This is a genomic window from Brevibacillus sp. HB1.1, assembly GCF_013332445.1.
GTDB lineage: Bacteria > Bacillota > Bacilli > Brevibacillales > Brevibacillaceae > Brevibacillus > Brevibacillus porteri.
The window spans coordinates 230,687-287,502 of the sequence record NZ_JABMIV010000006.1 but is presented as its reverse complement, the minus strand read 5'-3'; the positions used below and the strand labels follow the sequence as shown (position 1 = coordinate 287,502).

Here is a 56,816-nt window from a genome sequence, read left to right as displayed (position 1 = left end):
ATGGTCCGGTGGCTCCTTCATTTACGTTCCAAAAGGCGTAAAAGTGGAAACTCCGCTGCAAGCATACTTCCGCATCAACTCCGAGAACATGGGTCAATTCGAGCGTACGCTGATCATCGCGGATGAAGATTCCTTCGTTCACTATGTAGAGGGCTGTACAGCTCCAATCTACAGCACGGATTCCTTGCACTCTGCTGTTGTAGAAATCATCGTAAAAGAACGCGCTCGTTGCCGTTACACCACGATCCAAAACTGGTCCAACAACGTATACAACCTCGTTACCAAACGTGCGGTTGCTTACGCGGATGCGAACATGGAATGGATCGATGGTAACATCGGTTCCAAGCTGACGATGAAATACCCAGCAGTTATCATGAAAGGACCTCGCGCAAAAGGTACTGTTCTTTCCATCGCAGTAGCAGGAAAAGGACAACACCAAGACGCAGGTGCGAAAATGATTCACCTGGCGCCAGATTGCACATCGACGATCATTTCCAAGTCCATCTCACGTGATGGCGGAAAAGTAACCTACCGTGGTCTGTCCCAGTTTGGACGCAAATCGGAAGGCTCCAAGTCCAACATCAAGTGCGATACGCTGATTCTGGATAAACTGTCCACGTCCGACACGATCCCGTACAACGAGATCATGAACGACAGCATCACGCTTGAGCACGAAGCGACTGTATCCAAGGTATCCGAGGATCAACTCTTCTACCTGATGAGCCGCGGTTTGTCAGAAGCAGAAGCAACTGAGATGATCGTAATGGGCTTCATCGAGCCATTCACAAAAGAATTGCCGATGGAGTACGCGGTAGAGATGAACCGTCTCATTAAGTTCGAAATGGAAGGCAGTATCGGGTAGGAAACTATAAAGCGTTGTTGTCCCAACGTTTTATAAGTGGAATACGAAGTAAGAAAAACAATCGTGCCGATTTCGTGCCGATTCAAATTGTTCTTTTGGTGTAGGAGGCGAACTTTTTAAGTTCGTCTTCTTCAATTTTTTCGGTGATGGACAGATATGTGTCGGCGGTCGTTTTGATCGTCTTATGTCCAAGTCGCTTTGATACATATACTAGACTGGCTCCAGACTCGAGCAATAGGACGGAGTGAGTGTGTCGAAACCCATGGGTACCCTTGTACTCTACTCCTGCTTTTTCACAATACTCCTGAATCGATTCACGTATTGTCGAGGGCGTTAAATAGTTCCCTAGGTAGTTTTGAAAAATAATTTGATCCTCGTTTTGACGAAATGTTTTACTTCCAAGAATAAGCTCGTTTTGTTTCGCTTTGAACTTTTTAAGTTCTTTTAAGAGATCATCTTCCAGGCCGATTGTGCGATAAGATGACGTATTTTTAAGAGTGGTCAGTTTCACGTTGTTATTATCGTCTCTACTCGTTTGGCGTTCCACTGTGAGTTGATTACCATTAATGTCAGTCCATCGCAAGGCCAGAGCTTCACTGATGCGTAATCCGGTTCGGCTCAAAAAGTACATGAGCATATAGTAAAGCGGGTATCCTTCAAAGCGCTGGTGCTTATAATTTTTCATGAAATCTAACAGTGTGTTCAGCTCTTGAAGTGAGAAATACTTAATCTTCTTTTTTTCTGCTGTCGAGTCCTTCACTGGCACCTTTAGGCGATCTGCCGGGCTCTTCTCCAATACTTCTAACTCGTGAACAGCGTAATGAAAAATGCTTTTCATCACGGACAGGTATTTCAGACAAGATCCGAGTGAATATTTTGGGCGGCCACTTTTGTCAGTTTCGTCCACATAATCTTGTATCCATTTCTTAATGTCTGCCCGTCTTATCTTCATAATTCTTTTGTTTTCAAATTCTGGCTTAATGTGCAATCGAATAATAACTTCGATTTGCCTAAAAGTCGATTCTTTCAGCTCGTTCTTTTTATGGGCCAACCAGCTATCTACTACCTCATCAAACATCCTATTGCGATCGTTTAAGGTCTGCCCGTAGTAAATCCGTTCTTCCACTTTTGCTGCTTCGATTTCCGCTTTTTTTTTCGTTCGATAGGTCCCAATGCTGAATTCATTCCCATCACGAGACACCCTTGCTTGCCACTTACCACTAGGGAGTTTTCGAAATGTCGCCATTACAATTATCCTTTCTTGGAACGTTTGTTCGGTTTTAGGTATATAGTAAACAGCCTTGCGGCTGGGAAGCGCAAAGTTACTCAAATAGTTCAAGAACGCCTAATGGCTCGAAAATGATAGTAGATATACCAACCTTTACATGAGTACCATACTTTTCGATGTACCTATTAATAGCGGAGTCTAGGAATTCCTCCGTTACGCCAAGATGATCAGCGAGTTCGAATCGATTTTTGACACCTTGTTTATGGGCTTGGATAAAGGCATTGAGAGGAATAAGTTTCTCATATCCCCAGCTCCTTGCCCGTTTCTCTTGTTTCCGATTGGCGATTTTCGTTTGATCTAAGATATTGCCAGAAGATGTGTGGTGGTGCCCAAGTTCTTCGGCTAATACACAAACTTTTTCCACATTGGATGAAATATATTTATTAATTGCAATTACATTGTTGCTGTATAGATGTCTAGTCCCTGGTGTACGGCCTCCCAAGTTAGTTCCTCGTAGGTCATTCCGTCACTCCTGCTGTTTTCTCTTTAGTTTCACAAACTCTTTAAAGCGCTCAATTTCCTCAAGTTCTTCCTCGGTCCAATCTTCTCCATCATGATGGGCTGCAATTGTTTCCATTTCATCTAGTTTGGCTTGTGCAAGTGATTCAGCCGTAATCCCTAATACGTTACAGAACGTTCAACCCTTAGTTTTACAAAATGTGTAATAAAAAAAGTCCCAGTATCAAACTGGAACTTTTACGAAACATGCTTAAAGTTTTCTGAAATCATCAGTGAGTATGCCCGCATACCCCCAGTTTTCATCGTCAATCTCTTCAATAACGATGTGAGTATGTTCAGGCTTTTTGCCAAGAACATTAACAAGAGTTTCAGTGAACTCTTTCACAATCTGAGCTTTTTGATCACGTGTTGCACCTTTTGTAATTTGAAGGTTGATATATGGCATTTGTTCACATCTCCAATCAGGTTCTTTTATAACGTAGACGGACAAAGTAGCAAATAGTTTCAATCATATTACAGTTTGAGTGACAGGGATTTTTAACTTAATAGTTAGGGAGAGAAGGAGGAGGGGCGAGGGTGAAAAAATATCGGGTGGATACTCAATCCTGGGGAAGTAAGGAATTTGATGATATCGACAAGGCAGAGGCTTGCTATGAATATACAAAAGATCGGCAAATGTCAGAAGGTATCGACGAAAGCAGCTTTGTCGAACTGGTTTGTAGCGAAGATGATTTTGAAGACTATGTCGTGATCAAAAGAGCGGTCGCTATTGAAGATGTGGAAAGAATGACGAAGTGCACGCCAAAAGAAGAAGGTTATGAATGGGATTATTGGGCCAAATGGCAAGAAGTCGATTTATCACAACGGTAAGGGGGAATAGTGATGAAATGTACGTTTTGTGATCATGATATCGAAGCGGACAAGCCCGAATGGATATTGATAAGCAAGAAACCCTCTGTTGATCACTTTTGCTGCTTGGGATGTATGTCGGGGCATGTAGACGAATTAACAATAGAGGCAGAAGAGAAACATGGAGTTATTAATTAAATTGAGGAAGCTGGCGACAGCATTCATGTTACTAGAAAAGAGTAGGTGGTGTAGGTGAAAGATAAGCTGATCGAACGAGTATGTGAAAAGTGCCCCGCTACACAATGGGGAAAGAAGTCGATCTGTAGTGTCCACAACCTCCACGTTGGTAAAATCGAAACCTGCCCGGAGTGGGACGAGTATATTGTAAGCCAGCGAGGATTGAAGTATCACGATGGACAGACCGCTTTCGCGGACCTGGAACCAGCAATGGAATGGTTGCAACGAACAGAAGAAGAGCTGAGGGACTATCCCTTCATGCTACGCGAAATAGACCGTCTGAAAGGATATCTGAAAGACGCTGGAGAGGGCACAGTTGGCGCATACGGAATTGACGCTTTTCAGCCAAAAGGAAAGGGAAAGAACGGCGATAAAACCCACGCCGAGGTTGTAAGAAGGGAAAGAAAGTGGAAGCGCCTGTCGAAGCTACAGGAAATTGTGGAACGTATTGATCAGGCAGTGGAATGTATCACAGACGAAAAGGAAAAGACAGTTTTGGATGCAATTATGGACGGAGAGAAAAATAACTTCATAGCCCGACAGATCGGAGTGAGTAGGCAGCGTTACTACGAGATCAAACGTATTGAGTAGCATAGGTCAGAGCCTGATAAGATGGAAGTGTTTGAAACTTGGGAGAGGGATGGTGCGTTGAAATGGCCTCTAAGATAGAAAATCCTTTTTCAAGTCGTTTTGTGCTGCCGGAGCAACGTGAACTATACTTACAAATGAAAGAAGACGATAAACTCGTGCCCATGCCGATCCTTGAACAAGACGAGCTTGAATCGCTCCAGTACATCATAAGGGATGCAGCTCGGGAGGATTATGCTGTTACCCTTTCTTGGTGGAAGCAAGTGAAAGGTAGCCTGGGAACAACATGCATGATGTGGGGCGTGGTCAAGTGGATTGACCAAAACGCCAGGAGAATTAAGCTTGTGACCGATGAAGATAGTCAGTGGATCAATATGGATCACATCACGGATGTAAAAGCGGTAACGGGGTCGTAAATTAAGTACCATTAGTATATTGCTTTAGGATGACTCCAAAAGAATTGAATCCTTAACGAAAAAGCCACCGGCAGAGAAATTTACCGGAGGCTTTTTGTCGATAAATCTTGTCCCATGTAAGATTATGGCTTATGGTGAGGGTGACTACCAAAATCAGGGGGATTTTACCAGTGAAAAGAGCATCAATTCTTGCATTGTCATTAGGCATCGTGTTAAGTGGCTGCGGTACAACGCCAGAGAATAACACGCCAGCTCCATCAGCCACAACTACCTCATCTGCACCAGCCCCTGCTTCTGAACAGAAAACTATGTCAGCCGAGGAAGTGAGTAGATTTAAGGAGTACGCTCCGAACTTAAAGGGTGGGCCATTTATTACCCAGGCAGAGATTGTTAACCAAAACGAGGCGGTAATCACCTATGCAGACTTTGCAACTTTGAAAAAGACTAAACCTGAAACCGGAATGTCAGAAGCAGATGCAAAGAACTATTGGGAGTCTGGAGACGCGATCAACAAAGCCTTGATGGAAGAGCCGATCCGATTGCTAAAGGAATTCCCTGAACTGCAAAAGGTGAAGGTAACACTGAATCATGGAAAAAAATATACCACTGAGATTGATAGAGCGACTATCGAGGATTATTTGAAGGTAAACCTTGCTGAAACTAAAACTGATAAAGACAAGTGGCGGAATGAAATTGTGAACAAGTTTTTCACCAAGGAAGAACGCGCAAAATACATTGAAAAATTTGTGAAGGCGGAGTAAAAAGGAAAGCCCTAGAACATAATCTCTAGGACTCTCTAACGTGCCGATTTTGTGCCGACTTAAGATGAAAAGTAATGAATTGTTTTGACGAGTCAACATTTCTGAGATAGCGTAAATCAATGTTTTCCTGATGAGTTGCAACGCTATGAAATTAATCAGTATTCAAGTTCGAGATGGAAGGTTCTATCGGATAATCGTTTCGATAACGTGTAAAAACGTGTCTGATTTGTTCAGACACGTTTTTTTATTGCTCCCGTGGACTGCGTGGTAATGTCTAAGTGCATAAGGGGAAAGGAAGGGGATACCTTCTCTTTTTCAAAGCTCTTTGAAGTGTTCTCGTACTTCATTTGTGCAGAGCCAGTGCATCATTTTGATTAATCTTATGCCGACGCTTATTGCGGTGCTGATTTGAGTGGGTAAACATGTTTTGACGAAACGAGAGCAACCCAAAAATATCAATAGGACAATTCTCTTCGCTCGTGACAAAATAACGCCAGCTGCACAGGCCCAATTAAGTTAAATCACTCGTCACTTTTGCCAAAGTACGTAAAAACACACCAAATTCCAATAACTAAATAGAGGAAACCAAACAATCCGTTTGCCACACTCGTTAACAATAAATATAGGCCAATCAAGCAAATGATAATTGAGCCTGTTTTTTGCAAAGTTGTTTTTTTCATAATACTCACCTATGTATAGCAATTTATAAAAAATGTATCAAGAAATTTGTTTATTTTCAAATTGCTCAGAGAGATGAATAGCGTCGGAAGCAGGGGCCATATGAAGTGCCACGGCTATCCCGGCAGTTTGAAAGATGTACAGATACGTCTGGATTTATGTTGATCCTCCTTACAGCGTGGAAAACATGAGAACTGGAGGGAGAATAGAAAAATGAAAACCCGACCAATGGATCGGGCAAAAGAAATCCTTCTATGAAGCTAACCAATCGATGACAAATGAAATGGACATAACTGCGATGTGAGTGTATTCCTGGAACTTTCACCTCCAAAAGCGTTTCCTAAATCTTACCATGAAAAAGCCGTAATGATCTAGTTAGTCTACCTTATGACGCTGTTTTAATATTGAGTATAGAAAGATGAGCAGACACCCAATAAGACTTACACAGCTTATCAATGTATCGTATGGATGATAATTGTGCTCTAAATCCTGAATGGTGTTCATACTCCATAATAGGATGGGGATTACAAGAAAATAATGTAATTTTGTATCATCTACAAATCTGATGTAGGCAAGAGCTAGGATAGTAGAGATGGCAAAAGTCTGAAGGAATCCTTGCATTTCATCGAATGAAATTGCTACCGGAATGTCACTTGCAAGAATCATTTGCATACACCAAAGAAGAAAGAACCAGCCAGTTGCAAATGTGCCCACTGTGAGCTTTAAAAATAATTTCATGGATAAATTACTCCCTGTATTCAATATGCAAGAATTGTGGGAAAATAGCACCGTAGTTAATTGGTTATTCATAATGAGGGGATGGAGGGTCAAAGTAATCTACTAATTCGACAATCCCCCAAAAAATGATGAATGTGATCAACACATATATCCATCGGTTACGAAGCGACTGCGAATTTACGATAAAACCCCAACTAAGTAAGGCTAGTGTAAGCAATATTATTTGTACGAAGTCGAACATATGGAATACACTCCTTCACGTTTTATTACGCAAATGGAGAATATTGGTTGCACGTTAAAAAATACTAAACTATTAAAAAATTTGTATTTTCACCCCTTTTTAACAGAATATTTCGCGATGAACGAAATAAAACAAGAACAAGGCCCTCGGAAAAATCGGGGGCTTTTTTGCGCGTGTTCAAACATGTACATTCGCTTCACACAATGATAAAATGTTCGTATATACAAGAAAATGCTGCCCAACATCATCGAAGTATGCCTACGTATCCAGGCATGCTTTTTTCGGGCGAGCACAACCATTTCACAATGATGCAGTTGCTCTTCTATGAGCAGGCAGCCGTAGAGGTTTTCATACTTTTTGGAGCGGGGTTGCACATATGATAGTGGTAAAGCAATTAATGGATCATTGCCACCGCTTTTTTGGGAGTCAAGGTGAGCTGTATCAATCCGAGGATGCGGATATCCTGATTGCCGTCTATCCGGCTACACGCAATCGAGGTTGGTGGACGTATGCCACACTTGAGCTGCACAAAATGGGGGCAACGGAGTACCTCGTCTATTCTTATCAGTTTGAGCAGAGAATGATTACGCATTTGGCGAGAGTAGCGGCCCAGGTAATTCGTCAGTGGGAGAGTCAAACGACCCGCATGGAGTCTGGGAGCATCTTTTCGCTCGGGGATACAATCGTGGAAAAATCGGTTTTGAATCATATGGTATTGACCCCTGCCTATTATGAAGAGGCTGGACTTGAATATTATACAAACGGCAAGGACGTAATCAGGTTCATGATGCTTCATGCAATCGCGGATTCTGAAGCAAAGTTTTTGGAACAATATGGACTTATGGCATTACAGGAATGGTTAGCGCACTCCGGTGTCGATTCCCTGAATGTTACGCGTACGCCTGCCATCTGAGAAGGGAGCGAGCGAAATGTCAGCGATTCGCTTGAGAGTCACCGTAGTAGTGGAACACGAAGGGAAAGTCCTCCTCATCCGTGAGCAGACACAACGAGGCATCTTTTACAACCTGCCAGGGGGAATCGTAGAATATTTAGAAGCGATTCCAGATGCGGCGAAAAGAGAAGTGATGGAAGAGACCGGACTCCTCGTGGAAATGGAGCGATTGATCTGGATAGACGACCGGATCGATCAGGAAGGGAACGGCAAGCATACAGTCGGAGTGGGAGTTCTGGCGAAGCTCATCGGTGAAGAGACGAACCCTACGCCGGGCGGTATCGTCGACGAAGAAATCGAATGGGCTGGCTGGGTCACGCTAGACGAGTGGAAGCAACTGCCGAACGACCACAAGACACGCCCGGATCAAGTCAAGCAAGTCTTGTCTGACCCCACTTATCAACCGATGTACCTGGGAAATATGTTTAGCCGAGCAGAATAAAAACGAAAGACACCGCCCTTTTCCTAGTGAAGAGGAGCGGTGTTTTTTTACTTACGCTTTTTGCTGAACGGAAGTCTTTCTTCCTTTTGCGACAGCCAACACGACAATGACAGCCGAAAGAACAGCGCCAAGTGTCAATGGCTCGGACAGCAGGAGCCAGGCTGCGATGATTGATAAAAAGGGTTGAAGGTATTGAATTTGACTGACCTTGGAGACGCCGCCGATTGCCAGTCCGTGATACCAGGCGAAAAAACCGAGAAACATACTGATTACGCTAATATAGCCAAAACCGATCCAGACAGGCCAAGTGGCTTGTTTTAATTCAGCGAGCAGAGGACCGACGAGCGGAACGACGAGAAAAGGAAAGGCAAAGATCAACGACCAACTGATGACCTGCCAACCGCCCATTGTCTTGGAGAGCTCACCGCCAACCGCGTATCCGATCGCCGCACTGATGACCGCCCCGAGCAAGGCGAGATCCGCCCATTGGAGGGCACCAAAGCCAGAACTGATCGCGTAGGCGAGAATCGTTACACAGGCGATCGCACTAGAAATCCAATACTTTCGGGTAGGGCGTTCTCCTGAAAAAAATATAGCTGCGCCTGCCGTAGCCAATGGCAATAGTGCAATGATGACTGCGCCGTGCGTAGCAGGCACTCTCTCCATCGCCCATGACGAGAAAAACGGGAAGCCCGCTACTACGCCAGCAGATACAAGGAACAGTTTCTTGGTCTCTTGCCAGGTAGGAAACGGTACTCGTTTGATGCTGAGTACCAAAGCCGCTAGTACTGCTGCGATCAACGCTCGTCCCAATCCTGCCGAGAGGGGAGAGAGCACGGTAACAACCACCTTCGTTACAGGCAAGGTCAAGCTGAAGCTAAGCACCCCGATGAAGCCATACAGCAAGCCCGTTTTCTCTGTATGCAGCTGCTCAGAAGTGGTTGACTGCTCTTTTTGTACGTCCTGCTTCTCGATCGGAAGCTGTCCGCTCATCCGAATCCCATCCTTTGTCGAAGTAAAGTTTCTGTTGTTCCATCTTAGAGGCGACCAAGCATAAACGGTAGAGCCAATTGGCAGCAGGAGCAGTAAGCCAATTTGTCGAAAGGGAGGAAAACAGCAAGTATGGGGGACGGATAGGGATGGAATGGAAGCCGGACAAAGACGCGGGAGTTCCGATCTATATGCAAATAGCCAAAGAGCTGGAACGACAGATTGTATTGGGAGTGCTGCCCCCTGGTACATCTCTGCCGCCAGAAAGAGTGTTGGCACGGCGCTTTGGCGTCAATCGTGGGACGGTATCGGCAGCGTATGAAGAATTGCGGGCCAAAGGTATATTACAATCGTGGCAAGGGAGCGGTACTTGGGTCAGTCGTGATCTATGGGGCGTTAAACAGATGCCAAACTGGTATACCTACACAAATGGTGGGGCATTCTTGCCAGCTTATCCACTCGCGAAACGAATACAGGATGCATGCTTCGATTCCTCGATCATCAATCTGGCAAAGGCAGAATTGGCGACGACGATGATCCCGTCATTGATCCCAACTACGGAGGGGGAAAAAAACGAGATCAAGCTTGAGCTGGGCTACGCGCAACCAAAGGGGGAGCCGCGTCTGCGTGAGGCACTAGCTGTGCATTTGCACGAAAACTACGGCATTCACGCTTCTCCCGACGAAATTTTGGTGACGTCAGGAGCGCAGCAAGCACTGCATCTCATTACACTATGTCTCTTGAATCCCGGAGACGCAATCGCAATGGAGGGACCCTCTTATTCGTATTCTCTTCCCTTATTCAGTTCAGCTGGCCTGCGTTTATTTCGCTTGCCGATGGATGAGGACGGTATTGTACCCGAGGCTGTCTACGATTTGCAGCGAGAACATCGCATTCGCATGGTTTTCGCGAACCCGACCTATCATAATCCAACCGGGACGATATTAAGCGAGGCACGGCGAGCCCAGTTGCTCGATATTTGTCAGGAGCTGCGCTTGCCACTTGTGGAGGATGACGCTTACGGCGCACTGACACTGGCTGGAAGCCCTAGACCTCCCAAGCCGATCAAAGCCATCGACAAGACAGGTGCTGTTCTGTATGTCGGGAGCCTTTCGAAAACGATTGCGCCAGGCTTACGGATTGGCTGGCTGGTAGGACCAAGATCTGTCGTAGAAAGACTAGCCGATGCCAAGCAGCAAATGGACTTTGGCACGAGCAGCGTCTCCCAGCAATTCGCTCGGCAATTTGTTGAGCGAGCCAGCTGGATCAATCAGCAGGAGCGAATGTCTCGTTACTTGTTGGAACAGCAACAAGCGATGATACGTGCTATGCACAATCATCTCACCGATTACGCCGTATGGAATGAGCCGGGTGGCAGCTATCATATTTGGTGTCGGTTGCTTGCTCCCAGGGACGAAAAGGAATTGCTAGATGATGCGATTAGGGAAGGTGTCGTATTTACACCTGGTAGCGTCTATGGAGCGGAAGCGGGCTGGCTGCGACTGACCTATTCGTGGGAATGCCCGGAAAATATCGAGGAAGGAATACGCCGTATCCAAAGAGTCCTTCAGCAGAAAAAGCGATAAGAAAAGGGATTATTTCCTTATTTATGAAACTAATTCCCATCTGACTCGTATGCACTATAGAGGCAATTTTAGAAAGGGGGGACAGTCGTGGGCGTACTTGAAACCGTCTACATGGTCTGCCTTGTACTTGGTCTAATCTACACGGTCATCTCGCTGTTGTTTGGCGATACGCTCTCGGATTGGCTGGGACATCTGCATCTGCCTTTTGCACAGCCCATTTTGTTGGTCAGTGGCATGACTGCCTTTGGTGGAGCGGGGTATTTGCTATCTCGATACACTTCTCTTGGTACGCTTGTCGTGTTGATGCTGGCTGCAGTCATTGGCATCGCTTTGGCTTTTGTCTCATACTTCCTGTGGGTAAAGCCGATGAGCCATGCGGAAAATTCCACGAGCTATTCCATGAGTCAACTAGGAGGAAAGCTGGGGGAAGTCGGGACAACGATCCCAGCAGAAGGACTGGGAGAAGTGCTGCTGCCGATGATTAGTGGAACGACTTACCATATGGCGGCGAGTCTTGAGGGCGAGATTATCCCGCAAGGAACCCGTGTCGTCGTGGTCGAGGTGCGTGACCATGTCTTGTATGTGATCCCCTTTTACACTGAATCTGGCGAAGGAGATGAGAAGTGATGGTAGATCCTGGTGTTTTGACGATAGTAGGTGTTGTCGTCGCAGTCTTTCTCGTTTTGGGTATTGCCTTTTGGGCCCGTTACAAAACAGTGGGTGCAGATGAAGCCATGATCGTGACGGGTAGCTATCTCGGCTCGAAAAATGTACTAAGTGACGAATCCGGCCGCAAAATGAAGATCGTCCGCGGAGGCGGCGCATTTATCCTCCCTATTTTTCAACAAGCAAACTTTCTGAGTCTTCTGTCTCATAAGCTGGATGTATCGACGCCAGAGGTGTACACCGAGCAGGGCGTTCCTGTCATGGCAGATGGCGTAGCGATCATCAAGGTAGGCGGCTCGATTGAAGATATCGCCACCGCATCCGAGCAATTTATGGGCAAGAGTGACGAGGCACTGCGCGGAGAGGCACAGGAGGTACTCGAAGGCTATTTGCGGGCAATCCTCGGCAGTATGACGGTAGAGGAAATTTACAAGAACCGTGAGCGATTCGCGCAAGAGGTGCAATCGGTAGCGACAAAGGATTTGAAGAAAATGGGACTGTCCGTTGTCAGCTTCACGATCAAGGATGTCCGGGACAAAAACGGCTATTTAGCTGCCCTTGGAATACCGCAAATCGCTGCAGTGAAGCGCGATGCGACCATCTCGCAGGCTGATGCGGACAAAGAAGCGCGGATCAAGCAGGCACAGGCAGAGGAAGAGGCACGCAAGGCAGAGCTGTTGAAGGAAACAAACATTGCCGAAGCAGAAAAGGAAAAAGAGCTGAAGGTAGCGGCGTTTAAGCAAGAGCAGGACAAAGCGAAGGCGAGCGCGGACCAAGCCTACAAGCTGCAAGAAGCTGTCGCCAAACAGCAGGTTACAGAAGAAGAGATGAAGGTCGATCTCGTCCGCAAGCAGAAGGAAATCGAGCTGGAGGAAAAAGAAATTCTTCGCCGCGAAAAGCAATATGATGCGGAAGTGAAGAAAAAGGCCGACGCCGACCGCTACTCTGTGGAACAGGCGGCAGAAGCGGAAAAAGCGAAGAAGCTGAGAGAAGCAGACGCGATCAAGTACCGCATTGAAGCGGAAGCAAAAGCAAATGCGGAGCAGAAGCGTCTGGAAGGTTTGGCGATTGCCGAGGCTGAAAAAGCACGTGGTAGCGCTGAGGCAGAAGTCACGCGCCTCAAGCTCGAAGCCGAGGCAGAAGGGAAAGAGAAGCTGGCTGAAGCATTTGAAAAATTCGGTCATGCGGCTGTACTCGATATTATTGCGAAAATGCTCCCTGAGCTGGCTGAGAAAATTGCCGAGCCAATAAAGGCGATCGACAAGGTAACGATCGTGGATGCAGGAGGCGGTCAGGGAGATGGAATCAATCGTCTGAGCGGGAATGTTACGAAGCTGATGGCCCAACTGCCAGAGATGCTGAAAGACGTATCTGGTTTGGATATGAATAAGATGATCGCAGACTTTATGCAAAAGGGTGGTACCGTACCCACACAGCAACAGCCTGTACCCGTAAAAGTTCAGGTAGAGACGGATTCTGTTTTGGAGAACGAAAACAAATAATCAAACTGATCAGAGGAGAAGTGCCCCTTTATAGCGAGGGGCACTTTTTCGTGGGAAGAAAATCAAGGATAGTCTACCTGCTTGGCACGTCCATATCCTCTCAACAATTCGCTGACCGTTACGAATTTATACCCTCTATTTTTCAGTTCAGGCAATATTTGCTCGAGGGCTTGTACGGTCTGTCTGCGATTGCCTCCGTAATCGTGAAATAGCACGATGTCTCCATTCCGCGCGTTGTTCAAAACCTTGTTGACGATTTTTTTTACACCGGGATCGCTCCAATCACGTGTGTCTTGATGCCACGACCACATGATCAGGAGAAAACCGGCTTGCTTCGCTGTATCGACGACTTTCTCGTCATAATATCCTCCCGGAGGACGAAAGAGGGTGGGACGAACCCCTGTTGCCGAATAAATGGTCTCCTGCGTTTTTTGCACCTCTTCTAATAGTCGATTCGCTGACAGCTTTCGAATATCTGGATGACTGTAAGTGTGATTGGCAATCTCATGTTGATCATTCACGAGAGATTTGACGATTTCCGGGTACTGGCTCACACGATTTCCTACGACAAAAAAGGTGGATTTCGCTTGATACTGCTTCAACAGCGCTGCAATCTGCGGAGTGTATACCTGGTCAGGACCATCGTCAAAGGTAAGGGCAATCACCTTGCTCTCTGTCGGCACTTCCCAAACGATATCTCCTCTTGTTTCGTAATACTCGCGATTTTTTTCCCGGATTGCATTGGCTGTCTCGCTGAAGGAAGGAGCAAGAATGACAGCTAGCAAAAGTGGGAAAAAGAGGATATGCTTTTTCATTCGTTCACCTCTTTATCAGAGACTTTCCTGCTAGGTAGCTGTACATGATGATGTACTCCCCGTTACTATGCGACAAATCTTGATGATTATTCCTGAATGTCCTCAGGGAAAAGACACTTGTTCTTTTTATGCGGATAATTTAAGCTAGTAAAAGCATAAGACGTGAGAGTTAGATGGAGGAATCGATCATGAAGGTAGCAAAATTTGGGGGAACATCACTGGCGAATGCCGAGCAAATAAAAAAAGTATGCCAAATTGCATTGGCGGATCGGGACAGACAATTCATTGTTGTATCGGCGCCTGGGAAACGACATAAGGAAGACACGAAGGTTACTGATTTGTTAATCGCATATGCTGAGCGATTTTTGGCTGGAGAGCCTACAGAGGAAGCGAAACAAGCAATATTCTTGCGCTATCAGGAGATTGTGACAGGTCTCGGGCTTTCTGCCGAGATTGGTCAAGCGATTGAAGTGGAGCTCGGGGAGGTTTTGGCAAACAAGGCGGGCTTGTCCAAGGAAAGATTCATGGATGCGGTCAAAGCTGCGGGAGAGGATACATGCGCCAAAATTGTCGCTCGTTACTTGCAGAGCTTGGGCGAGGTCGCGACCTACATCAATCCAAAGGATGCAGGCATGCTGGTTACGGACGAAGCAAGCAATGCTCATATCCTCCCTGAAGCGTATGCCAAATTGGCAACATTGCGAGAGCGGGAGGGAATTGTCATTTTCCCTGGCTTCTTCGGCTATTCACGTTCCGGTGATCTGGTTACTTTTTCGCGCGGCGGCTCGGATATTACGGGATCGATTTTGGCTGCGGCGGTTCAGGTAGAGGTCTACGAGAATTTTACCGATGTCGATTCTGTGTATGTGGTCAATCCGAACCTGATTGCCGATCCGAAGAAGGTGACAGAGATTACGTACCGAGAGATGAGGGAGCTGTCTTATTCCGGTTTTAGTGTGTTCCACGAGGAAGCGTTGATTCCCGCGTATCAAGCAGATATACCCGTATGCATCAAGAATACGAATAATCCGTCTGCGCCTGGTACGATGATTGTGGCCGAACGAGGATCTGCTACAAACAGGGTGTCGGGTATTGCAAGTGATAGCGGCTTTTGTAGCATTTACGTCAGCAAGTATTTGATGAACCGTGAAATTGGCTTTGGCCGCAAGCTGTTGCAAATTCTGGAGGAGGAGGAGCTTTCGTACGAGCATACTCCATCTGGAATTGATAACATTTCCGTCATTCTGCGAGAGCGCGATCTCACGGAAGAGAAGGAACAGCGGATTGTGGAACGCATTCGCCGAGAGTTGTTCGCTGATGATGTCGCTGTTCAGCATAGTCTAGCACTCGTCATGATTGTCGGGGAGGGCATGCGTCAATCTGTGGGGACAACAGCGAGAGCCACAGCTGCGTTGGCTGCTGCGAAAATCAATCTGGAAATGATCAATCAGGGGTCATCGGAAGTAAGCATGATGTTCGGGGTAAAAGCCGAAGAGGCAGATCGTGCTGTGATTGCTTTGTATCAAGAGTTTTTTGGAGCCGAGGAACCATTGGTTTCCTCATCGTCACAATCCACTTCTGTCAAAGTGTAGTCGCGTGCTGCAAATGAGCCGCAACTTCCATCCTGCACCCATTGATAGACACGCCATTCTGGCTGTTCGGATGCGAGTCCCACAATCCAATAGCTGAGCGTGGGATAATGCCACCCAGCTATGTCGCGTGTAGAAGGGATTGGCGGCGTATGGGGATGTGTATGCAAGACCCCCAACCATTGAAGATTGTGCTTGCGGATGTACTGCAAGGCTTGAAGAAATGTTTTCCCATCCCAAGCGAACACGTGCTTGTCGGGTGAGACGGGCATCGGTACACAGGCCGTAATCGTTGCTCCACGACCTGCGAGCAAAGCAGAATACTCATAAGGAAACGCCTCTTGTGCTTCGGCCAGGAGGCGTTTCGCTACTTTTTTCGTCAGGAATATTTTGTTATCCTTAATCGCAAAGGGTTCACCCAACCAAGCGGGATTTTTCATTCGGCTTCCGTCCTTCTTCTCTATTCGACCATGATTTGGAGGTTAGCATTCGATGACTACGATACAAGTGGGAGTTTGCGGCTGGGGAGATCAGCACGAATTGTACGTACAAGGTGTACGCAATCGAGACAAGCTGTCGGTATATGCCAGCCACTTTCCAATTGTAGAGGTGGATAGTTCTTTTTACGCTATTTTACCACAGCGAAATTACGAATCGTGGGTGAAGGATACACCTGAACGATTTGGCTTTATCGTCAAGCCTCATCAAGGGATGACGGGGCATCAACGGGGGGACGCTTCGGGAAGCAGACGGGAATTGTTTCGTCAGTTCGAAGAGAGCATTCAGCCGGTCGTGGAGGCTGGCAAGCTCAAAGCGTTACTGTTTCAGTTTCCGCCGTGGTTTGATTGTACCCGAGAGCATGTCCAGTATGTGACCGCTTGTCGCCAAGCCATGCAGGCGTATCCGTTTGCGGTTGAGTTTCGCCATCAAAGCTGGTTTGAATCACGGTATTCGGAGCGAACACTGGATTTTTTGCACAACATCGAAGCGACACATGTCGTATGTGATGAACCACAAGTGGGAAAAGGCTCGGTCCCGATTGTTCCTGCCGTGACGAAGCCAACCTTGGCGTTGGTTCGCTTTCATGGGCGCAACAAAGCGGGCTGGCGAGATCCCGGAGAGGGACAAAATTGGCGGGATGTCCGTTATTTATATCGATACAGTGAGACAGAGCTTGCAGAATGGGTGGAACACATCAGACTGCTCGAACGGCAAGCGGATGAAGTCTGCATTTTGTTCAACAATAACTCTGGAGGAGATGCAGCTGCGAATGCGAAGCAGTTTTCGGAGATGCTTGGCCTTGCACCTACTGGTCTGAATCCTCGTCAGATGGACCTGTTCTCCACGTAGCAAGAAAGAAGGGGAGTTCATGCTTGTAGTAATTGCCATCTTATTTGTCATCATCGGAGTCCTGGCTGGCGTCATTGGCAGTATCGCGGGTCTGGGTGGTGGGATTTTTTTCGTGCCTGCTCTGCTGTATTTTGCGAACTGGTACATGCCTGGATCGATGAACCCGCAAGTAGCAGCGGCGACTTCGTTGATTGTGATTGCGGTAACCGCCCTTTCTTCTTCCCTTTCTTATCTCAAGCAAAATAAAGTAGATAAGCAGAGTGCCTTGCTCTTTTTTATCGGGAGTGCGCCGGGTGCTATTGTGGGCGTTTATCTTAATACATTACTAGCAGTGGGGGGCTTTTCGCTGCTGTTTGGCTTGTTTCAGCTCTCCATGTTCGTCGTATTGATGGTCAAAGACAAAATCAAACCACGCAGCATGGAGTGGGAAGTCCAACGCCACTTCATCGACAACGAAGGAAATGAATATGTGTACGGGTATAGCAAATGGTCCGTGATTACGATTGCTTTCTTTGTCGGGATTACCTCGTCGCTATTTGGCGTGGGTGGCGGCATTCTGATGGTTCCAGCCATGATCATTTTGTTTCGCTTTCCGCCACACATTGCTACCGCTACATCCATGCTGGTCATTTTTTTATCAGCGGTGGTTGGGTCCATCACGAATATCTTCCACGACAACGTACACTGGCTGTATGCAGCGATGCTCGCACCAGGAGCATGGGCGGGCGGAAAGCTCGGAGCGATTGTTGCCAGTAAAATGAAGGGGCGCACCATCGTGCTATTTTTGCGTGTTCTGATATTGGGAATTGCCATACAAATGATCGGAGAAGCGATTTTTGGATAATGAGACGAGAGGGAGGGGAAAGTCGTGGCTGACACCTGTACCTTACACATTTTGCACACGAATGACTTGCACAGCCATTTTGATACGATGCCGCGAATTGCAACCTGCCTGAGGAAGCACCGAGAAGAGTGGGAGGCCAGGGGAGAGCATGTGCTGACGGTCGATATTGGAGACCATATGGATCGAATGGATATCCGATCGGAAGCGAGCTTCGGGAAAAGTAACGTTGAGATCATGAACAGAAGCGGGATTCAATACGCGACGATTGGAAACAACGAAGGCATCACACTCCCAAAAGACAAGCTGAATGAACTGTACACAGATGCGCGTTTTGCGATCATTACGGGCAATCTGTTTGAACCGCCAACAAATTCTGTCCCGTCTTGGGCTGTACCATACGCCATTCATACCGTAGGCGAGCTGCGGCTGGCGATCTTGGGAATGACGATTCCCTTTGGCCCTTCCTATCAAAGTATGGGATGGGAGATCAAGGAACCGATCCCGATTTTGCGTGAGCAGATTGCGGCACTGCGCTCGTCTGTGGATGTTGTCATTTTGCTATCGCATCTTGGCTATCAGACAGATTGTCTGCTGGCAAAGGAAGTCGATGGGCTCGATATCATTTTGGGCGGACACTCTCACCGGACGCTGCCTCATGGAGAACGTATAGGCGGTACCTTAATCACACAAGCGGGGCGATTTGGCGAGTATGTCGGTCATGTAGAGCTTGTCTGGGACGGGATTCATAATGGCATCAAAGACGTGCGCGCAGAGCTTTTTCACACAGAACAGTACCAGTCAGACGAATCATTGAGCCAGTTCATTGAGAGTGAAAAAGTATGGGCAGAGAATCGTTTGTTTCAGCCGATTGTTCAATTGGAGCAAGACATGCACATAGGCTGGACGGAGGAGACCCCCTATGGTTCCTTCATCGCAGCGAGTATTCGTAAATGGACGGGTGCTGAGATTGGCATGGCAAATGGAGGGCTGTTACTTGCTGATTTGCCGCGGGGTAGCTTGTCCTTTGCCGATTTGCTGCACAGTATGCCTCACCCGATCAATGCCTGTGCGGTCACGATTACAGGCGAGCAGCTCACCACTGTTCTGGAGCAAGCGATTCAACCGGAAATGGTTCATCGGGAGCTGCGAGGGTACGGTTTTCGCGGCAAAATAGAAGGCTGGATGTGTGTGGACGGATTGTACATCCGCTACAGTGAGGATGACCAACCGCAAATTATCCAGATTGAAGTCAACGGGCAACCGCTTGATCGCGAGCGTCTGTATCGAGTCGGGACGATCGACATGTTTATGTACAATCGCATGTTTCCCGATTTGCTGCTCGGCAGTGAGGTTACATTTTTCTTGCCCGAGATGCTGCGTGAAGTGCTCGCCACCACGATAAAGGATCAACAGATGCTGCAAAATGCGTTTCGTCCACGTTGGGAAAAGATATCGTTAACGTCAAAAAACCAATCGTAGAGACCGGTTTTTCGGGAATGCTATCGAAAAACGGGAGGAGACGAGCGATGCGCTTCATAGATGAAGTATACGAGCTGTACAGAGGACATTTTAATGGCGATGAAGAAGACATTACAGCAGTTGTCGTCGGCATTCTCGCGGAGCAGTCTCGGGATGATTTGCTGGACTTGGTCGAGGAAATGGACGAGGAAGAGCTGTTTCATATGCTCGCGACGTATATGATTGAAGTCATGAAACGAAAAGTCGCGATGGAGGATGAGCACTTTCCGACAAGCGTCATGCATTAACGTAAGATCAAGTTCGTGATCAAAACATAACTTTTTGAACCACCTCTTAGAGACCTCACCTTTCTCTTCTGAATGTCATAGGATGGTAACGCCAACAGACAGGAGAGAAAAAGGAGGAATCTTGATGGTCGAGGTAGTGCCAATCCACTTTCCAGAGGGGACGGCTATTGCTGTCACCGTTCGATTGCCCAAGACGACGCTATTGGCTGTAACAACCGATCATGGCTACATTATGTGTGGAGCACTGGATGTGGGGCTCTTGAACGAGCGGTTAGCAGCGAGGGAAATTCTTGCTGGTCGTGCGGTAGGGGTCAAGACCATACAGGAATTGCTGGATGCGCCGCTGGAGTCTGTGACGACGACTGCGGAGCAGAAGGGGATTACGGCTGGTATGACTGGTCGGGATGCTGTTGTGAAAATGCTGTAAACAAAGAATGGTTTGCCCATAAGAAAAAACCTTTGTCCCATGACAAAGGTTTTTTAGGTTTTTCTGGCCTTGTTTACCAACGGGCTGATTGTTCTTCACAGATTCCGATCTTGCTTTGCACCGCAATGGTTTTTCCATCATCTGTTGAGATCGTCCCGTCGTAACGGCCGATTACTTGATGCAAAGTGGTTCGCACCAACGCAAAATTTTTGTGCTCAGTTCGAGCAAAGAGCGGCGTAAAGGTGAGGCGTACCGCAGAAGATTCTTCACTCGCAAGCGTCCAAGGGAGCATCCGGTTGTCAGGATCGTAGGAAAAACGAATCTGTTCGCTCAGCTTGTAGAGGACACCATCAATCATCAAGCCATTTTCCGTCATACCCGTTCCGTCCGTCCAGCCTCTGCCAAAGTTAAAGCCTGCGACACCCTTCGCGTGACGGAAAGAGCAGGTCGTCCAGTTCCAACGAGTGTGGTATGGCCAAACGCCACGTCCAAAATCCAGACTGGCAAAGGTATTCTGCCGATCGAGCAAATAGGTTTTCCCGTTATAGGTAATGGTGCCGTGCACAGGCCGGGCCGTTTGCTTCGAAGTGAACTGAAAGCGCTCCGCACTCCACGGTATCACGACATTTAAGGATTCGGAGGGCGGATCAATCACGATGTCGAGCGAGAGAGTTTTATCGCCGGGACATATGGCAGTCGCTTCTACGCTCGTTCCGCTGGCTCCTGGCTGAAAGGAGACAGAGAGCTTGCGACTCACAAAATGACAAGGCTCATCTACGGTGGCACCCAGTCGAATCCCTGCACCAAAAGGAACCGTTACGGCACTGTCCGCGGTCTCCCCTGTCGTTAGATCAATAAAATGGACAAAGACAATGCCAGCGTAATCCAGATTGACCATCGCAATCGACATCGCACATTCAGGTGCAGTGATAAACCAAAAATTCCATTTTTTCCGGCGAAGCCAATGCCCGCTAAATTGGCAGTCATGCAACGGATAACGGGACCAACCAATCGCTTCGGGAAGCAAGCGGCCATCCTGATCACATAATGAAAGAGGCTGCGTTAATTCTTTTTCGATAAGCGACATACGATCGTCTCCCTTGCAAACAAGGATTCTTCCAGACAAACTCGTCTCCAGTGTCTTTCCTCGGTAGACATAAAAAGAAAATCTAGAAAAAATTTCATGTAGAATCAAGTCGAATCACGCTATAATAGGGATACCCTGAGGAAAGGCGAAGGAAAGGAAATGCGACTGAAATCCATTCAAAAATGCCAGCCGGGTGATAAACTGGCTCGTTCCATCTATACAGAGAACGGAACGATTCTCGTTGGCGCTGGAGTAGAACTAACCCAACGAATGATAACTCGACTCAAAAACAAAAACGTGAACAGTCTCTACATCCAAGACAAGCGCACGGATGATATTATTGTGGAGACAGTCATTTCCGAAAATACTCGCAGACAAGCAATGTCCATGATTCACGATACATTCCGAACCGTTCATCAAGTTCCGGATAAATGGCAGCAGCTTTTTTCGGACAAGGGTTTGGGACGTAAGCTGCGGGATGTCATGCAAACCGTTGCGGATGAATTAAACAGTAGTGATTCAGCCATGAATTTATTGGCAGATGCTTGCGCCTTCGACAATTACATATTCACGCACTCATTTAACGTTGCCTTGTATAGCACAGCTCTCGCCATAAATACTGGCTGTTCGGAAAAAGATGTGTTGGAGATTAGTATTGGCGGTATGCTCCACGACATAGGAAAAGTGCATATCCCAGACGACATTTTGCAAAAACCGGGCCGCCTTACGCAAGAAGAATTTGAAATCATGAAAAGACATGCAGAGATCGGTTTTGAAATGCTGCGTCGTCAAGACGACATCCCATTGCTTGCAGCCCACTGTGCTTTTCAGCATCACGAGCGCTGGGATGGCTCCGGTTATCCGCGGCACCTGAAAAAAGAAGAGATTCATCCGTTTGGTCGCTTGATGGCAGTGGCCGATGTATTCGATGCCCTGACGTCACATCGGGTATACCGTCGCGGAATGCTCCCTCATGAAGCGATGGAGGTGCTCTACTCCGGTTCAGGCAAACTGTTTGACCATGTGTATGTAGAGGCTTTGCGAAATACGATTGCACTCTACCCTGTTGGTCTGACCGTCAGCCTGAACAATGGTATGTCTGGTGTCGTCGTCGATTCGAACAAAGGAATGCCGAGCCGTCCGATCGTCAGAGTCCTGGTGGATGAAGAAGGTCGGGATATTGAGCAACCCTATGAGTGTGACTTGTCCAAAATGCTGACGCTCATGATCATCGCCTGTGGAGATTTGGTATAATCAGAGCCAGTCTTTCTTTTTGAAAATGAGAAACATCGTCGTGCCGATCGCCGCCATACTTCCCAGCACGATGTAGTAGCCGTAGGGTGAACGCAACTCAGGCATCACATCAAAGTTCATCCCGTATATACCGGTCACAATGGTCAACGGCATAAAAATCGTCGTCAAGGCGGTAAAAACACGCATAATATCGTTGGCTCTGCCAGCAAGCGCCGCTTGATACGCTTCGCGCAAGTTTCCGATGAGTTCGCGAAAAGCTTCAAAGCTCTCTACAATTTTGCTGGCATCCTCTACAATATCGCCAAAGTACTTCCGCAAATAAGGTTGAATCAGCGGGAGTTCTTTTTTATGTAGGGCGTCAATCAAATCCCGCTGGGGAACGAGCATTTTACGGGCGTACAAGATTTCACTGCGCAGCCCGATAATTTGATCCAGATGGGATTTTTTCGTGTGCATCAAAATTTGTTCTTCCAGGTCTTCAAGCAGGTCTTCAATTTTTTCCGTCACATCAAAATAACGATCGACAATTTGATCTACCAAGTAGTACAGAAACGCATCGGGCTGATTGACTTCTTTTTCTCGGATGATTGACAGCATGGTAGTGAATTCGGGGGCCTCCTGCTTCGTTACGGTGATAATGGTGCTGCTGCCCAAAAAAATATTGATCTCGCGTAAGAAGATATCATGATTGTGGAAGGTAATGCCATTGATGACCATAAAGTAATGATCATCGTAATGTTGCAGCTTGGGCCGCTGTTCTTCCTCGTCGATGCAGTCCTCGACAGCCAGATGATGCAGTCCGAACAGCGGCTGTAAAATATCCAAATCGAATGGTGCGGCATGAATCCAGTAAAACCCGTTCACAGGTGGAGTAGCAGCCTCTTCGATGTCTTCTATCTCAGTGATGATTCCGTTTTGTACGAGTCTGATCTTCATGAACGATTCTCCTGCTAGTGGATTCGGTTGCGGCGGGTAGACGGGGCCAGATTTGTGTGAGAATCAGTTCATAAGCAGAACGAAGTGCTCGGCGACTAGGCGGAGCCTGTGATGCACGCTGTTGCTTGGGAGTCGTCATGCCAATTCGCCTCCTCGATAAAAGCCTTCATCCTATACGTATGAACGTCAACTCGTCCTTTTTCCCGCTGCGGCTAACTGTGGTAATTCCCTTGATTCGTACACATGCGCACCTGCCAGTCCAAGAGAGGCGATGTGATGCATGGCTCCTGCGACATCTGTTGCAGTGACAGGTTGATAGGCGCGTAACGGTCCGATCCAGAGAAACGAAAGTGAGTGTGATAGCTTCGCACCGAGCTCTTCCGATCGCCGGTGTTCCTGTCGCGGGCCCAGTAAAAGGGAAGGGTGGAACAAATGCAGACTCGGAAGCGCCAACTCGCGCAGTGCTTCCTCCAGCTCACCTTTTACACGATTATAGAAAAAGACGGATCGGCTATTTGCGCCGATTGCTGTGATGATGAGAAACTGGCTGGCTCCTTCTTCTTTTGCCAATCGAGCAATTTCGAGCGGGTACTGATAATCCACTGTGCGAAACGCCTCGCGACTACCAGCCTTTTTCATGGTTGTCCCCAAGCAGCAAAAGATGTCTGCTCCTTCTAAAAACTGTCGGCAATCCCCCAACTGACGAAAGTCAATGACGACTGTCTGCAAGCGAGGATGCGTGAAAGGGAGCGCGTTGCGGACGACAGCGATGATTTTTCCATATGCGTCATCTTTTAAGAGATGTTGTAGCAATGCACGGCCGACGAGTCCGGTCGCTCCAAATAATACCGCACGTTTCATTGCCATAGTGTTCCTCACTTTCTGCGATCCCTCTCTCTTATTTTACCGTTTCGAGCGGTTTGACCAAAGCCATTTTTTGCATACTACAGGTAAGCTGAACAGATGAAAAGGTGGATGTATCGATATGTGGACAAACAAGAGGGTAGGTATGATTGGCTGTATCGTATGGATGTTGACAGGAGCCGGGTGGGGACAAGTCGCTCTTGCCTTGGAGGGGAGAGACGTACAGCCTCCTCCAACTGTGTTCGAGCAAATCCAGATCAAACGGCAGGATGTGACAGGCGATGGTCGGCCGGATTTCGTTACGTTGCTAGGAAAGAGGTTTGCGGCAGACAGTCCTTACTTCGAGCACCTAAAAATCATGGTTCAAGATCCCGTTGCGAAAAAAACAACCTTTTTTACAACACCGTATGGCGCTTATCAGCCGGAGATGTTCTTTTGTGATTTTACCGGCGGGGGTGTGCAACAAATTTTACTTCAGGCGCCGACTGGGGGTAGTGCAGGGACGTCTGAGTTTTATTTGTTCGCAGACAAGGACAATAAGCCGGCGATTCTGCCTGTTCCTCAGCCCTTGACGATTTCGGGCTCCTACCAGGATCATTACAAAGTGTCATTGACGATCAAGGAGACGGGGGAGACTGTCGTTCTGGATTTGTCAGATCGCAAAAAAATCTATGAAGAAAATGGGGTATACAAGAACGGGAAGCTAGTTTCTCCAGTAGAGGTCATGCCTAACACGTTCAGCGTACTCATGCCCATCGATGAGAATCGTGATGGTATTTGTGAATTAAAAGGAGAACAAAGAGTCAGCGGTGTAGCCAATGCGGATACGATCGCGTATGTGGAGTCGTACTGGAAATGGGACAAGACAAGCTGGAAGCTGCAACGGGCAGTCGTGAGGAAAGCGGAAATGTAGGTGTTTGCTAGGCTCAAACAACCGCCCATAGCCCATGTGGGCGGTTTACACCCGTTTGCAAAGGGGTATATAATTGAAAGGATATTCCAGAGTTATATGTACTCGGATAAAAGGAGTTCAGGCTATGAGCACATGTCCGTTTTCCACCTTTTTTGGTTTGAAAGGGAAAGGAAAAAGTGAATCTTTTTTTCAGGGGGTGAAGGAAAAGGGGGAAGTGCACATTGTAGGGAAAAGTACCCTCGCGAAGCAACTAGCAATGATCAATTTGACCGAAGAAGAATTGGCCATTGTGAAAGCACTTCAGCCACTTATCATTCAAAATATTGACGCTATTGTCGACTATTTTTATACCAGTATTGAAAAAGAACCGCTTTTAATGAAGATTGTAAACCAAAACAGTACGATTGAACGGTTGAAATTAACGTTGAACCGCCATATCTGCGAAATGTTTAGCGGACGCATCGACAGCGCTTACATTGAACAGCGCAGTAGAATTGCGGTTATTCATATGCGAATAGGCTTGGAACCAAAATGGTACTTGAGTGCATTTCAAAACATGATGGTTTCCTTGATTGATCTCTTGCATAAAAATATCGCGGACAAGGACGAATTCGTACAAGCCCTCACGGCCGTCACGAAGATTCTCAGCATCGAACAGCAAATTGTGCTGGAGGAATATGAAAACGAGCATGAAAAGGCGCGGCGAGCAGAACAAGACAAAAAGGACGAGCTGCGAATCCTCCTGACCAATTCTGCGCATGAGCTGGCAGCGGTCTCAGAAGAAAACAGCGCGTCTGTTGTACAATTGACAGAACAGTCGAGAGAAGTGCTTCGTTTTGCTGAAAATGGCACGGGCTTTTCCACGAAAGCACAAGACCTGTCCCGTGAAGGCAAAGAAAAGCTGGAAAAACAACAGGAACAAATGTGCTTGATTCAGAGCAGCGTCAAGCAAATCTCGGAAGAAATGAACGCGATGGAGAAAAACGCAGAAAAAATCCAAGGGATTGTAGAGGTCGTGACGGCAATTGCTGAGCAGACGAATCTTTTGGCGCTAAATGCTGCGATTGAAGCAGCACGTGCGGGCGAACAGGGACGCGGATTTGCCGTCGTAGCTGATGAGGTACGCAAGCTGGCAGAACAGACCAAAAAGTCGGTTTTCGGTGTGCGTGAGCTGATCGAGAAGACGAACCAACAGACAGTGGTCCTCTCGTCTGTCGTGGTAGAAATTCAGGCGCTGGTCCAATCGAGCACTGCGGTAGTAAACGAGACGAATGCCTTTTTTGAAGGAATCATGAGCGCTGTCTCAGACAGTAAAGAACAGAGCTCACGGATTCAGCGGGAGCTGGAAAACTTCTTCAAAGTCATGGAAGATATGAACCAAGCGGTGGCACAGGTAGCCAGCTCTGCGGATGAGCTATCGGAAATAACGGAAAACCTGTAAAAAATAGTAAGTTTTTCAGTTCAAAGGGAACAATAGTGGCGGCAATTACGCAATGGAGGACTGTAGACGTTTACGGAAACAACCGGACTTTGTCCATTGTTGCGAATGGCGTGGATTTCCCCAGGCTCTACAAAATAGTATTCACCCGTACTGACATGAGTGGTTTGTGCTCGTTGTACTTCATTTTCATTATTCGTTTGGACATAAATCATATTCGTTAGCGTACCTGAGACTACCAATTCCCATCCAAAAGAGTCACCGTGATTATGGGGAATGGATTCCTGATCTGTCGGTAGATGGATCAAGACAACCTCTACATGTGGCGTGGAGAATAATACTTTGCGTCCATAGGGCAGGTTTAGTGGCTCCGGGATGTATGGACCGAGTTGTTCCATGCAGGGAGACAAGGAAATGAGAGCGTGTCTAAGCTGGGCAGGAGTAGGTGAAACGAGGGACCCAAATGCTTGTTCCAGACGTTCCAGATTCATAAAAAACCTCCCAAACGAAAGTCATACTTCCTACACCATATGATCAAATTTCAAGAGTAGTGATAGCCTGAGCTCGTCCAAAAGGGAATTATTTACCATTATTATTACATTGTAAATCAACAGGATTACTTGAATTTAGGGCGCTTTTAAAGAAAAAGCGTCCTTTTTTGTGCTATCGACAATCTGCTGGCCCACCACCTATTATGGAAGTACGGCAATAAATGCCGTACAGGACGATTTGGGGAACGTCCCCCTTCCGAATGTTTCGAGTAACATAAGCTTTTTTTGATTTTCATTCAAGAGGAGGCATGCGCATGTCAACTGCCATAATCAGTGTACGCACCCACTAGAGGGGGGCGTTGATTCAAACCACCTGTCATGATCGGGAGGTTTGGATGTAGATGAATAAGAAATGGTATTTGTATGTCAATGCGTTGTCATCCTTGGGATCACGGATGAATTTGATTGCGTGTAGCGCGTTGATTTTTACATTTGAACATAGTGCTTATTGGATGACTGCTTTTTTCGTTGCAAGACAGCTAGGGGGGATGCTGTTTAGTCCCCTGGCAGGCATGTTGGCTGATCGAATGGATAGAAGGCGTACCATGATCGTAACCGACCTGGGGGCCGGTCTTGCTATTTTGGCCATCGCATTTTATCCGACACCGTATGTATTAATCGCAGCGGCTTTTCTCAATGGAATGCTGTATACGCTGTTTCATATTAGCTTTCAGGCATCCTTGCCACAAATATTTGGGAGTGAGCAACTGGTTCAGGTCAATGGATTAAAGGTCAGGCTGGAGTCATTGGTAGGCATCATGGGCTTCATGCTGGGAGGATGGCTGACAGATCACTATGGTTATACGATTGTGATCGCTTTGGATGCTGCCAGCTTTCTTTTCTCTGCATGGATTCTGACGAAACTTCGTTGGGAGGAGAAGGGAAACGCTGCGCTTGCTACTTCATCTGACGCGGATATCAGAGGAAAAGCAACGAGTGGCTTTCGTGTCACCCTTCGTTACTTGCGGGACACACCCGTACTTCTGACGATTAGTCTGTTAGCTTTTCTCGTATCGCTGAGTACATCTGCGTATAATTACGGGTTGCCTTTTTTGGCGGATCAGTTGCGAGGTAGTGACGCTACCTTGCACGGATTAATGTGGACGGCGATGAGCGTCGGAGGTTTGATTGGCTCCTATGTGGCAGCTCGCTTGCAGGTGAAGCTGGTGAATGGGATGCTCGTTGCTTATGCTGTTTTTTCCGTGGGGATTGTAGGGGCATTCGCGGCAAACCATGCTGTGGCTGTGCTATTGCTCTTGATTTTCGCGGGTCTATTTTCCGGCGCAGCACAGGTTTATGAGAGCACACTTTTGCAACAAGCCCAAAATGAGCTGCGCGGCAAGGTGATGGGGGTGCAGGGGCTCTTGAGTCGAAGCGGGTACTTCGCTGGTTTTCTCATGGCTCCATTCTTGGCGGGTGCCTTCACTTTATTGGGGATGCTGGTCTTTGCCCAATTGATGTTTGTCGCAGGGCTGATCGGATTTGGCTTGTACCTTGTTATTTCTCCCAAAAAATCGAAATCGGCCTCCTGATACACGTAGTCTTTTTTTCACCTTCTAGCCATAGGATGTACCAGTTGGGAGGTGTCGGGATTGGCCGTATTTCGACCCCGGCGGCGTTGGAGAAACCCGCTTTCACGTACGAAAGCGTTTTTGATCGCGTTGGTTATCTTTTTTGTTTTGACGATACAGACACTTGTGTTTTTGCAAAATCGATTGGAGCCTACTCTCTTGATCCTGGCTACGCAAAAAGCTGAACAATTGGCGAAAGAAGCGATAACAGATGCCGTAACCAAGCGGATTTCACAGCAAGGCGTCGACTTCAATCAGATTGTCAAAATCGAGAAGAACAACGAGGGGCAGATTCAGGCGTATCAGTTCAACTTCAAGGAATATGCGAGAATCGTGGGCGAAACAACAGCGAGAGTCCAGAACAAGCTCCAAGAGTTCGAACAAGATAAAGTAGACCGCACGATCCCGCTTGGTTTGGCTACCGGAAACTCCTTTTTGGCATCGATGGGGCCGAATTTGCCAGTGACTTTCGTGCCCATCGGCTCGGTCAAGACCAAGCTGGAGACAGAGCTGAAAGAAGCAGGCATCAACATGGTGCTGGCGACGGTATATATTTTTGTGGAGGTCGATCTGCGCATTGTTATCCCTTTTGCGACTGAGGAGCAGACGGTCACGACGAAAATCCCGATCACCCACTCCTTGATCATTGGCGATGTACCGACGTATTTGTACAACAACCCGGAAGGCAAGCCGGATGTGCCGCGGATTCCTGGGGATGTACCGAATAGCACTCCGTAATCGCGGAATAGGAAAAAGCGGCAGCTCTTGGTTGTCGCTTTTTTGTTTTTTTTCGTTAGAGACCAAGGTTTGTTAATTATTCACATTTTCTGCAATCATTTGCCGCTATGATGAGAGATGGATGTGATACCTATGAAGAAACAAAGGAAAATCCTCTTTCTCATCTTGTTAGTGGCAGGAACTCTGCTCGATTGGTCCAGTAGTCAGCAAAAACAGGACGTCGATCTTTACACGATAGGAATTGTGATTGCCAATGAGGATAGAAAAGATAAAGTAGCGGGATTAAAGGCGGGATTGCAATCGTTAGGTCTCAGTGAAGGCGCACGTGTTCAGTATGTGCCCGTTTATTTGAATGCGGTTCAGACGCTAGAAGAGGAGCGCTCCCTTGTCCAGGACTTGATATCAAAAAAGCCTGATGTAATCGTAACGACAGGAGCGCATGAGACCTTTTTGATTCAACAGGAGACAACGACGGTTCCGATTGTTTTTATTGGTGTCGCCTCAATGGCAGAGCTACCCCTTGTTGAGACTGAGGGAACGGTTACGTGTGGCATCAGTAATGGCCAAATGAATGTCATTGGGAAAAGATTGGAGCTGACATCTCGTTTGTTGCCTGACGCCAAGCGCTTTCTGGTCATTGCCGATTCTCATGCTCCTACGACAGAGCAAGCCATCGTAGAAGCACAATCAGCTGCTGCCTCGCTTGGTATTCGCTTACAGGTGAAGCAGGTTGCCTCCCCAAAAGACTTAGAGCAGTTGCTCAGTGGGCTCTCTCCAGGAGAATACGATGCCATGCTCCCTTTACCTAGCTACGTTCTGGAAGATGCGATTATCGATTGTTTACCTCTTTTGATCGAGAAGCAATTGTTTGTCATGGGCGCATACCCCGAGCAGGTGAAGGCTGGTTTGTATGCCGCTTACGGCGTTTCTTTTCATGCACAAGGCATGCAGGCTGCTCATATGGTGGCTCGGGTGTTGGATGGAGTGCCTCCAACAGCTCTGTCAATCGAATGGCCGAATGACGTGCGGTTAGCTGTCAATGCCACTTCTCTGTCTAAGCTTCCTATTACCGTAACCGACCAACAGTGGTCACTGGCACAAGAATGGTATGGAGTGAGGAACAAATGAGGAGGAGCAGACTACCGCGCATCAATCGACTGAAGACAAAAATGCTCCTGTTTGGGCTATTCATGTCCATCATCCCTTTTCTGATTCTTGGTTATATCAATTTGCATACCAGTAAAGAAAAGGTTCGAGAAGAGGTAGACAGAGCCAATCAGATCTACGTGGAAAATACGTTGGCGCAGTTAGATATGCTTTTTTTACATACGTCCCAATCCATGCAGGTGGTTCAGCAGCGTTTTCTCAATGAGCGCCCTAGCGATGACGATGCTTATTTCTTGCTGAATACGTTATTGAAAACGTCAGCTTACATGGAGGAAGTCGCGCTTTTTCATCAGGATGGAGAGCCGCAGTATTTGCTGAATCGCTGGAAACACCATAGGCAGGACACACCCAAGGAGAGAGACACCCAACTTCTTTCCACGATCCAGTCGGGAAAACCATACATCGGAAGCATTGTCCGATCAGCAGAAGGGAAGCTACTGGTAACTGTCGCGATCCCTCATGTATCTGCCAACGGTGTAAAAGGCGGCATGTACGCAAAGCTCAATGTAAAACAGTTACTCGAACAAGTCACACTGCGAGCTCGCTATGAAAACGAGGCCTATTTGTTCGTCACAGATGGGAAAAGCGATAGGTTTGCCGATCCATTTATGCTGGGCAAGCCTTCTGATGGCTCTTTGACCTATTATGAACAAGCGGTTCCTCCCTCCTGGACACTACCAGATCGAATGGAAAAGCCTGTTATCCGTACGTATCAAGCTTCCAATGGAGATGTCATGGTCAACTATGCCATGCGCTCTTCGGTCACACATTGGGTCATTATGCTGGAGCAGTCGAGCCAAACGGCGTTTGCTGCCTTTTCAAAATTGGAACAATCTCTGCTCTTTACGACCTTATTTATCGCACTTATCGTTCTAGGGATTAGCATTGTGTTCTCTGTCTCGTTTAGTCGATTAATGGAAAAGATCGAATCGGCTGTGCAAAAAATCGCAGGTGGCGACTTATCCGTACGAATACCAGTGACGACCTCAGATGAAATTGGCAGGTTAGCAGCGTCCTGTAATGCAATGGCACAAAGTCTGGAGATGAAGACCAATCAGCTTCTCGAAGAAAAGAAACGGCTTGATCTCGTCGTCAGTGGTATGGGGATGGGGCTGATTCTCGTAGATGAGTCGTTTCGCATTCGCTGGATTAACCAAACAGCGTCGGCGTGGTTCCAGGATGCGTCTAATCTCCTGGGAAAAGACTGCCATCAGACGATTGGTCAGCAATTCAGCTCATGCAGTGGTTGCATGCTCCGAACGCGACAAATGGTAAACGAAAAACAGACTGACCTTATTTCCTCCAGAGTCGATCAGGATGGACGTGTCCGTTCTTATCGACATCAGGTTTTCCCTCTGCATCCGGAGAAAGAGTCGTCTGCTTTTCTAGAGGTCATCGAGGACATCACGGAGAAACGAGAGCTAGAAGCCGCTATCGCACAAGCGGACAAGCTCGCTGCTATTGGACTATTGGCGTCGGGCATCGCCCATGAAATTAATAATCCATTAGGTATTCTGTCGGTGTATGGACAAGACTTGCGAGACCGTCTCGTGGACGAGGATATTCGAGATTTGCAGGATACAGGAGAGCTTACCCAATACTTGGACACGATGGATAAACAAATTAACCGTTGCAAGGAAATCACGACCCGATTGCTGCATTTTTCGGGGAAATCACCCGTTACCGTAGAAAAAGTAGATATTCATCAAGTCCTATCAGACATTCTCATTCTTCTGTCCCATGAAATACGTGTCAAACAGGTAACGGTGAACCAGTCTCTGTTGGCCTCTGCTCCGTATCTTCTTGCTACGCCTGGACAACTTCAGCAGATCGTGCTCAATCTGTTAACCAATGCGCTGTACGCGACCACAGAGCGAGGAAATATCGAGATAGCAACTGATTCTCCATCGAATGATCGACTCCGTCTGTGGATCAGAGATGATGGATGCGGTATACCCGCAGCAGATTTGCCCCATGTTTTGGAGCCGTTTTATACAACTAAGCCTCCTGGAAAAGGGACTGGTCTCGGGTTATCGGTCTGCTACGGGATTGTGACGAATTTAGGCGGAGAAATCGAGATCGAAAGTACACCAAACAAAGGCACGACTGTTACGGTCATCCTGCCGTCAGCAAAGGGGGAATGAACAAAAGATGCACGCAGACACACGTATACTCATCGTTGATGACGAAGCAGATTTCCGCCATCTATTAACCAGTCGATTAAAGAGAAAGGGATATACCACGCTGGAAGCATCTGACGGAATCAGCGCACAGAAGCTAGTAACCAGCGAAACGATTCATGTCATTCTGCTTGATTTGAAAATGCCCGGGATGGACGGCCTCTCCTTTTTGCAATGGTGCAAGGAAACCTCTCCTGCCATTCAAATCATTGTTGTGACCGGACACGGAACAATCGAAACAGCTATCGAAGCGATGAAACGCGGCGCTTATGATTATTTGACAAAGCCTTACAACCTCAATGAATTGGAGGTTTTGATTTCCAAGGCCGTCGAAAAACAGCTGCTGACCGAGGAAAACCAACAGTTGAAAGAAGTGCTATCGACAAACGGGAAAACGACGTTTCAAATCGTTGCGGAAAGCCCGAGGCTAAAAGAGGTCCTAGCAACTGCTAGGCGAGTAGCCAGCACGGATTTTCTCGTTCTCTTAAAAGGGGAAAGTGGAACAGGGAAGGATGTCATCGCGAGACTCATTTATGAATGTAGTGAGCGAGCAGCAGAGGCATTCGTACCGATCAATTTGGGGGCGATACCTGAAACGATGCTGGAAAGTGAACTGTTCGGGCACGAAAAGGGAGCTTTTACAGGTGCAACGGCGCAGAAAAAGGGACTGGTAGAGATTGCCCATCTGGGGACGCTCTTTTTGGATGAAGTAGGGGATTTGCCTTTTCCTTTGCAGGTCAAGCTGCTCCGTTTTCTGGAAACCGGTGAATTTCGCCGAATAGGGAGCCCGATTCTGCACAAGGTGGATGTTCGTATCATTGCTGCTACCAATGCTGATCTGGAGAAGAAAGTGGAAGAAGGAACGTTTCGATCCGATCTTTATTTCCGGCTGCATGTCATGGATATAACGATTCCACCTCTCATAGAGAGAAGAGAGGACATTTTGCCACTGTCGGCTTTCTTTTTGAATCGACTCAAGCGTAAGTATCCAGTCAAACCGCTTTCTGTGAAAGCGCAGGCAGCTCTTTTGGCCTACTCATTCCCGGGGAATGTTCGGGAGTTGGCTCATATGATCGAACGGGCTGTCGTTTTGGCAAAAGGGGAGGAAATTGACGACAAGGATCTCTTTCCTCACGAACAGCCAGTACCTCACAACCCGTCAGATAGGAAGCTTATTTCATCAGCAGAATCTGGGGAGGAAGAGGCGTTTTTACTGAAAAATGTAGAGCGAGAACATATCAAGCATGTGCTGGACGTTCTGCAATGGAACAAAACCAAGACAGCGGAGAAGCTGGGGATTAGCGTACGCAATCTGTACCGAAAAATCGAAGAGTATGAGCTGCGACCGTGACATTTTGTCGCGTACTGACCATGACATTTTGGCATGGTCTTTTCTTTTTCTTGCTGTTTGGAAGCGTTAGGCCGTTCGTTTTCCTGCATCTATCGTATGGCACGCCTCTTGCTACTCTCCTGTAGTGAATGCACGATCAACATGGAGGAGTGAGACCTATGATTAAAAAAGAGAAGACAGGCTGGAAGAAGCTGTCTATGGTAGTAGTGGCGATGCTGGTCTTTGCAGGCTGCGCTACACAGCCGACTGCTCAACCCACCCCAACAGCGAGTGAGGCCAAAGATAAAACAGCGAGTGGGGCAACTGGAGCGAGCAATCTAGATACCTACACCCCGCCTAGTATGGACAAGGTACCAGAGGGGCCATTGGGAGAATCGATTAAGTATGGACATAAGTTAATGAATGAAACGAGTACAGCGATCCCTGAATACACAGGGAATAAGCTCTCCTGCTCCAGCTGTCACGGGAATGCCGGAATGGATGCTACCTCTCCTTTAACGGGTGTCACCGCAGTCTATCCCCAGTACATTCCAAGGTCTGGCAAAGTGCTTACCATTGAGGATCGCATTAATGGTTGTTTTCAACGAAGTATGAACGGAAAGCCATTGCCTTACAACAGCGATGAAATGAGAGCGATGGTTGCCTATCTGACGTATATCTCAACAGATGTACCAGTAGGAATTAAAGAGCGTCCGTGGATAGAGAAAAATGATATGAAGAGCGTACCTCAACCGAATGTGGCAAATGGAGAAGCCCTCTTTCAAAAATCGTGTTTGCAATGCCATGCAGCTGATGGTTCAGGAACAGGACCAAACTCTGGACCAGCGCTATGGGGAGATAACTCCTTCAATATTGGTGCAGGTATGGCCCGAATTTCCAAAGCTGCTGGCTACATTCAGCGCAATATGCCTCTAGGTGAAATGGGCGGTATCAAGCAAGGCTCGTTAACGGATCAAGAAGCAGCGGACCTAGCAGCCTATATCTTGTCCAAGCCACGTCCAGACTTTGCCAAAAAGGCACAGGATTGGCCAGCTGGAGGAGTTCCAAAGGATGTGCCGTATGAAGTAGACAGCGCCAAGAAGAAGCAATAGGAACTCGGCATCTGACCCCTAAAAGGGGCTGTCCCTTTCGTTTGCACATAATTTGAGCAACAGTAGATGAAAAGAACAGAGGCAGTTCTCAAGTAGAAATATCTACTGTTGGGATAGCCTCTGTTTTTTGTGCTTAACAATACATTGTGAGAATTATCTCTATTTTTGTGGAATATTTGTAAAATATTTGTATAATAAACCGGAATAGTAAAAATATAAAAATAAGGAAGGTAAACGGGAATGAACAAAAAATCAAAACTGTTTTCAGTAGCAATGGCTACAATTATTGGTGCTTCTCTTGTAACTTCTGGGGGATTACAAGCAAATGCAAAAACTGATCATAATATTGAAAATATTCAGGGTGGCTATTATTACATCGATGGAATTGAGTATAAAGTACCGAACAGCGAGATTTATAATTTCGTAAATGAAAATAGAATCACGAATTTGCCGCATGTTACCTCAAATACATCAACAACGTCATATAGAGGGGATGCGCGTAAAGTAAGACCCACAGCTGGGTGTGATCAAGGTGAATGGGTATTTACAGCGAAAAGAACAGCAAGCGGCTTCAAACTAGGGGATTCTGGAACGAGAGTTATCAATAAAACCAGTAGAGATTTGACTGAAACGTCGAAATTAAGTTCCAGCACTACGATTTCAGGTAAAGTTACTGGATCAGGAAAATGGAATTGGGGTGTAATCGAAGCGACAGCAGGCTTCGAAATAGGCGGTAGCATAACATGGACGACAGAAGAGTCAACTACCATTACAGTAGGCCCTGGTGAGTGGGGATGGATTGATTATGGTGCTTATACGGAGACTTGGGAAGGAGACCATTACTATGTAACCCCCACTTGCAAAATTCAAGACAAAAAGAGAATCAAGGTAATAGGTCCAAAACACAAAGCCAAACTAGCAAGAACTGAAAAATTCTAATTACTGCTAAGAAGGAGAAGAGTTGAGAATGAGAAATAGACTCCTAATACCCATAATACTCCTAGCTGTATGCAGCCTCTTATTAGGGTGCCAAGAAGATAAACTTAAGGATCCGAACGATAAAGTGCTACCTAATAATACTGCAGCTCCAAAACCGGAGGAGCATGCATTAAAAGAAGTGGAGTGGGTAAAGGTTGTTGATCCACCTCAAAATGTCTCTTCTCCTTCTGAAGCTGTCGTCCATCAATACGAGGTTGGGTTTAGAGATGGAACCACAGAATTTCCTAAGAAGGATTCTGTCATTTTCGAAACGACCCTTGGAGAAAAGAGTATAGTGGCTATACGTTCTCCAGAGGGGAAAAACAATTTTGCTATTTTTTTGTATGAACATAATCCCTCATCTAGTTGGGGAGTTTATGGGCTTGTAAGGTTGTTGGGGAATACAGAGTTTACAGATAAAGAGGGTTTACAATTACCTTTCGAAAAGTTCAATGCAACAAAAATGAATATTCCAGAAAAAGAAGTGAATGCTTGGGTGTTTGCAAACGAAAAAGAGATCGTTACGATTACCGTATATAAACGCTTTCCGTTTACACCTAGTTCTGATCGAGAAACAGTCTTACTAAAAAATGGCAACGAAGCATATATAGGTAAGGATCATTTGAATAATAGCTACTTGTATTACTTTGATACTGAAAAGATAATTGTTGTTTCAGGTAATGTAGCCAAGCAGAAATTTATTGATGCAGCAAATTCTTTACCCCCTGTTACTTCTGCATTGTTTCCTAGCCCGAAGAAAAAGGAACAATAAAGGAAAATCCGTAGTGTGTGGAGAAGAGCGACAGTGTAGAACTGTTGCTTTTCCTTTTTTGTAAAAGATCGTAGGAGGCTTGGAAATGCTGATCAAATGGATTACATGTAAAGTAACGGAAAATCAGAAGCAATCGTTTTCCCATGCCCAAGCGAAATGGAGATCATTAGAGGACATAAAAGGCTTTCTGGGACAAGTCGGAGGGTGGAATCAGCATCAGCCGTTGGAAGCTTGTATTCTTACTGTTTGGGAGAGTAGAGAGCACTATCAATCTTTCATGGAGCAGGATCACGATCCTATTTTTCATCAGACAGGGCAGAGCCAGACATATGAAGCCATTTCTGTACAGCTTTTCTCGAAGCTCACAGACAGCGATGATCGTCAGTTGCTGGATGGATTAGAGAGCGCTCAAGTTCTTCGCGTAGTCTGTGGAAGCGAAAACAACGTACTCGCAAAAGCTGGGGCAGAGCCGGGAGGGATCGTTGGACAAAGCCTGAAGGACAGCAAGCAATATATAGCGGCGACTTTGTGGATTAATGATCAACTGGCACCGACGGGCGACGCTCAAGCCTACACCGTTGCTCTTGAACAGACATGGCGAGTTGTTAAAAAAGGAGACCACAAATGAGTAAATCCTATCCAAAAGGCATTATTTTCGATATGGACAATACCTTGCTGCAATCCCGAATCAACTTTGCCGCGATGAAACAGGCCATTTTTCAACTGTGGGCGGACAATGGAATTGTAGAGCCGACTCTCGATTGGGAGAAGTATACCGCATCACAGCTCATTGAGATTGGCAGAAAATCGGAGCAGATGACGAGTGAATTGGAACAAGCTATGTGGGAAGCAGTAACCGCGATTGAGAAGGAAGGCATGCATGGAGCTGTATTGGAGAAGCATGCGGTGGAAGTGCTGGATCGCTTGAAAGAGAACTACTATTTGTATATCCTGACCAACAACGCCTACGCCGCGGCAGAGGAGGCGTTGAACGAGACGGGAATCGCCTCTTACTTTGACGAAATCGTAGCTCGCGAGCAGATGACGGTCTTGAAGCCATCTCCATCGGGCATTCACTATATTCGCAGCCGCATGCCAGATTGGCCTGTTTCTGCTTGGACGATGATCGGGGATTCGTGGATCGATGGAAAGGCGGCATGCGACGGACAAGTCGCTTTTATTGCCTATCAAGGGAACGAGCAGGACATGGAGCAAAATGGCGTTGTGCCAAGGGCGTACATAAATGATTTGAAACAACTCCTGACCGTCCTTGAAGAGTGCGAGCAAGGATAAAGTGCACTTCTCCAATAAATGATTACAGACAATAGCGAAAAATGTGCTATACTTTGCCTAACTGAATACCAGCCTTCAGGGTAGGGTGCAATTCCCGACCGGCGGTAATGACGAACGCACGTCTGAGCCCGCGACTCGCTATCGTAAGCAGTTGATAGCGACTGACTTGGTGCAAATCCAAGGCCGACGGTACAGTCCGGATGGGAGAAGGTATTTGGAACGGCCTGTTTCGCTGTTTTTTCAAAAAACGGTAGAAACAAGGCTTCTTTCTGAACGCCCTGAGCATAATATTCATGGGCGTTTTTATTTTTCATAAAACCTCATAGCGACAATCTTCAGGGCAAGGTGAAATTCCTGACCGGCGGTAATGGCGTACGTACGTCTGAGCCCGCGACTCGCTGACCACGCTTGCAGCGACTGATCTGGTGAAAACCCAGAGCCGACGGTACAGTCCGGATGGAAGAAGATTTTTGTGCTTTCTTCATTTGTTTTTTTCGAAAAACGGATGAGGTAAGGCTTCTTTCCCTATGCCCTGAAACGCTTTGAGGTTTCAAGGGCTTTTTGCGTTGTGCTTGGCTGGAATGCTGGACAGAAAGGAGTGCGGTATGGAACAGGACAGCAAGTACATGGAACTGGCGCTGGAACTGGCACGATCGGCACGAGGCCAAACCAGTCCGAATCCCATGGTCGGAGCTGTGGTTGTGAAGGATGGAACCATCGTGGGAATGGGAGCACATCTGCGGGCAGGAGAGCCCCATGCGGAGGTGCACGCACTGCGGATGGCTGGGGAAAAAGCGCAAGGTGCGACCGTGTACGTGACGCTTGAGCCTTGCAGTCATTACGGGAAAACACCGCCGTGTGCAGAGGCGTTGATTACAGCTGATGTACGTCGTGTCGTTGTAGCGACACTCGACCCGAATCCGCTGGTGGCGGGACGAGGAATGGAGATGCTGCGGGCAGCAGGGCTGGAAGTGGCGGTGGGCGTGAGCGAAGAGGAAGCGAGGGTGCTCAATGAGGTCTTTTTCCATTACATTCAGACCAGACGTCCATTTGTGACGGTAAAGACGGCCAGTACATTGGACGGGAAAATCGCTTCGTTCACGGGACACAGCCGGTGGATTTCTGGAGCAGAGGCTCGGGCAGAGGTGCATGAACTGCGCCGGCAGCACGATGCGATCCTGGTCGGGGTTGGGACGATTCTCACGGATGACCCATTGTTGACGGCGCGCCAGGAAGAGCAGCGTTTTGGAAGGCAGCCAGTTCGAGTGATTTTGGACAGCCAATTACGGACGCCGCTGGATGCCCATGTCGTCCAGAATGCAGATGCGAAGACGTGGATCTTTACGACAGATGCAGCCCCAAGGGAAAAGCAGGAGCTGCTTGTGGCAAGAGGAGTAAGGGTCATCACAACGGCAGGGCCAATTCGCGTGGAAAAGGTGCTGGATACGTTGGGTGAGCTGGGGATTACCTCGTTGCTTGTGGAAGGCGGGCAGGAAGTCAATGGCTCCTTTTTGCAGGCGAGAGCGATTCAAAAGGTCGTGAGCCATATCGCGCTAAAGCTGATCGGAGGAAGTGGCGCGCCTTCGCCATTCGGTGGTCAAGGCTTTGCGACGATGGGAGAGGCGGTACCGCTGACAAATGTCTCGATCACGCCGATCGGGAAAGGTGATATACAGATCATCGGGTACCCACAATGGGAGGATCAGACGTAGCAAATGAGGAGGAGAGAGCATGTTCACGGGACTGGTCGAAGAAGTGGGCGTGTTGGAATCGATTCAAGGGAACGAGCAGGCGAGTCGACTGGTCATCCGCGCACAGCAGGTACTCGAAGGGGTGAAGCTCGGGGACAGTATCTCGGTCAATGGTATTTGCCTTACGGTTACTTCTTATACGAATCGTCAGTTTAGCGTCGATGTGATGCCAGAGACGATGAACAAGACGAGCTTGCGGCAATTACGCAGCGGGCAGCGAGTGAATTTGGAGAGAGCGATGCGGCTGGGGGACCGTTTTGGCGGGCATATCGTCTCCGGACATGTAGATGGGACCGGAATGGTTGCTTCACGAGAGGTGAATGCGAACGCTGTCGTGTTTCGGATGGAGGCCCAGCCGCAACTGTTAAAGTACGTGATTATCCGTGGATCGATTTGCATAGACGGCATCAGTCTTACCGTGGTGGACGTAAACGACAGCGGTTTTACCGTTTCGATCATTCCGCATACGCTGGCGAATACGAGTCTTGCAGATAGACGACCTGGGGACTTGGTGAATCTCGAAACAGATGTTATCGGCAAATATGTGGAGCGTTTGTTAGGCTATCAAAATCATGGCGGTACAGAAAAATCTGGCGGGCTCAGTCTAGCCTTTTTGCAGGAAAACGGCTTCGCGTGAGGAGGAGGGAGAAAGCATGTTTCATCGCATAGAAGAAGCATTGGAAGATTTGCGTCAGGGTAAGGCGGTCATCGTGGTAGATGATGAGGATCGGGAAAACGAAGGGGATTTTGTCTGCATGGCCGAAGCGGCTACGCCTGAAATGATCAACTTCATGGTTACACATGGGAGAGGACTCGTTTGCGTACCGGTGACAGAAGAGCACGCAACTCGCTTGCAGCTCCATCCGATGGTGAAGTCCAATACAGACAAGCAAGGAACGGCTTTTACCGTGTCCATCGATGAAGGGAGTACACACACAGGGATATCCGCTCATGAGCGCTCTTTGACGGTCTTGGCGATGCTGGACGATCAGAAGACGGCAGAAGATTTCCGCAGACCGGGACATATTTTTCCGTTGATCGCGAAGTCTGGCGGTGTATTGCGCAGAGCGGGACATACGGAGGCGGCAGTTGATTTAGCTCGCTTGGCGGGGAGCATTCCAGCGGGAGTCATTTGCGAAATTATGAACGAGGATGGCTCTATGGCACGTCTGCCGCAATTGGTAGAGATCGCGCGCCGCTTTGATCTCAAGCTGATTACGATTGCAGACTTGATCGCGTATCGGATGAGGACGGAATCCATAGTGAAAAGGGAAATCGAAGTGCAGCTTCCGACTGCCTACGGTGATTTTCGGATGGCGGCCTATACGAACGAGCTGGATGGAAAAGAGCATGTGGCTCTCATCAAGGGAGAGATTGGACCGGATGAGCCCGTTCTCGTCCGCGTTCACTCGGAGTGCTTGACAGGAGATATTTTCGGCTCTCATCGCTGCGATTGCGGTCCACAGCTACACGCTGCTTTGGAACAGATAGAAGCGAGCGGACGCGGCATTTTATTGTACATGCGCCAAGAGGGCAGAGGTATTGGCTTGCTGAATAAGCTGCGTGCCTACAAGCTGCAAGAGGAAGGCTTGGATACCGTAGAGGCCAATGAAAAGCTAGGGTTCGCCGCTGATCTGCGCGATTACGGTATCGGTGCGCAAATTTTACGTGATCTAGGAGTGCAACGCATGCGGCTTTTGACCAACAACCCACGAAAAATCCGCGGGCTTATCGGTTACGGATTAACCGTAGAAGAACGGGTGCCGCTTCAAATGCTGGAGCATCTGCACAACAAAAAGTACCTATCAACAAAACAAGAGAAGCTGGGTCACCTGCTTCATCTGCACGGATAAGGAGAGGGAATAAGCATGAAAACATTCGAAGGACATTTGATTGGAACAGGTTTGCGTGTAGGGATTGTGGCAGGACGCTTTAACGAATTGATCGTGAGCAAGCTGGTCGGAGGGGCTCTCGATGCCCTGAAGCGTCATGGTGTAGAAGATGAGCAGGTAGACGTGGCTTGGGTACCGGGGGCATTTGAAATTCCGTTGATCGCTAAGAAAATGGCAGAATCCGGGCGCTATGATGCGGTTGTTACATTGGGAGCTGTCATTCGTGGCTCCACTCCGCACTTCGATTACGTCTGCAATGAGACCGCAAAAGGAGTTGCGTCCTTATCTCTATCGACTGGGATACCCGTTATTTTTGGTGTTTTGACGACAGATAATATCGAGCAAGCCATCGAGCGAGCGGGAACAAAAGCAGGCAACAAAGGCTGGGAAGCAGCAACGGCAGCGATCGAAATGGCTAATTTATCTAAGCAGTTCGCTTAATCATTTCATAGGGAACGAGATGTTTCGACGGGGGCTTCGGCTCCCGTTTTCTATTTTTTTGGATAAAATCACCACAGACAGGTCAAAGTAAGAAAGATTTTCCTGAAAAAAGGGGGGATCTAGCGTGAAGCCGACTGATTGGTGGAGAGCGCAAGTACAGGCCATACAAGCAAAGCGGCGCATCGGTTCGGTTCATGCGCGGCGAAGCGAACAAATTACACCCGATATGGTAAAACAATGCATGCAAAACGTGGATGACCTCAGTAGCTTGTCATTGAAGATGAATGACGAAGAGGTACACGTTTTTTTTCTCGATACGCTGGTGGATGTGTCCCAGATTTATGAGAATGTCTTTCTTCCGTTGCAGCGTTCCGATGGTAGAGATCCGATGCAGGCGCTTCCTTTCTCACAGGAATGTCTTCTTGACGATATGGAGACGTTGATGAGTAACTTGCTACGCGGTCATACCATCTTGTTTTTCCTGGAAAGAGACCTCATTCTGCATGTGAATACATTTCAGGTGGCGCACCGTTCCATTACGAAATCCGAGACAGAGGCGACCGTCCTTGGACCGCAAGACTCCTTTGTTGAAATGCTGGAGATCAATTTGTCTTTGCTTCGGAGAAGACTGGCTACGCCTCATCTGAAAGTATCGAGCTACACGATTGGTACCCAGGCGCAGAACAAGGTAGCTGTGATTTATTTGGACAATATCGCGAACGCGGAAAATGTGGAGCGCGTGAAAAAAAGGATCGACAATGTCATTTACCACGGATTTGTCGGGATGCCTATATTGAAGCAAATGCTGGAGGACAAGCCATACTCTCCGTTCCCGCAGTTTGGCTTGACGGGTCGGCCGGACAATGCAACAGCAGCTTTGTTGGACGGTAGAATCGTGATCATGCTGAATGGCAGTCCGGATGCCGCGATCTGTCCGACTTCCTTTCTGGAGATGTTTAGCAGTCCTGAAGACTTTTACAATCGCTGGTCAACGGCGAGCCTGCTGCGGATGATTCGCTTTTTCGGTTTATTTATCACCATTATGCTCACATCCAGTTACGTCTCTGTCTTGACGTATCATCCGGAAATGCTTCCCCCCGCTTTACTGACGATTTTGTCTGAATCGCGCAGCCAGGTGCCATTTCCGCCTGTGATCGAGGTGCTCATTATTGAGCTTGTCATCGAGATCCTGCGGGAAGCGGGGATACGCATGCCGACTAAAATCGGCCAGACCATCGGTATCGTTGGCGGTATCGTGATCGGGACAGCGTCTGTACAAGCGGGGTTAGCCAGTAATATCTTGATCGTCCTTGTTTCTGTATCGGCACTGCTTTCTTTTGTGCCACCCAATTTTTTGATGAGTAATGCGATTCGGCTCGTTCGTTATGGTTTCATCTTGATGGCAGGTGCATTGGGCATGTACGGCCAGATACTGGCACTGGCATTTTTATTCGCGCACTTGCTCAATCTGACTTCACTCGGGACGCCGTACATGGCTCCGGGGGTTCCGCGTCAATGGACTGATTTGATGAATAGTCTGGTACGTGCACCATTGAGATTTATCGTCAATCGCAACCGCATGTCCCGGGCAAAGCAAAAGCATGTCCGGCCAGTTGGGGAGGACTAGGGTAGATGGATAGAGGGAGAATTCACAGCCTGAATCCGATCCTGGTAATCGGATTGATTATGAATACGATGGTAGGGGTTAATTTACTTGGACTGGCTCATCATGCGAGCAAAATGGGCTACAATCTGTGGTGGTCTCCGATTTTGCTGGGATGTATCGTCAGCTTAACGCTAATCCCGATGATGGCCTTGTGCCGTCGCTATCCAGAGGATAATCTTTTTCGGATTCACGAAAAGCTGTTGGGAAAATGGCTGGGAGGCTGTTTCAATATCCTGATTATCGTCTACGCCATTCTGAATGTATCTACTGCGAATGAAGGATATATCAGGTTGGTGCAAACCTCCATGCTGAACAATCAGACTGTCACATTGCCCTTGCTAGGATTGACATTAGTCATGGTCTACATTACAAACGGCGGCATCAAATTGATCGCGCGCTTTTGCCTGCTAACGTTCTTTTTTACGGGCTGGATGATTTTTCTTTTGCCGTACGGATTTCAAAAGGGAGGAATGATGCATATTTTTCCTCTTTTTCATACAGATTGGCGCAGTATAGCCGAAACGGTGCACAATTCTTACGCGAGCATGCTTGGGTATGAATTGGTCTTGTTTTTTTACCCCTATATCCAAGAGAAGAACAAGGCACACAAGCATGTGCTAATTGGGGTATGGATCGTTGTTTTGTTGTACGTCATGATTCTGCTCACGAGTGTGTCTTATTTTTCCGAATGGCAAATGGACAATCTCATTTATCCCATTTTGAATTTGTTTAAGGCTGTAGAGCTGTCTTTTTTGGAGCGGATCGAAAATCTCGGGATTGGTCTCTGGGTCTTCCTTATTCTCAGCACGAGTACGGGTTATTTGTGGGTTGCGCGTACTGGTCTTGAAGAAATGGCAGAAAAGACGAGGCTGTGGCATCTACTTGTACCGACAATCATTTCGTTTCTATTCATTGTGGGGCCATTATCTGTAGAAAAACAACGCTACATTTATGACAAGGTGACTGTTTATATGGCCTATGGATTGATCTTGTGGCCGATTTTTTTATTATTGCTGCATTCCTTGAGGTTTGGTAGAGGAGAGCGAGTATCATGAAGAGGGCGAGCTGGCTCATTGTTTCGGTTATCCTCTTGCTCAGCCTTTGCGGTTGTGGGCGCGAACTCGAACGGCCGGCACTGGAAGACATGGCCATGATTGGGGTTATGGGCTTCGATTATGTGGATCGTGAAAAGATAGATATCACCGTAGCGGTACCGGTTCCCTCCAAAAATAAGGAATCGACACAGGTGTACTCGACTCTTGCCTCGATGACGAGCGAGGCAATGCTGAATCTTGCAACAAAAGCAGAGAGGACCATGTCCCTCTCGCAATTGCGTGTGATTTTGTTCAGTGAAGAATACGCCCGCAAAGTCGGGATTGGAAAAGTCATCCTTGATCTCTATCGCAATCCGATTGTAGGAGAAAATGTATACATTGCCGTCGTAAAAGGAAAAGCGAAAGATGTCATCAAAGGAACCTATAACCACAGGCCGGAAATCAACACGTATTTGAACAACTTGCTTCGTCCGCGAGTGGAAACGGCCTTTTCGTCTTTTTCGACCATTCACGATTTTGTTTTTATGATGACCAGCAACACGATGGACCCCAATCTTCCTTATCTCATTCACAGCAACGGAGAGATTCAGATCATCAAGGCGGCTCTTTTTCGAGTAGACAGGATGATCGGAATGTACACGCAGCGAGAGGGGAAGCTGGTTCAGGGGTTTTTGGGAAGAGAACGCTTGCCCCGTATGAGCTTCGAGTTCCAGCACGAGACGAAGACAGGTAAAAAACAAACGGAAAAGGTCGTCTTCGATTTTGTGCGAGCAAAAACGAAGGTAAGAAGCAAAGGCAGCCTGAAAAAGCCTGTCATCAACATCGAGCTTCGGGTAAGAGGGATGCTGGTGGGCTATTCAGGCAGCAAGGATTTGGAGAAGCGGGCTCAATTTAAGACTATGGTTCAAGAGCTTGAAAAAAGAATCAAAAAGGAAAGCGTGGATATGCTGGTACGTTTTCAAAAGCAAGGGGTTGACCCGGCGCAGCTCGAGGAGAGCATTCGCCAAAAATATGATGGCAAATGGACACGGCAAACGGGTCTCGCCCTTTATAGAAAAGCGAAAATCAACGTTAAGGTTCATGTGGATATCGTCGGTTTTGGCACACTGAAATAAGGAGCGATAGCATTCCGGCGTGGTTAGAATAGACGCTTGAATTCGCGCCAGATCGCACCCAAAGTCCGACGATTTACATTTTGGAGCTTGCCGTACAAGAGGTTCGTCAATCCAACAAAGGTGAGCTCCTGATCTTTCGTATACGGATACCAATTGAACTCACGCTTGCGTTTTCCCGGATCATGGATGACAGAGATGCTGTGCGTAAAGGCTTGCAATCCGGAAGGTCCGCGATAACGGCCGATGCCACTCTGTTTGACCCCGCCAAAAGGAAGATGGGGATTGGCGTAGCTGATAATGACGTCATTGATACACACATTGCCGCTTTCGAGCTGACGAGCTACGCGATCCGCTTTTGTTTTATCGGCTGACCATACCGAGGCATTCAGCCCGTACGGTGAGCTGTTAGCCAGGCGGACAGCCTCCTCTTCGGTGGCAAAAGTCATGATCGGCAATACCGGACCAAAGGTCTCTTCCCGCATGATTTTCATGTCAGATGTCACGTTTGTGAGAATGGTCGGCGCGATATACATGCTGTCAGAGGAAGGGAGTCCTCCGGTGACTGCTGTCGCGCCCGCAGCCAGTGCTTCGTTCACATGCTCACGGACAATTCCGATTTGTTGGGAAGACGTCATCGAACCGACCTCGGCCTGATTCGGATAACTTTGGCGCAATGCTTTTGTCTTTTCGGTGACCAGCTTGAGAAATTCAGGATAGACCCTTTCATGGACAAAAAGCCGTTCAACAGACATACATACCTGTCCGGAGTTCGTAAAAGCCCCCCATACCGCACCATTTGCTGCCCGTTCCAGATGAGCGTCTTCAAACACGATCATCGGGTCTTTTCCGCCAAGCTCCAGTTCTACCGGGATCAAATGCACCGATGCTGCCGCCATAATTTTTTTGCCTGTCGCGACAGAGCCTGTGAAAAAGATTTTATCTGGGCGAGCAGCTACCAGCGCCTGTCCAGCTTCGCGTCCTCCATGCAGAACGGTAACGACTCCATCCGGCATAGAAACAGCGGAAAACACCTCTTCCATGAGCAGTCCGGTAGAAGCAGTCACCTCGGAAGGTTTTAAAATAACGGTATTGCCTGCTACGAGGGCAGATAATACGGGAATGACGGCAAGCTGAAATGGATAATTCCACGGAGAGATAACCGCGACGACACCCATCGGCTTGTAGTGGATATACGATTTCTTCGGCCACAGCACGAGGGAGGTTGGTACCGGCTGATCGGCCAGCATCTGATAAGCATGTTTTTCATAAAACCGAATCGTGTCGACAGTGACGAAAATTTCGGTCATGTACGATTCCAATGTAACTTTTCCGGTAGCCTCACTAATTTTTCGGGCGATTTCTTCGCCGTGATCGACTAAATAGTGCCGCAACCGTGTCAAATAGTCCAGACGCTCAGCCAACGATGTAGTGGACCAAGCTGGAAAGGCGAGACGCGCACGTGCCATCGCGTCTTTTACTTGTTCTGGAGTCGCTTCCTGTAAAGAACCAAGCAGCTCACCTGTGGCGGGATTTTGCATGGACATGATTGCCATCATGATTCACCTCGATTCAGAAGATAAAGATTCAGAAGAGAAGAGTGTATGCATCAAATAGGCAAAGGTCTGTTCAAAACGGGCAATCGCTTCTTCCGGCTTCTGTGACTCATCGAGCAAAAATTGAAAAAGGAATCCGTCGATTGCAGAGTAAATGAGGGAGATTGCGGAGTCTTCGTCGATGGTCAATGAGGATTGTTCTTCGCGCTGCAACCGTACGAGCATACGAGAAATGAGCTGATGCAGGCGGGATCGAATGACTTTTACCTGCTCACCAAACGCCGGAACGTACATGGCCTGAACCTGCAAGTCATACCAGAGTCGATGCAGCTTCCGATCCTCTTGTAGACTCCGGCACAAGACACGAGCTAGAGCTGCTGACCATTCACCAGATGGAGCTGCGATCACTTCGCGTTCCAACTCTTCCATAAAGCGTCCTTTGTAGCTAGAGATGACAGCGAGCAAAAGCTCTTCTTTGCTTGCGAAGTAATAATGCAGAATGCCCAGTGAGACGCCAGATTCCTTGGCTATGTCGCGCAAGGAAACATGTGCATACCCTTTTTCAGCCAGACAAGCAGTCGCTTGCTCAATCAAAAATGCCCGTTTTGCTTCGGCTTTTTTCTGGGTAGTCACTTTTTCACCTCTTTTTTGGACGACTGTCCAGTTTTTCTATTTTTATTGTATTTTTACGGATGATGTCTGTCAATGAAAAGAGCTGCCCATAAAAAAGAAGCGGCTTCATTGCCGCTTCTTTTGCCGTTCCCAACGACGTAAATACGGATAAGGATCAAATGACCAATCTGCGCCACCTGTTTCCCGATACATACCGTAGTGCAAATGGGGAGGGAATTTGCCTGAGGTGCCGGGCTTCCCATATCCAGAGCTGCCGATATATCCGAGCACTTCTCCTGGCTCCACGATGTCACCCGGCTTCAATCCCTTTTTAAACGAGGAAAGATGTGCGAAGTAATGGTACACATTGCCCATGTCACGCATGCCGATCCGCCATCCGCCAAACCTGTTCCAGCCGATTACCTCAATGACTCCGTACGCTGTGCTGAGTACTGGGGTGCCGTGACTCGCAAAAATATCGGTCCCCTCGTGGATCCGACGACCACCCCAGCCACGCGGAGCCCCCCATGTACTGCGGTAGCTGTAATCGTACCTCGCGGGGATAGGAAAATGCCGCTCATCCAGGTGCAGATGGTGATACTTTGCATACACCTGCGCGAACTGCCTGATCGTCTTCACAGAACGATCCCGCTGGTAGTACGACCAAAGACCAATTTGCCAATCCTCGTGGGAGAAGCCGTATTGGGATAGGTAGTGAATGAAGGTAGTGAGTGCATCGAGATCGTTGTGACGATCTGCGACACCATCGCCATCTCCATCCATCCCGATGCCTTTAAAAAATTGGATGGATACCGGATTCGTATCCTCTGCATCAGGATTGAATGCACCTGCCCAACGATCGCTTGGAATGTCCACGGCTGTTAGTCGTGAAACGTTTTCTTGCTCCTGCTTCTTCCGGCGTATTTTCATGGTTCGCTCGTATTGATCAATGGCTGCTAAATAATTCCACGGAATGCCGTACATCGATTCCAAGCGCAAAAAAACTTGCAAGCGCTCTTGCAGAACCGGGTCTTGCTCATTGGCGGACGGAGCAACTCCGGCGACGGATTCTAGTGGTGAAATAGCTGCAACCACGCACAAGCTGATCTGAATGATTAGGCGGAAAACTCGCATGCCGTCTCCCTCCAGCCTCGTAGTCTTTTGTTGTAGTTTCTGCCAGTTGGAGTGGATTATCCAAGATACTTTTGGAAAGCGTTTTGGTTGTTGTCGAGGAAAGTTTTGTAAATTTGCAGGAAAGGAGGCAGGAGCATACCGTACAGCCAAAGAATTGAAATCAGGAGGAGTGTATTCCTTAAAAATCGTCATGAGGAGGCTGTGTGATGAGCAAAAAAGTGTTGATTGTAACAGGTGATGCTGTAGAAGCACTGGAGGTTTTCTATCCGTATTACCGCTGCTTGGAAGAAGGGTATGAAACGGTCATTGCAGCACCCAGCGTGAAAACCCTACACACCGTTTGCCATGATTTCGAAGCACACAGTGAGACATACACAGAAAAGCCAGCTTATCAGCTTCCCGCCCATGCTGCATTCTCAGATATTAACCCTGAGGCGTTTGACGCCTTGATTATTCCGGGTGGACGGGCACCTGAGCATATCAGGCTCAATGAGCACTTGAAGCCGATTGTGGCGCACTTTTTCGAGACCAACAAGCCAGTCGCAGCCATCTGCCATGGTTCCCAAGTATTGACCATCGTTCGCGAGCACTTAGCCGGACGTGAAATCACAGCTTACCAGGCATGCAGACCCGATGTAGAGGCGTGCGGAGCGATCTACCAAACAGAAACGCTCCATGTCGATGGCAATCTTGTTTCCGGACATGCATGGCCAGACTTGCCTGGCTTCATGCGTGAATTCCTTCGTTTGCTCAAGTGAAAACCAAATCCCCCCAACTTCCGTCACTGCTGGCGGAAGTTTTTTCGTTCTGACAGATGCTTTTCATCCAGCCTTTTCCTCTGTATCATAAAGGGAAAGTATGTTCGTCTGTTTCATGTGAGGAGTGGAATTGATCGTGCTGTCATTTATTCATACAGCGGATGTCCATCTGGATGCGCCGCTTCAAATGTTGGGGGAGCGTTACGAGCTGCGTCAGGATGATTTTCGTCAAACGATGGAAAGAATCCGTGACCTCGTCCGAGAAAAGGAAGCAGACTTCTGGCTCATTGCCGGAGATTTGCTGGAATACCACGGGGGAAGACGATCAACTGCGATGTTTTTACGTGATCTTTTTGCCAGCATCGCACCAATCCCTGTTGTGATCGCACCTGGCAATCACGATCCGTGGCGAGCAGATTCGCTTTATCAAACGTTGGAATGGTCAGGGAACGTCTACTGGTTTACACCCGAGTGGGGTGTGTATGAATTTCCCGAAAAGTCGTGCGTGATCTATGGCTGGGGCTTTGGGCAGCCACATGTGTACGAGTCGCCACTTGAGACGTTTCCAGGCAAATTGGAAGGGTATGCCCATCATTTGATGGTTCTGCATGCCAGTGTGCTTTCCGATTCAGGTACCGAAGAGCATCATCCGTATGCGCCTGTCACCTTGCAGCAGCTCGTACAGACGGGCATGGACTATGTTGCGATGGGACACATTCACAAGCCGGAGCAATTCATACATCCTGTCAAAAAACAACCGTTCGCAGCTTACCCCGGCTCTCCAGAAGGATTGACGAGTAAGGAAGCGGGAGAACGTAATGTTTTGTATGGAGAGCTAGATCATGATGGCAGATTGCGGCTCACGGCGATTCCTGTCCAGTCACGCAAAATTAGAAAGCTGGATATCAAAGGGAATGGAGTCGAAACGACTGAGCAGCTCATTGATCGGATGGAGCAACAACTCGCTGAGGAAAAGGATTCCGATATGATGTACATCACGCTGACTGGAGAACGTGCTGCGCATTTTCAGCCTCCATTGTCCGTCCTTCAACAGCGATTTTCCCGTTTTTTTGTGCTGCAGCTGACAGACCGGACCTGGCCTGATGTGGATGAGGACAAGCTGATCACAGAGGGTGGCGTCTGGGGGAGATGGCTTTCCAAGCTGGCAGAGGCGGAGTCCCGTGTGCAAAATGAGGACGAGCGAGAAATCGTCAGATTAGCCAAGCAAGAGGCTTTGGCGCGGATTGGAGGGACCATTCGATGAAAATAGAGGAGCTAGTGCTGGGGGGCTTCGGAAAATGGCAGGATGCTACCTTTCGTTTTGCTCCAGGCATCAATCTGTTTTATGCCCCTAATGAGTCAGGAAAATCAACGATCCTACAAGGTATTTTCGCTGCCTTGTATGGAATGAAGCGCGATTACGTCAAATCCGCGCGATACTTGCCTGAATATGAAAAATACCGTCCGTGGCAGAGTGGTGCGTACGAAACGATCATTACGTACAAATTAGCGGGCAAAACCTATCGCCTCCATCGTCAGTTGACGAAGGAACGGGAGGATGCGCGCCTCTTTTTGGACCCCGAATGGACGGAAATGACTGATCTTTATTTGGAAGACAGACGCAAGGAACGGAATTTTATCGAAAAGCATACGGGCCTTACACGCAGTCTATTTACGGATTTGACGTGGATCAGGAGGGAACCGCTTCAGGCGGCTGAGCATTTGATTCCGACTTTTACGACTGCGGAAGAAGCCAATCCGGCTGTCCAACAAATTTTGGCGGAGCTGGATCGGGAGGTTGCGGTCATCGGCAAAAAAGAACGGGCCGAAAATACACTTTTGGGAAAAGCCGCTACGAAGGTGGCGCAAAAAGAGCAGGAGAAGGAAAACGCAAAAGAAGCGTGGCGAACGATCAGCCAACTGACGCTGCAAATAGCGGAAGCCACAGAAGAATGTCAGCAATTAGAACTGCGGCGCAGCAGATTGGAGCAGCGTCTGGATCGCTCAACCGGACAAGCAAAAGCGTTGCAGGAACGCTGGCAACGAAGCTATGCCCCTGTCAGTCAACAAGACTGGACGTGGTGGGAGCAAACGGCTCGCTCTGAAGCCGAGCTGGCTATTCACGAAGAGGCAAGAGGTGGTTTCACTCAGGTAAACATGCCGACGGTAGTCGTACAACAGAGTGATGACCAGCTCATACCCTTACAGCACGATTATGAAAAAGGCGTACAATTGCTCAAACAGCGAGAAGCATTGCATATTAGTTTGGCGTCACTGGCTGTATCGGCCCTTTCTACAAGTCCGCGAAGTACAGCATCACGAAGGACTCGCCAAGGCAATCAGGCGAAAAGGAAGCGGGGAGCTGCACTCATGTGGGGCGGCGCAGGGATATTCTCTGTTCTCGGGGTAATCGGCTTCGTGAGTGGACATCCCGTTCTGGGAGGAGTTTCTGTGACTGCCGCTTTGTTGCTGTTCGGCTTTGGGGTTTTCTTGCTGCGAGTAAAAGAGAGTACGGGCGAACCGAAACAGATAGCAGAAAATGATACGGTACAGGAAAGTCAAAGAGTACAAGAAGAGATCGCTTCACTCGATGCCGAACTCGCCATACTCGTTCAGAAATGGGGGGCGAGTAATTGGGATACATTTTTGGAAAGACGGGAAGAGCTACTGAAAAGCACGCGCACGCAACAATCTGAGCAGCTACTATCCGAGATGGCGAAAACGAAGCAGGAGGCTAATCTGTCTGCAAGCTGGGGGGAGGCACTTCGAACCCTACTTGATCAGGAGAAAAACGCGCTTGAGACAGAGCAAGGCAAATTACGTATCGAGATGGTGGAGATTGAGGAGAGACTGCAGGAGCTGCGGGAACAAATGGCCAGAGGAAATGGGGAGATGGCGGTTCATGAGAGCCTGTCATTATCTCGCGCGACTGATGAGCTTGAGGAAGCGCAGGCAGCACTTCGTCAGCTGCAAAATAAGCGGGATGCCCTTCAGCTGGCTCGGGAAATGCTTCAGGAGGCAGTAGGGGAATGGAGACGGGATAGCACTCCTGCTGTAAATCAGCAGGCTTCGGAGGTCATCGAGCATATTACAGGGGGAGCGTATCGGGATGTCAGACTCGATCCCCGTGACGGATTTGCCATCCGTTTGCTTTCGCCGACCAAACAAATGGTGCTCGAACAGGACCAATGTTCCACGGGGACCATTGATCAGCTATACCTTGCCCAGCGTTTGGCATTGGTGCATCATGCCAAGCAGTCGGAGCCATTGCCGCTGTTTTTCGATGATCATTTTGTCCATTATGATGAAGAGCGTCTGCGTCGAACGCTTGACTATGTCGCGATGCTGGCACAAGAACAGCAAGTGTTTCTTTTCACCTGTCATGAACGAGAGCTGCGTATGCTGGAGCCATTGCTTCGTCAAGAGAACCGTCATACCGTGCATCGGATCGGGTAATTGTTTCCGGGGGAGGAAAGAGGTTGCCCCTCCGAAATCCAACCTCTATAATGGAGATTGTTATTGTCTTGTATCATGATGTCACATGAGGAGTGAGCCCTATGACGCAACGCAAGCCGGAGTGGCTCAAGATCAACCTTGTTTCAGGATCAGAACTAGCCAGCTTTAAAGAGCTTAAGCAAACCATGCGCACGAAGACGCTACATACCGTTTGTGAAGAAGCAAAATGCCCCAACATTCATGAATGCTGGGCAAGCGGTACAGCAACTTTCATGATTTTGGGTGATATATGTACCCGAGCCTGTCGGTTTTGTGCAGTAAAAACGGGACTACCGACGGAGCTGGATACAGCTGAACCAGAACGTGTAGCAGAAGCAGCAGAACAAATGCGTTTGAAGCATGTCGTTGTTACTTCCGTTGCTCGTGATGATTTGGCAGATGGAGGCGCACAGATTTTTGCCGATACGATTCGTGCGATTCGTCGTCGACTGCCGTTTGCCTCTGTAGAAGTATTGATTCCCGATTTTATGGGGAACTGGGATGCATTAAAAGTGGTCATGGACGCAAAGCCTGACGTACTAAACCACAACATTGAGGCGGTTCGCCGGATGTCAGATCGCGTACGGGCAAGAGCCAAGTACGATCGGACGCTGGAACTGTTGAAAAAGGCGAAGGAATTCCAGCCGAGCATTCCGACGAAGTCCAGTCTGATGATTGGTGTAGGCGAGACGATGGAGGAAATCATCGAAACGATGGATGACCTGCGTTCTGTCGACGTCAACATCATGACGATTGGCCAGTATTTGCAACCGACCAAGAAGCATTTAAAGGTAGAAAAATTTTACCATCCAGATGAATTCGCTCACTTGAAGGATGAAGGCATGAAGCGTGGCTTTAGTCACGTGGAGTCAGGTCCATTAGTACGTAGCTCGTACCACGCTCATGAGCAGGCGAGTGCCGCGAAGGAAACGATTGCGAAAGAATCCATGCCGAAAGCGCAATAATAAGTAACCCCCTCAGCCGCCCTACACGAGCGGAAAAGAGGGGGTTTTTCACTATATGGGGGAGAGGACTTTAGCGACTGGTTGTAGCTTTGTGAGTTGCCTTCACGTTATGGGATGTTCCACCCATACGCTTGATAAGCGTTTCAATGCTTTTCGCATCTTCTGTACGTGCTGTACTCACGTTGCTGGAGCGGCTTGCTACACGAGCGATTTCTTGGATGTCATTCGGATTATCGGTAACATACACTTTGTAATAGCGTGGTGAAACCGATTCAGCGTTCATTTTTGCCTGTTTTTTCGCTGTGTGCGCATCTGCTCCTTGTGTGTGCACACCTACAAAAACTTCTTTATCCGTTACCAAGACCGTAGAACGCTGAACGCCAGGGCAACTGGCAGTGACATTCCCTACAGCTTTTGCCAATGCATCACGGTCTACATAGACGTTTGTTACACTGGCGGTTTTCATATGCTGACGGTCAGTCTGCGCATAGCCCATGCGTGGCATTCCGGTTTGCATGACTCCTGCTCCACCGCGATTCCAAGAATGCTGTTGATAAATGGAATGGTGTCTTCCAGTCGGAGTATTGTAAACACCTGCTGTACCCGTACCCATACCAGCTTTATGATCCGTAAAGGCATTGTACGGTCTCATCCCGCTGGTGAAGGCGTTGTAGTTGTTTACATTTGCTCGTGGAGAGGTACCATGTGGATAGACACCGTTGTTAATCCCAGCATTGTTGGTCAGTCCCATGCCATCGTAGTTGCGGACATGAAGCCCGTCACGCATGCCATCGTAGCTGCGGGTGTGAATGCCGTCGAAATTTGTGGTGCTTGTGCCATTGTAATTACGAGTGTGATGATACCCGTCAATGTTTGTCGAGCGCATGCCATCGTAGTTACGGACGTGCATTCCATCAAAATTTCGAACGTGCGGAGCAGACTGGTACGACATCGTCTTGTTCGGATGTGTGTAGTTAGGCGCAGCATTGTTGTAACAACCAGTAGCTAAGAGCGCAATCCCTGCAATCGCAGGATACAACCATGTCTTTTTCAATGGTAACACCCCCTACACGATAGAATGTCCAAAGGCACAGGTCAGTTATCGTGGGAAATTTAGCTCATGTTGCGTGAAATATGATAAGATGGACATAGTATACATGCGTAAGGAGGAAGCGAGTTTGATTCGCACGCAAGCCGGTACTTATGAAGTCATGGAAGTAAATCGAGACGGCTGGAACCTTGAAGCGTTCAAGGAGCGCTATAGCGACATCCTCGACAAGTACGATTATATTGTAGGGGACTGGGGCTATGGTCAGCTTCGTCTTCGTGGGTTTTATACTGACGCTAATCGCAAAGTACCGTTCGAGCAGCGGATCGCCGCTTTGGATGAGTACCTGCATGAGTTCTGCAATTTTGGTTGTCCGTACTTCGTTTTACGCAAGGTAAAAGCAAACGTTGGCAACGGTGACGACCAGAGCGGGCATGACGAATCTGGCTTTGATGTCATCATTGATATTCGTCAGGACATCCCCCGTGAAGAGGGTGGCTCTTCGCCTTTTGTAGAACGAAAAGATCGCAGACGCTATCACCCGCGTCAAAATAAACAGGATCGCCAGAACAATGCTGGCGCTGATCGCAATGGGGCAGGGAGAAACGAGCGCGGGGAGAAGCCAAAGTTTCAAAAGGATCGACCCGATAAAAACGGCAAGGATTCCAACTCACGAGAGCGCCGTTCCAATCAATTGAAACCCAATCGCGAACGCGATAAAGTCCCAACAGGACCAAATACGCCGAAACGTGAATCCTAAAAATGACTCAGAATAACCGAAGCATAAAAAAGAGCCCTGTATGTCAGGGCTCTTTTCGTTTTTCTTCTAAAAACCGCCGCCAAAACCACCGGGTCCGCCAAAACCACCGGGTCCGCCAATACCACCGGGTCCGCCAATACCACCGAGTCCACCAATACCACCGGGACCACCAAAACCACCGGGTCCACCAAACCCACCAGGACCACCAAACCCACCGGGTCCCCAACCAGGCCAGCCCCATGTGGGCCAATAGCCAGGCCAGCATGTATTGCATCCCCACCAAGGATATGGCTGTGGGACGACAACGACTTCAGGACCTCGTCTTCTTCGGAAAAAGACTG

58 protein-coding genes, 1 pseudogene and 2 riboswitches (2 of these 61 running past the window's edge) are annotated in these 56,816 nt (G+C 48.0%); of the genes and pseudogenes, 41 read left to right on the top strand and 18 right to left on the bottom strand.

The annotated features are described in order from the left end of the window. On the top strand, positions 1–862 hold the 3' portion of the coding sequence (gene sufB / locus HPY27_RS17900) for a Fe-S cluster assembly protein SufB (RefSeq protein WP_017251432.1). 536 nt of this gene lie to the left of the window's left edge; 862 of the gene's 1,398 nt are visible here — the last part of the coding sequence; its start codon lies off the left edge, out of view; its stop codon occupies positions 860–862. Between the two features lie 82 nt (positions 863–944). Here sufB and HPY27_RS17895 read toward each other — a convergent pair whose 3' ends face one another. The 4 genes and pseudogenes from HPY27_RS17895 to HPY27_RS17885 all read right to left on the bottom strand — a co-directional run bounded on the left by HPY27_RS17895 (position 945) and on the right by HPY27_RS17885 (position 3,054). Continuing rightward, entirely contained in the window at positions 945–2,108 is a 1,164-nt protein-coding gene (locus HPY27_RS17895; RefSeq protein ID WP_174225598.1) for a tyrosine-type recombinase/integrase, read from the bottom strand. A 76-nt stretch (positions 2,109–2,184) separates the two neighbouring features. Continuing rightward, entirely contained in the window at positions 2,185–2,592 is a 408-nt protein-coding gene (locus HPY27_RS17890; RefSeq protein ID WP_174225597.1) for an ImmA/IrrE family metallo-endopeptidase, read from the bottom strand. Between the two features lie 24 nt (positions 2,593–2,616). After that, positions 2,617–2,733 (bottom strand): annotated as a pseudogene (locus HPY27_RS30160) (helix-turn-helix domain-containing protein); the annotation flags it as partial. Between the two features lie 126 nt (positions 2,734–2,859). Continuing rightward, the gene (locus tag HPY27_RS17885; protein ID WP_012685646.1) at positions 2,860–3,054 is read right to left on the bottom strand and encodes a tautomerase family protein; all 195 of its coding nucleotides are present in this window, start codon (positions 3,052–3,054) and stop codon (positions 2,860–2,862) included. A 131-nt stretch (positions 3,055–3,185) separates the two neighbouring features. Between HPY27_RS17885 and HPY27_RS17880 the strand changes: the two genes are divergently transcribed. The 4 genes from HPY27_RS17880 (at position 3,186) to HPY27_RS17865 (ending at position 5,460) form a co-directional block, all read left to right on the top strand. Then, positions 3,186–3,479, top strand: a complete 294-nt coding sequence (locus tag HPY27_RS17880; RefSeq protein ID WP_174225596.1) for a hypothetical protein — start codon at positions 3,186–3,188, stop codon at positions 3,477–3,479. Positions 3,480–3,710: 231 nt separating this feature from the next. Beyond that, a complete protein-coding gene (locus tag HPY27_RS17875) occupies positions 3,711–4,286 on the top strand; it encodes a hypothetical protein (protein WP_173622916.1) in 576 nt (191 codons plus the stop codon). Positions 4,287–4,348: 62 nt separating this feature from the next. Next, complete coding sequence (locus HPY27_RS17870; protein ID WP_017251425.1) at positions 4,349–4,699, top strand: YolD-like family protein; 351 nt, start codon at positions 4,349–4,351, stop codon at positions 4,697–4,699. Between the two features lie 170 nt (positions 4,700–4,869). Further along, positions 4,870–5,460, top strand: coding sequence for a hypothetical protein (locus HPY27_RS17865; RefSeq protein ID WP_174225595.1), 591 nt, complete (start codon positions 4,870–4,872; stop codon positions 5,458–5,460). Positions 5,461–6,513: 1,053 nt separating this feature from the next. On the opposite strand, the gene HPY27_RS17860 is transcribed toward HPY27_RS17865, so the two are convergent. Continuing rightward, complete coding sequence (locus HPY27_RS17860; protein ID WP_174225594.1) at positions 6,514–6,876, bottom strand: hypothetical protein; 363 nt, start codon at positions 6,874–6,876, stop codon at positions 6,514–6,516. 617 nt (positions 6,877–7,493) lie between these two features. Here HPY27_RS17860 and HPY27_RS17855 point away from each other — a divergent pair. Together HPY27_RS17855 and HPY27_RS17850 are read left to right on the top strand one after the other, a co-directional pair. Next, on the top strand, positions 7,494–8,030 hold the full coding sequence (locus tag HPY27_RS17855) for a suppressor of fused domain protein (RefSeq protein ID WP_069848803.1): 537 nt from the start codon (positions 7,494–7,496) through the stop codon (positions 8,028–8,030). Between the two features lie 16 nt (positions 8,031–8,046). Then, on the top strand, positions 8,047–8,511 hold the full coding sequence (locus HPY27_RS17850) for an NUDIX domain-containing protein (RefSeq protein WP_026043313.1): 465 nt from the start codon (positions 8,047–8,049) through the stop codon (positions 8,509–8,511). Positions 8,512–8,562: 51 nt separating this feature from the next. Here HPY27_RS17850 and HPY27_RS17845 read toward each other — a convergent pair whose 3' ends face one another. After that, positions 8,563–9,504 (bottom strand): DMT family transporter, encoded by a 942-nt coding sequence (locus HPY27_RS17845; protein ID WP_174225593.1) that lies wholly within the window; start codon positions 9,502–9,504, stop codon positions 8,563–8,565. Positions 9,505–9,650: 146 nt separating this feature from the next. Here HPY27_RS17845 and HPY27_RS17840 point away from each other — a divergent pair, with 146 nt between their 5' ends. From HPY27_RS17840 to HPY27_RS17830, 3 genes are all read left to right on the top strand, one after another. After that, positions 9,651–11,087, top strand: coding sequence for an aminotransferase-like domain-containing protein (locus HPY27_RS17840; protein ID WP_174225592.1), 1,437 nt, complete (start codon positions 9,651–9,653; stop codon positions 11,085–11,087). An 87-nt stretch (positions 11,088–11,174) separates the two neighbouring features. After that, positions 11,175–11,714, top strand: coding sequence for an NfeD family membrane protein (locus tag HPY27_RS17835; protein WP_017251414.1), 540 nt, complete (start codon positions 11,175–11,177; stop codon positions 11,712–11,714). After that, a complete protein-coding gene (locus HPY27_RS17830; RefSeq protein ID WP_173622919.1) occupies positions 11,714–13,255 on the top strand; it encodes a flotillin lipid rafts scaffold protein FloT in 1,542 nt (513 codons plus the stop codon). Before HPY27_RS17835 ends, HPY27_RS17830 begins: the two co-directional genes overlap by 1 nt. Before the next feature lie 62 nt (positions 13,256–13,317). Here HPY27_RS17830 and HPY27_RS17825 read toward each other — a convergent pair whose 3' ends face one another. Then, entirely contained in the window at positions 13,318–14,070 is a 753-nt protein-coding gene (locus tag HPY27_RS17825; RefSeq protein WP_017251412.1) for a polysaccharide deacetylase family protein, read from the bottom strand. A gap of 188 nt (positions 14,071–14,258) precedes the next feature. On the opposite strand from HPY27_RS17825, the gene HPY27_RS17820 reads away from it, so the two are divergent. Then, positions 14,259–15,662, top strand: coding sequence for an aspartate kinase (locus HPY27_RS17820; protein ID WP_174225591.1), 1,404 nt, complete (start codon positions 14,259–14,261; stop codon positions 15,660–15,662). Here HPY27_RS17820 and HPY27_RS17815 read toward each other — a convergent pair. Further along, positions 15,593–16,099: a M67 family metallopeptidase gene (locus HPY27_RS17815; RefSeq protein WP_174225590.1), complete on the bottom strand. Its 507-nt coding sequence runs from the start codon at positions 16,097–16,099 to the stop codon at positions 15,593–15,595. The genes HPY27_RS17820 and HPY27_RS17815 overlap by 70 nt on opposite strands. Before the next feature lie 52 nt (positions 16,100–16,151). Here HPY27_RS17815 and HPY27_RS17810 point away from each other — a divergent pair, with 52 nt between their 5' ends. The 5 genes from HPY27_RS17810 to HPY27_RS17790 all read left to right on the top strand — a co-directional run bounded on the left by HPY27_RS17810 (position 16,152) and on the right by HPY27_RS17790 (position 20,046). After that, positions 16,152–17,009: a DUF72 domain-containing protein gene (locus HPY27_RS17810; RefSeq protein WP_069848792.1), complete on the top strand. Its 858-nt coding sequence runs from the start codon at positions 16,152–16,154 to the stop codon at positions 17,007–17,009. 19 nt (positions 17,010–17,028) lie between these two features. After that, the gene (locus tag HPY27_RS17805; protein WP_017251408.1) at positions 17,029–17,853 is read left to right on the top strand and encodes a sulfite exporter TauE/SafE family protein; all 825 of its coding nucleotides are present in this window, start codon (positions 17,029–17,031) and stop codon (positions 17,851–17,853) included. A 24-nt stretch (positions 17,854–17,877) separates the two neighbouring features. Then, positions 17,878–19,332, top strand: coding sequence for a bifunctional metallophosphatase/5'-nucleotidase (locus HPY27_RS17800; protein WP_174225589.1), 1,455 nt, complete (start codon positions 17,878–17,880; stop codon positions 19,330–19,332). 47 nt (positions 19,333–19,379) lie between these two features. Beyond that, on the top strand, positions 19,380–19,619 hold the full coding sequence (locus HPY27_RS17795) for a DUF6154 family protein (protein ID WP_007715645.1): 240 nt from the start codon (positions 19,380–19,382) through the stop codon (positions 19,617–19,619). Positions 19,620–19,743: 124 nt separating this feature from the next. Continuing rightward, on the top strand, positions 19,744–20,046 hold the full coding sequence (locus HPY27_RS17790; RefSeq protein WP_017251406.1) for a YunC family protein: 303 nt from the start codon (positions 19,744–19,746) through the stop codon (positions 20,044–20,046). Between the two features lie 73 nt (positions 20,047–20,119). On the opposite strand, the gene HPY27_RS17785 is transcribed toward HPY27_RS17790, so the two are convergent. After that, positions 20,120–21,133 (bottom strand): DUF2804 domain-containing protein, encoded by a 1,014-nt coding sequence (locus HPY27_RS17785; protein ID WP_174225588.1) that lies wholly within the window; start codon positions 21,131–21,133, stop codon positions 20,120–20,122. Positions 21,134–21,292: 159 nt separating this feature from the next. Between HPY27_RS17785 and HPY27_RS17780 the strand changes: the two genes are divergently transcribed. Continuing rightward, positions 21,293–22,387 (top strand): HD-GYP domain-containing protein, encoded by a 1,095-nt coding sequence (locus HPY27_RS17780; RefSeq protein WP_174225587.1) that lies wholly within the window; start codon positions 21,293–21,295, stop codon positions 22,385–22,387. Here the strand turns inward: HPY27_RS17780 and corA are convergent, their stop codons facing one another. Genes corA through HPY27_RS17765 form a run of 3 tightly spaced genes read right to left on the bottom strand, consistent with a single transcriptional unit; the run spans position 22,388 to position 24,190 of the window. After that, entirely contained in the window at positions 22,388–23,323 is a 936-nt protein-coding gene (gene corA / locus HPY27_RS17775) for a magnesium/cobalt transporter CorA (RefSeq protein ID WP_174225586.1), read from the bottom strand. It lies immediately after the preceding gene. Further along, positions 23,286–23,462: a hypothetical protein gene (locus HPY27_RS17770; RefSeq protein ID WP_173622924.1), complete on the bottom strand. Its 177-nt coding sequence runs from the start codon at positions 23,460–23,462 to the stop codon at positions 23,286–23,288. The genes corA and HPY27_RS17770 overlap by 38 nt, the downstream gene beginning before the upstream one ends. A 47-nt stretch (positions 23,463–23,509) precedes the next feature. Then, complete coding sequence (locus HPY27_RS17765) at positions 23,510–24,190, bottom strand: NAD(P)H-binding protein (RefSeq protein WP_017251402.1); 681 nt, start codon at positions 24,188–24,190, stop codon at positions 23,510–23,512. Positions 24,191–24,308: 118 nt separating this feature from the next. Here HPY27_RS17765 and HPY27_RS17760 point away from each other — a divergent pair, with 118 nt between their 5' ends. After that, on the top strand, positions 24,309–25,100 hold the full coding sequence (locus HPY27_RS17760) for a hypothetical protein (protein WP_035291759.1): 792 nt from the start codon (positions 24,309–24,311) through the stop codon (positions 25,098–25,100). A 124-nt stretch (positions 25,101–25,224) separates the two neighbouring features. Then, the gene (locus HPY27_RS17755) at positions 25,225–26,541 is read left to right on the top strand and encodes a globin-coupled sensor protein (protein WP_174225585.1); all 1,317 of its coding nucleotides are present in this window, start codon (positions 25,225–25,227) and stop codon (positions 26,539–26,541) included. A 20-nt stretch (positions 26,542–26,561) separates the two neighbouring features. On the opposite strand, the gene HPY27_RS17750 is transcribed toward HPY27_RS17755, so the two are convergent. Further along, complete coding sequence (locus HPY27_RS17750) at positions 26,562–27,029, bottom strand: cysteine dioxygenase (protein ID WP_017251399.1); 468 nt, start codon at positions 27,027–27,029, stop codon at positions 26,562–26,564. Positions 27,030–27,430: 401 nt separating this feature from the next. On the opposite strand from HPY27_RS17750, the gene HPY27_RS17745 reads away from it, so the two are divergent. From HPY27_RS17745 to HPY27_RS17665, 17 genes are all read left to right on the top strand, one after another. Next, on the top strand, positions 27,431–28,621 hold the full coding sequence (locus HPY27_RS17745) for an MFS transporter (RefSeq protein WP_174225584.1): 1,191 nt from the start codon (positions 27,431–27,433) through the stop codon (positions 28,619–28,621). A gap of 51 nt (positions 28,622–28,672) precedes the next feature. Beyond that, on the top strand, positions 28,673–29,398 hold the full coding sequence (gene yunB, locus HPY27_RS17740; RefSeq protein WP_017251397.1) for a sporulation protein YunB: 726 nt from the start codon (positions 28,673–28,675) through the stop codon (positions 29,396–29,398). A gap of 132 nt (positions 29,399–29,530) precedes the next feature. Beyond that, on the top strand, positions 29,531–30,526 hold the full coding sequence (locus HPY27_RS17735) for an ABC transporter substrate-binding protein (RefSeq protein WP_174225583.1): 996 nt from the start codon (positions 29,531–29,533) through the stop codon (positions 30,524–30,526). Further along, entirely contained in the window at positions 30,523–32,709 is a 2,187-nt protein-coding gene (locus tag HPY27_RS17730; protein ID WP_174225582.1) for a sensor histidine kinase, read from the top strand. Before HPY27_RS17735 ends, HPY27_RS17730 begins: the two co-directional genes overlap by 4 nt. 7 nt (positions 32,710–32,716) lie before the next feature. After that, on the top strand, positions 32,717–34,096 hold the full coding sequence (locus HPY27_RS17725; protein WP_174225581.1) for a sigma-54-dependent transcriptional regulator: 1,380 nt from the start codon (positions 32,717–32,719) through the stop codon (positions 34,094–34,096). A 158-nt stretch (positions 34,097–34,254) separates the two neighbouring features. After that, entirely contained in the window at positions 34,255–35,187 is a 933-nt protein-coding gene (locus tag HPY27_RS17720) for a c-type cytochrome (RefSeq protein WP_174225580.1), read from the top strand. 240 nt (positions 35,188–35,427) lie between these two features. Further along, positions 35,428–36,126 carry a hypothetical protein gene (locus tag HPY27_RS17715; protein ID WP_017251392.1) on the top strand — a complete coding sequence of 233 codons (699 nt, stop codon included), beginning with the start codon at positions 35,428–35,430 and terminating at the stop codon, positions 36,124–36,126. A 28-nt stretch (positions 36,127–36,154) separates the two neighbouring features. After that, positions 36,155–36,937: a hypothetical protein gene (locus tag HPY27_RS17710; RefSeq protein ID WP_174225579.1), complete on the top strand. Its 783-nt coding sequence runs from the start codon at positions 36,155–36,157 to the stop codon at positions 36,935–36,937. Positions 36,938–37,022: 85 nt separating this feature from the next. Further along, on the top strand, positions 37,023–37,565 hold the full coding sequence (locus HPY27_RS17705) for a YdbC family protein (protein ID WP_017251390.1): 543 nt from the start codon (positions 37,023–37,025) through the stop codon (positions 37,563–37,565). Continuing rightward, positions 37,562–38,230: an HAD family hydrolase gene (locus HPY27_RS17700; protein ID WP_174225578.1), complete on the top strand. Its 669-nt coding sequence runs from the start codon at positions 37,562–37,564 to the stop codon at positions 38,228–38,230. The genes HPY27_RS17705 and HPY27_RS17700 overlap by 4 nt, the downstream gene beginning before the upstream one ends. A 67-nt stretch (positions 38,231–38,297) precedes the next feature. Then, a riboswitch (FMN riboswitch) is annotated at positions 38,298–38,446 on the top strand. A gap of 111 nt (positions 38,447–38,557) precedes the next feature. Beyond that, positions 38,558–38,702: riboswitch (FMN riboswitch) on the top strand. Between the two features lie 133 nt (positions 38,703–38,835). Beyond that, a complete protein-coding gene (gene ribD / locus HPY27_RS17695; RefSeq protein ID WP_174225577.1) occupies positions 38,836–39,942 on the top strand; it encodes a bifunctional diaminohydroxyphosphoribosylaminopyrimidine deaminase/5-amino-6-(5-phosphoribosylamino)uracil reductase RibD in 1,107 nt (368 codons plus the stop codon). Positions 39,943–39,961: 19 nt separating this feature from the next. Further along, positions 39,962–40,618, top strand: coding sequence for a riboflavin synthase (locus HPY27_RS17690; protein ID WP_174225576.1), 657 nt, complete (start codon positions 39,962–39,964; stop codon positions 40,616–40,618). Positions 40,619–40,634: 16 nt separating this feature from the next. After that, positions 40,635–41,834 carry a bifunctional 3,4-dihydroxy-2-butanone-4-phosphate synthase/GTP cyclohydrolase II gene (locus HPY27_RS17685; protein ID WP_174225575.1) on the top strand — a complete coding sequence of 400 codons (1,200 nt, stop codon included), beginning with the start codon at positions 40,635–40,637 and terminating at the stop codon, positions 41,832–41,834. A 15-nt stretch (positions 41,835–41,849) separates the two neighbouring features. Continuing rightward, on the top strand, positions 41,850–42,314 hold the full coding sequence (gene ribH / locus HPY27_RS17680) for a 6,7-dimethyl-8-ribityllumazine synthase (RefSeq protein ID WP_017251385.1): 465 nt from the start codon (positions 41,850–41,852) through the stop codon (positions 42,312–42,314). Positions 42,315–42,438: 124 nt separating this feature from the next. Next, on the top strand, positions 42,439–43,941 hold the full coding sequence (locus HPY27_RS17675) for a spore germination protein (RefSeq protein ID WP_174225574.1): 1,503 nt from the start codon (positions 42,439–42,441) through the stop codon (positions 43,939–43,941). Between the two features lie 5 nt (positions 43,942–43,946). Next, positions 43,947–45,035, top strand: a complete 1,089-nt coding sequence (locus HPY27_RS17670) for a GerAB/ArcD/ProY family transporter (protein ID WP_017251383.1) — start codon at positions 43,947–43,949, stop codon at positions 45,033–45,035. After that, positions 45,032–46,150 (top strand): Ger(x)C family spore germination protein, encoded by a 1,119-nt coding sequence (locus HPY27_RS17665; protein WP_174225573.1) that lies wholly within the window; start codon positions 45,032–45,034, stop codon positions 46,148–46,150. Before HPY27_RS17670 ends, HPY27_RS17665 begins: the two co-directional genes overlap by 4 nt. A 23-nt stretch (positions 46,151–46,173) precedes the next feature. Here HPY27_RS17665 and HPY27_RS17660 read toward each other — a convergent pair whose 3' ends face one another. The 3 genes from HPY27_RS17660 to HPY27_RS17650 form a co-directional block, all read right to left on the bottom strand. Then, positions 46,174–47,706 (bottom strand): aldehyde dehydrogenase family protein, encoded by a 1,533-nt coding sequence (locus HPY27_RS17660; RefSeq protein WP_174225572.1) that lies wholly within the window; start codon positions 47,704–47,706, stop codon positions 46,174–46,176. A gap of 3 nt (positions 47,707–47,709) precedes the next feature. After that, positions 47,710–48,336 (bottom strand): TetR/AcrR family transcriptional regulator, encoded by a 627-nt coding sequence (locus tag HPY27_RS17655; protein ID WP_017251380.1) that lies wholly within the window; start codon positions 48,334–48,336, stop codon positions 47,710–47,712. A 105-nt stretch (positions 48,337–48,441) separates the two neighbouring features. Next, the gene (locus HPY27_RS17650; protein WP_017251379.1) at positions 48,442–49,449 is read right to left on the bottom strand and encodes a M23 family metallopeptidase; all 1,008 of its coding nucleotides are present in this window, start codon (positions 49,447–49,449) and stop codon (positions 48,442–48,444) included. A gap of 206 nt (positions 49,450–49,655) precedes the next feature. Between HPY27_RS17650 and HPY27_RS17645 the strand changes: the two genes are divergently transcribed. The 4 genes from HPY27_RS17645 (at position 49,656) to lipA (ending at position 54,667) form a co-directional block, all read left to right on the top strand. Beyond that, a complete protein-coding gene (locus HPY27_RS17645) occupies positions 49,656–50,207 on the top strand; it encodes a DJ-1/PfpI family protein (protein ID WP_017251378.1) in 552 nt (183 codons plus the stop codon). A gap of 136 nt (positions 50,208–50,343) precedes the next feature. After that, on the top strand, positions 50,344–51,471 hold the full coding sequence (locus HPY27_RS17640) for a metallophosphoesterase family protein (RefSeq protein ID WP_174225571.1): 1,128 nt from the start codon (positions 50,344–50,346) through the stop codon (positions 51,469–51,471). After that, positions 51,468–53,663 carry an ATP-binding protein gene (locus tag HPY27_RS17635; protein ID WP_174225570.1) on the top strand — a complete coding sequence of 732 codons (2,196 nt, stop codon included), beginning with the start codon at positions 51,468–51,470 and terminating at the stop codon, positions 53,661–53,663. The genes HPY27_RS17640 and HPY27_RS17635 overlap by 4 nt, the downstream gene beginning before the upstream one ends. Positions 53,664–53,764: 101 nt before the next feature. Continuing rightward, complete coding sequence (lipA, locus tag HPY27_RS17630; protein WP_017251375.1) at positions 53,765–54,667, top strand: lipoyl synthase; 903 nt, start codon at positions 53,765–53,767, stop codon at positions 54,665–54,667. 70 nt (positions 54,668–54,737) lie between these two features. Here the strand turns inward: lipA and HPY27_RS17625 are convergent, their stop codons facing one another. Then, on the bottom strand, positions 54,738–55,730 hold the full coding sequence (locus HPY27_RS17625; protein WP_173622941.1) for a YhcN/YlaJ family sporulation lipoprotein: 993 nt from the start codon (positions 55,728–55,730) through the stop codon (positions 54,738–54,740). A 79-nt stretch (positions 55,731–55,809) separates the two neighbouring features. Between HPY27_RS17625 and HPY27_RS17620 the strand changes: the two genes are divergently transcribed. After that, the gene (locus HPY27_RS17620; RefSeq protein WP_174225569.1) at positions 55,810–56,475 is read left to right on the top strand and encodes a YutD family protein; all 666 of its coding nucleotides are present in this window, start codon (positions 55,810–55,812) and stop codon (positions 56,473–56,475) included. 66 nt (positions 56,476–56,541) lie between these two features. On the opposite strand, the gene HPY27_RS17615 is transcribed toward HPY27_RS17620, so the two are convergent. After that, on the bottom strand, positions 56,542–56,816 hold the 3' portion of the coding sequence (locus HPY27_RS17615; protein WP_174225568.1) for a hypothetical protein. 202 nt of this gene lie beyond the right edge of the window; the window shows 275 of its 477 coding nt (coding positions 203–477); its start codon lies beyond the right edge, outside the window — the gene reads right to left on this strand; it ends in the stop codon at positions 56,542–56,544.

Coding starts and splice junctions, on each gene's coding strand:
- ribD (WP_174225577.1), top strand. CDS start 38,836: ATGGAACAGGACAGCAAGTACATGGAACTGGCGCTGGAACTGGCACGA.
- HPY27_RS17635 (WP_174225570.1), top strand. CDS start 51,468: ATGAAAATAGAGGAGCTAGTGCTGGGGGGCTTCGGAAAATGGCAGGAT.
- HPY27_RS17700 (WP_174225578.1), top strand. CDS start 37,562: ATGAGTAAATCCTATCCAAAAGGCATTATTTTCGATATGGACAATACC.
- HPY27_RS17670 (WP_017251383.1), top strand. CDS start 43,947: ATGGATAGAGGGAGAATTCACAGCCTGAATCCGATCCTGGTAATCGGA.
- HPY27_RS17750 (WP_017251399.1), bottom strand. CDS start 27,029: ATGAATCTGGAACGTCTGGAACAAGCATTTGGGTCCCTCGTTTCACCT.
- HPY27_RS17645 (WP_017251378.1), top strand. CDS start 49,656: ATGAGCAAAAAAGTGTTGATTGTAACAGGTGATGCTGTAGAAGCACTG.
- HPY27_RS17650 (WP_017251379.1), bottom strand. CDS start 49,449: ATGCGAGTTTTCCGCCTAATCATTCAGATCAGCTTGTGCGTGGTTGCA.
- HPY27_RS17720 (WP_174225580.1), top strand. CDS start 34,255: ATGATTAAAAAAGAGAAGACAGGCTGGAAGAAGCTGTCTATGGTAGTA.
- HPY27_RS17855 (WP_069848803.1), top strand. CDS start 7,494: ATGATAGTGGTAAAGCAATTAATGGATCATTGCCACCGCTTTTTTGGG.
- HPY27_RS17730 (WP_174225582.1), top strand. CDS start 30,523: ATGAGGAGGAGCAGACTACCGCGCATCAATCGACTGAAGACAAAAATG.
- HPY27_RS17685 (WP_174225575.1), top strand. CDS start 40,635: ATGTTTCATCGCATAGAAGAAGCATTGGAAGATTTGCGTCAGGGTAAG.
- HPY27_RS17665 (WP_174225573.1), top strand. CDS start 45,032: ATGAAGAGGGCGAGCTGGCTCATTGTTTCGGTTATCCTCTTGCTCAGC.
- HPY27_RS17795 (WP_007715645.1), top strand. CDS start 19,380: ATGCGCTTCATAGATGAAGTATACGAGCTGTACAGAGGACATTTTAAT.
- HPY27_RS17840 (WP_174225592.1), top strand. CDS start 9,651: ATGGAATGGAAGCCGGACAAAGACGCGGGAGTTCCGATCTATATGCAA.
- HPY27_RS17735 (WP_174225583.1), top strand. CDS start 29,531: ATGAAGAAACAAAGGAAAATCCTCTTTCTCATCTTGTTAGTGGCAGGA.
- HPY27_RS17815 (WP_174225590.1), bottom strand. CDS start 16,099: ATGAAAAATCCCGCTTGGTTGGGTGAACCCTTTGCGATTAAGGATAAC.
- HPY27_RS17745 (WP_174225584.1), top strand. CDS start 27,431: ATGAATAAGAAATGGTATTTGTATGTCAATGCGTTGTCATCCTTGGGA.
- HPY27_RS17830 (WP_173622919.1), top strand. CDS start 11,714: ATGGTAGATCCTGGTGTTTTGACGATAGTAGGTGTTGTCGTCGCAGTC.
- HPY27_RS17710 (WP_174225579.1), top strand. CDS start 36,155: ATGAGAAATAGACTCCTAATACCCATAATACTCCTAGCTGTATGCAGC.
- HPY27_RS17805 (WP_017251408.1), top strand. CDS start 17,029: ATGCTTGTAGTAATTGCCATCTTATTTGTCATCATCGGAGTCCTGGCT.
- HPY27_RS17895 (WP_174225598.1), bottom strand. CDS start 2,108: ATGGCGACATTTCGAAAACTCCCTAGTGGTAAGTGGCAAGCAAGGGTG.
- HPY27_RS17860 (WP_174225594.1), bottom strand. CDS start 6,876: ATGAAATTATTTTTAAAGCTCACAGTGGGCACATTTGCAACTGGCTGG.
- HPY27_RS17870 (WP_017251425.1), top strand. CDS start 4,349: ATGGCCTCTAAGATAGAAAATCCTTTTTCAAGTCGTTTTGTGCTGCCG.
- HPY27_RS17780 (WP_174225587.1), top strand. CDS start 21,293: ATGCGACTGAAATCCATTCAAAAATGCCAGCCGGGTGATAAACTGGCT.
- HPY27_RS17760 (WP_035291759.1), top strand. CDS start 24,309: ATGTGGACAAACAAGAGGGTAGGTATGATTGGCTGTATCGTATGGATG.
- HPY27_RS17660 (WP_174225572.1), bottom strand. CDS start 47,706: ATGATGGCAATCATGTCCATGCAAAATCCCGCCACAGGTGAGCTGCTT.
- HPY27_RS17810 (WP_069848792.1), top strand. CDS start 16,152: ATGACTACGATACAAGTGGGAGTTTGCGGCTGGGGAGATCAGCACGAA.
- HPY27_RS17690 (WP_174225576.1), top strand. CDS start 39,962: ATGTTCACGGGACTGGTCGAAGAAGTGGGCGTGTTGGAATCGATTCAA.
- HPY27_RS17705 (WP_017251390.1), top strand. CDS start 37,023: ATGCTGATCAAATGGATTACATGTAAAGTAACGGAAAATCAGAAGCAA.
- HPY27_RS17765 (WP_017251402.1), bottom strand. CDS start 24,190: ATGGCAATGAAACGTGCGGTATTATTTGGAGCGACCGGACTCGTCGGC.
- lipA (WP_017251375.1), top strand. CDS start 53,765: ATGACGCAACGCAAGCCGGAGTGGCTCAAGATCAACCTTGTTTCAGGA.
- corA (WP_174225586.1), bottom strand. CDS start 23,323: ATGAAGATCAGACTCGTACAAAACGGAATCATCACTGAGATAGAAGAC.
- ribH (WP_017251385.1), top strand. CDS start 41,850: ATGAAAACATTCGAAGGACATTTGATTGGAACAGGTTTGCGTGTAGGG.
- HPY27_RS17725 (WP_174225581.1), top strand. CDS start 32,717: ATGCACGCAGACACACGTATACTCATCGTTGATGACGAAGCAGATTTC.
- HPY27_RS17885 (WP_012685646.1), bottom strand. CDS start 3,054: ATGCCATATATCAACCTTCAAATTACAAAAGGTGCAACACGTGATCAA.
- HPY27_RS17785 (WP_174225588.1), bottom strand. CDS start 21,133: ATGTCGCTTATCGAAAAAGAATTAACGCAGCCTCTTTCATTATGTGAT.
- HPY27_RS17715 (WP_017251392.1), top strand. CDS start 35,428: ATGAACAAAAAATCAAAACTGTTTTCAGTAGCAATGGCTACAATTATT.
- HPY27_RS17770 (WP_173622924.1), bottom strand. CDS start 23,462: ATGACGACTCCCAAGCAACAGCGTGCATCACAGGCTCCGCCTAGTCGC.
- HPY27_RS17620 (WP_174225569.1), top strand. CDS start 55,810: ATGGACATAGTATACATGCGTAAGGAGGAAGCGAGTTTGATTCGCACG.
- HPY27_RS17790 (WP_017251406.1), top strand. CDS start 19,744: ATGGTCGAGGTAGTGCCAATCCACTTTCCAGAGGGGACGGCTATTGCT.
- HPY27_RS17820 (WP_174225591.1), top strand. CDS start 14,259: ATGAAGGTAGCAAAATTTGGGGGAACATCACTGGCGAATGCCGAGCAA.
- HPY27_RS17825 (WP_017251412.1), bottom strand. CDS start 14,070: ATGAAAAAGCATATCCTCTTTTTCCCACTTTTGCTAGCTGTCATTCTT.
- HPY27_RS17845 (WP_174225593.1), bottom strand. CDS start 9,504: ATGAGCGGACAGCTTCCGATCGAGAAGCAGGACGTACAAAAAGAGCAG.
- HPY27_RS17755 (WP_174225585.1), top strand. CDS start 25,225: ATGAGCACATGTCCGTTTTCCACCTTTTTTGGTTTGAAAGGGAAAGGA.
- HPY27_RS17850 (WP_026043313.1), top strand. CDS start 8,047: ATGTCAGCGATTCGCTTGAGAGTCACCGTAGTAGTGGAACACGAAGGG.